The sequence below is a fragment of the Paenibacillus sp. GSMTC-2017 genome (assembly GCF_016019935.1).
Lineage (GTDB): Bacteria > Bacillota > Bacilli > Paenibacillales > Paenibacillaceae > Pristimantibacillus.
Genome location: NZ_JAECMT010000011.1, coordinates 1 through 41,673 on the forward strand (window position 1 = coordinate 1; position 41,673 = coordinate 41,673).

Here is a 41,673-nt window from a genome sequence, read left to right on the forward strand (position 1 = left end):
GTGTTACTCACCCGTCCGCCGCTAACCATCAGAAGTGCAAGCACTTCATCAAGTCCGCTCGACTTGCATGTATTAGGCACGCCGCCAGCGTTCGTCCTGAGCCAGGATCAAACTCTCCAAATTAGAAGTTTTATTACTTGGCAAAGCCAATGATAAAATCTTCAAGGTGTTTGACTTGCTCATTACTTATACCGCATTGGAAATCAAGATTTCCAATCGGCGTTTCAATCAACCTCTAATCGCGGTCGCTCATCGCTGAGTTACTTCGATAAAGATTGAAACATATTGCTTTTTCATTACATCCGTTAGGATCAATGAGGCAGTTTCGCTCGTTGTTCAGTTTTCAAAGATCAATCCATCTTGATCAAGTTTTCTTACTTGGCAGAGCCAATGAGAAAATCTTGTTTGTTTCGTTCTTGTTTCCCGGTGTATTTCTTGGCCGGAACAATAATATAACATGCGTTTGTCCACTAATGCAAGCTTTTTTTTAAAAAAAGCTTAAAAAACTTAAAACACACCGTCTACTGACTATCCAATATGCGTCCTATTCATAAAACGCAATTAAGTCATTGCGAAACAAAATTACAGGTTCTAAAATTTTCTTTCATTATAGTAGCGATATAACTCATTCTTTGGATGAACCTATTCGCCGTCCCACGCTCTTCCTTTTATACAAACTACTATCACTACCACAATATAAGTTAGCACGATAGGAATACTATTTTTAGCTGTCTTCGGGATTATTTATCAGTCTTCTAACTCGTTCACATTCAACTTAGAGAAATATCCATTTGCAGAACCGAGGTAAATAATATCTCCATCACGATTCAACAGTCCACTCCACAGAACCGAGTCCCGCCCTTCAGGATAACCAAAACGAACGTCATGAATACGGCTTTTTATACTCCCATCTTCTTTGTTAATATGAAATAACTCATCTCCGAGCAAAAATAACAATGGTTCCGTTAGCAATACTCTAGTTAAGAAAGGTGGATTCAAATGACCAAGTCCAATTATCGACGTCTGCCAAACGACTCGACCCGTCCATTTATCTATAGCGCTAGGAACACCATCAATCTCTAGAAATATACGATCACCTTCTATTTTAGCGTTAGACGCCCGACCGGATACTGTCCATAATATTTTTTCTTCAAATACATCATAGAACGAAGTTTCAAATGTTCTCCCTTCCTTAAGATGAGGAGCATCAACAGTAGCTTCAACGAGTACATATTGGTCATCGACAACCTCAACATCACCATTAAGTTTCAATTCATAACGCGATAAAATGTTACCCGATCTTAAATCTATTAACGATAAATTGTCTCCATGCTTCTTCAATAGATAAGGCATATTAGCCTGTAAGGGCTTTCCCTTTCTCTCTTCAAAATCTATTGTTACCTTCTGTTTCACTTCAGACCAAGGTGCGTCTAAACTCAGTTCCCATTGAACATTACCGGTTTGGAGGTGCACCGCAAATAGAAATTGTTGTTGTTGCACGAGTACATAAGGGTCTCTTCGCTTCTCATTTAATATTTCAAACTGCTCCTTATAAGATTTCTCCCATTTCACTTTTCCTGTTCGTGTATCCAAAACAATAATTAGGCCGTCTTCTTCGAAAGTTTCTCTACTTAAAATGATAACATTGTCTCCACTACTCATTTTCCACCTACCAACAGGCTCTAGTGGAAGCTCATAGGTCCATAATGTTTTTCCATCCGATAAACGTATATGCCTAACACGATACAGATAGCTTTTACTCTCACTATCATAAGGAGTATAAACCGTCATATTTTCACCCTTTTCATCCAAAATAGTGGTTGACCAAGCAGGACCAGCATCTATCTGCCACAGTTTTTTACCCGTGCGCTGGTCTAAAGCATATAAGTTGGAGGCGTAATGCATGCCACTGAATCCTCCGTCATCCCCTCTAACTATTACAACGTCATCAGTTACTGCTTCTAAATACGCAAACCGTAAAGTTCCTCTATTTCTCCAATTCCAGTCCACTTCAGTTGATGAGGGGAGAGCTGATTGAAGATCAAATATGCGAATATTTGAATCATTGTCGCGGTTAGTTGTTACCTGATCGTTTCGCGTAATTGGTAATATCCATCGCCATTCTTCAAGCGTCTTTTCTATAGAAAAGCTCAATGAAAGGTGGAAGTTTTCCTGCTCGTACCTCCATATTTCACCATAACCCTCTGATACATTCTCATAAATCAAACTATATGCTTTTTCAACTATATCAGGCTGTCCAAGTAATTGTTTCACGACGGATTGCTTTACCCCTATTTGAAAAATATCTTCTGTTAGTTGCTGTACACCCATTAACGAAATATCGCTTACATCCCCTAAATTCACTTCTGTTACTTCTTCCTTTTCAGCTATATCTGACTCATGAACCCATAACATAACAGGAGCATAATCCCCATTTTCATTGTAAAAATGTTCAGGGTAGATAGGTACGCCATACCATTCTTTCCACTTGTGTACGCTGTATAATGGTTCGTCGATTTTCGTTATCTCTCGCTTCCATTCGCTCATTGGAAACAACGAAAGTTTTGCACTCTTTTTCACCGTAATTCGGGTCAGAGCCTCTTCCCTTATATCATTAACGGCAAGGATACTATACCAAGTTGGAATCCATATTTGCTCATTAGCAGCAGTTGTTAAGGACATTAAATCACCGTCGTATGTTAATAAATCATAGGAATCACCGGTTAGTCCGTAATAATAAATTTCAGTTGGAATTTGAAAATGGATGGGCTTTTCTTTGAAAATAGGAGCTGAGAACTTTAACATCACCTTTTCTTTAATGTCTTGTGATTCAGTTACTCGTTGATTTAATGAAGTTGTTTGCGGAATAGAAGACGTGTCCGATGGATTTTCAATTACTTTAATAGACGGCTTTACAGTTTGGATTCCCACTTCCGATTGTCTCATACACCCTACGAATAAAATGACACCGACAACCATTATGACTATACACCAGAAGACATGTAATCGTGATGTAACCCAGTATCCCACTTACAACCCTCCATTCTTTTCCAATTAGACGAATGGATTGATTAAAATGTTTCCACTCTTAATAGAGTGAGATAACTCTCAAATAAATGATAGACCTACTGTTCAGCTAGCATTGACAAAAAAAGATCCACAACCAATCGTGGTTGTAGATCTACATAATGAAGTTTCTCCCTCATTTAGTTAACCTCTAATTAAAGCACTCGCTTCGCAAAAGGAATCATTCAAAAAAACCGCTAGAGTAAAACACACACTGATTTGTCCAGCCTACGATAACAGACGGGTGTTTCTTATTTCCCATTCTTGATGAATTGGGGAAAATCCACCCTGTTGATTGTTTTTACAACTTCTAGATCAGGGATTCCGACGTTTACGTTTGACGACAAACAGCCCAATGAAAATGACCATTGCGACCAGGACAATTCCGCTTATCCACTTGAAGCTTTGCAAATCATCATTCTTTGTAACGGGCTCATTGGTAACGCCCTTCTCTTTGTTATGCTCTTGCTCCATCTTATCTGAATCTGTTGCAGTTTGGTTATTCCCTGATTCAGTACTTTTCCCGTCGGGATCTCCAAGCGTTCGTAAGAAGAAAGCCCAGAGCTTGTCAGACAACTGCTTTCCTTGAGTTCTATCAACGATTTTCTCTGTGCCATACTGCCTCCCTTGATTGGTATCGGAGAGCATGTCTGTACCATGATAGGATTCATCGATGACGACCCATTCCTTCTGCTTGGAAGCGGAAGCCTTATATAAAGCTTCAACCTCAGAGTAGTAGTCTCCAGTCGGATCTTTGGTTGAGACTGCGAAAAACGAAGGTACATGGACATTCTTTATGGCTTCAACCGCGTTAAGACTGGCGCCATCGCCCATCGAACGCGGCGATGACAGAATTGCAAGACCTGCAAGTTGTGGAATGTGGGGTGCCGCTATCGCTGATGAGGTACCGCCAACTGATGCTCCGGCCGAGACAATTTTGGTAACACCCCGATCGGTAAGCACCTTAGCTGCCGCCAGCACATCGAGATCCTCACGAGTGAAAGGTTTTCCGTAACCTTCCTCGTTCGGATTATTGTATCGATAGCTCCACAAAATAACCTGATAACCGTGGTCTGCCAATTTCTCCGCAAATGGCAGCCAGCTGCACACATCCCAGCCGCTAGCATGACCCAACGTGACTCCTTTAGAGCCTTCTCCGAGCAGAAGTCCCGATAACAAGACCCCGTCCGAGGTTTTAAACTGCACTGCTTTGTCCTTCAATTTAGTAGGTATACAGGCATCGAGAGGCACCGAACTTCCTGTTGCTACAATTGACGAAGATTGATTGTTCGAATTTGCCTGTACAGAAGTCCCGAACATTGTAATACTCATCGTTATAATCATTATCAATAATATATCGCGTCTAGTTTTTTTCATGATGTACACTCCTATGTTGTAAACTAAAAACTACGTACCATTTCTTATTCATTCAAATAAATCGTCCCGCTATTTTGTATAAACTTCGCTATCGCTTCTGCTGATTTCGATCAATAATTTGTACGAATCTTACCACCATCCTGCAAAGGATGACTGCTCTCCAAAATGATCGTATTCATTGCAAAATCTTCAACTGCTGATTCATGTTCATTGGAATCAATAACAGTAATGGATACTCTGCGAGCATAAAACGTATTGCCTAGTGGACCCTGCTTCCCTTCAACGATATAAACATACGATCCGCTGCCATCCTCATGTATCGCCTTATTAGGCAACAAAAGTATTTCCTCTTCTGTCTTGTTTACTAAATCGACAACTACACTATCCCCATTACGTGCTTCAAAATCATTAATAGTTATTAAAATACGCTTCATCGGAACGATAGCAACAGCATCCTCATTTTCTGCAATTCCACTATTAACGGCATTCGTATTTTCTATCTCTGCAATAACTCCTTCAACCTTTTTATTCCCTGCAGTACTCGATATATTTACCGCTATCTTTTCTTTTAGCTTGAGATTAGCTGTCACTTTGGCTGGTGCTGTAAATTCAAATTCCAACCCTTTATTCCCGTTTGCAAGTATTATATCTGCCCCTTCATTTGATGCATTTAAACCTTCCACAGCATTAACTTTTATTACGATACCAGTAAATGGAGCAATCAATTTACTATTACTGACTAACTCGTTTTGTAACTGCTCAATTTTTCTGTTCATCGTTTTTATTTCGATCTCTTCCATTTGCATATCTCGTTTAGCGTTGCGGATTATAGTTTCATCACCGTTTATTGTTGCCTCCTTAAATAGATGCTGCGACTCTTCCGCTCCCAGCTTCAATTTTTGCAGATTTGCTTGTTCATCTTCTATTTGTTGTTCAGCTTCCTTACTGTCATAGACAACTAACGTGTCCCCTTTTTTTACGAGGTCACCCTCCTTGACAGCAATATTCGTTACTTTCCATCCCATCGTATTCATTAAAGGAAACTCATCTCTATATTTCAGCACACCACTTCCTTGATATCTATGAACCAACTCCCCATTACGAGCTTCTACAGTTGCTACTTTGGGCAAAGTTAGAGACAGCAACGTGTTGCTAAATAGTGTAAATAGCAATAACATTCCTATAAAACAGCCAAACAAAATACGAAGCATTCTTTTATGACCACTCTTAGTTCCTTCGGCTTGCAACAATACCATCTCCTCTCTACCCTTTTATACCTGAAAGTTGGACACCTTCAACAAAATAAGATTCAGCATACAAATACAAAAACACCATTGGGGTCATATATAAGACAGAGGCTGCAAATGCAACACCTCTAGCTTCTTCATTAATTCGTGACAAATAAAGGGATAATGGCTGTTTGAATGCATCCTCCAAAAAAATAAGCGGTTGCTCGATCATATTCCAATTGTCGACAAACAACAAAACAACTAGTGCAGCAATACCCGGCCCAATAAGCGGAACGATAATACTATAAAAAATGCGGAAATGACCTGCACCATCGATCTTAGCTGCTTCAATATACGAAGTCGGAATATGAAGCATAAATTGCCTTAGCATAAACACCCCAAATGCGCTGAATATTCCCGGCAAAATAAGTGAAGAGGAGGTATTCATCATTCCTAGTTTCTCTACAATGATATAGTTAGGAACTAAGGTGACTTGAAAGGGCATTAACATCGTCATTAAATAGATGAGAAACATTCCGTCTCGACCCTTGAATCTAAGTTTGGCAAAAGCATATGCAGCAAGGGAAGCAACGAGCACTTGCCCTACAATAATCGGTACAACGATAAATATGGAATTCCAATACATTTGCAGAAATACAGGTGTTTGAACCAGTACTGCAGCAAATTGCTTAAATGATATCCAATCGGGAATAAGCTTTAAGTTAATAAAACCATCACTACCACCTGATTCAACCTCTACCATCTCGCCAATTAACTTATAGTTGTATTTGATCTCTTCCTCTGACATAAAAGAGTTTGCTACCGTAAATAGAATCGGAAATAACATTATTAAAGCAACTGTTCCCATCAGAACAGTTAATAAAACTTTTCTTAAGATCCCTATTTTGTTCACCCCCTAGATGCTAATCAATAAATTTTCGGAAACGGCGCTCAAAATACAACATCCCCGATACAAGCAATAGAATACCTGCGACCATTAACGTCGCAGCAGCTGTAAGTTTTTGTACATCGAGTGACATGAACATATTGTTCATATAATGTTGGAGCATATAGATGCGGTCATGCGGATAGTCACCTGCAATCAGGTACGTTTCCCGAAATACTTTGAAAGAATTAATAATCGACATGAGCGTAACAAAAAACATCGTTGGCGTTAAATACACTAGCGTAATATGAAGCAATTTATGAAGTCTCCCAGCACCCTCTATATCAGCTGTTTCATAATAATCCCGTGGAATGCTTTGTAGTCCCGCAAGAAATAAAATGATGTTGTAGCCAACGTTTTTCCACATATAAACAAATACAAGCACACCCATCGACCAATCTGATTTCATCCAGTCAATTCGATCTATCGAAAAGTTCTGCAACAGTTTATTTATCGTTCCATTCCAATCAAATAACACTTCCCAAATCATGACGATAGATGCGATGGGTACAACAAGCGGCATAACAAATGCAGTTTGCAGCCCTTTGCGGATAAAAATCTTTTGATTCAAAATAATAGCAAACAACAGGGACAACGCAATAATGAGTGGTACACTCACACCTGTAAATAACATCGTATTGTTTACAGCCTTCCGGAAAGAACTGCTTTCCATTAGTTCTTTATAGTTGTCCATGCCAACAAAAGAACCATCCACAACGTTATCTTGAAAGGAATAAAAAAATCCCATTACAAAGGGTATGACATAAAATAGTGCAAAACCAGCCAAGCTTGGAGCCAAAAAGAGAAAAGCAATGACACTATCTCTTCTCATTACCTTTGCTCCTTTTCTCCATATGCGAGCAGTCACTTTCATCCACCCACCTTTCCGTGTTCTAGAAAAAAACAAACCTTGAACTCCCGCTCAAGGTTTATTACAAACCATTTCTTATTCATTCAAATAAAGGGATATTCTATTTTGCATAAGTTTCGCCACCGCTTCAGCTGACTTCTGTCCGCTAAAATAAGCTTTGGACTCTTCCACGATTATTTCTTCCACCTGGTCCCGATTAAACGCAACCGGATACTTTGCTTCCTTTAAAAATACATCCAGTCCTTCGATATCCTGTGCTGTTATCGTAAAGACCATGCCGCCTAAAAAGCCATCTGGATGATCCTCGACTTTTCCGTCCTTTAGCAGCTCTGCCACTTGTTGTTTGTAAACCTCTTTATTTAAAGGAAACCCCGTTCCCCTTGATCCCTGCATCTCCTCGGATAACATGAATGTAACAAAATCCCAAGCTTCTTCTTTCACCGAAGACTTTTCGTTAATACCCAACGTTTTATAACCTCTGAAGTATCCACCCGTTCCTTGACCTTCGGCCTTTGGACTCGAATAAAGCTTAGATTTGTATTCATAGCTTTCATATCCTTCTGCAAAGTTTTCACTTAGTTTTAAAGCAAGTAAATAATCCGAAGGTGAATTAATTTGCTCTTCCCTGAAGATGGAGCGCACATTCTCACTGGTAGCGATCCCCTTATCATACAAACCCTTCACTTGCTTCAATAATTGGATAAAAGAGTCAGAATCAAACTTCGCTTTTCCATTAGGCTCATCCACAAATGAACTGTACTGATCCATTACGATTTCATTCAATATCTCTTCTGGATAAGCAGCTAACGAAGAAGAATAGTTTGGATCGCCATAAGCCTTGAGACCTTCTGCCGCTTCAAAAAATTGATTCCAGCTCCAATTGTGATCCTCAAACTCTACTCCGCTTTTTTCAATAACTGTTTCATTTCCAATAAAACCATACATAAAGAAATTTAAAGGAATACCGTACAAACTGCCGTTCATTTCCGAGCCGTCTAACACGTTAGTAAAATAGTTTTCCTTCTTAAATGCAGGATCGTTATCGATCATTTTGTTCATGTCTGCCAACAAGTTTTTATTCACATATTTCCCTATTGGCAATACGTCCATTTGAATGAGATCTGGCCCTTTTCCTGATAACATCGCTGCATTCGTTTTCTTAATATATTCCTTCTCTTTCGCTTCCCCTGTTGCATCAGTCGATTCGATATAACTGTACTCGATCGTAATATGAGGATGTTTAGCTTCATATTTCTTTTTTGCTTCTACAAAAAACTCATCCTCATAAAAAGTTGAAAACACGATTGTTTTAGGTGAATTATCGTCCTTTTTTTCTGATGTTTTTTCCCCTGTCGTTGATGTTGGATTAGCTCCACCATCTGTTGATTTATTTGTCTCTCCAGTATTGCTTGGCTTGCCACAAGCCATAATAGAAAGCAGTAATACAAGTACTGTCATTACATGAAATGTTTTTTTCATCATTATCGTTCCCTTCTCTATTAACGGTGCTTAACTTATTTTTTTATAAAATGAGACTTGATTCCATCTACAATCGCCTGTGCCGTCTTATTCTGATGTTCGTCGTTCAACATAGCTGATTCGTTGCTGTTGTTTGTAAGGTAGCCTATTTCTAATAAAATAGCGGGACAGTTGTTATCGTCTAATACTTTCCACTTAAAATTTCGGACACCACGATCTTTAAACCCTGTTCTCTCTACTAATTTTGTATGCAGCTCGTTTGCAAGACTAAAACTTTCCTCTGTGTAGTAATAAGTTTCAGTACCAGACACATTTGCATCAGTGAATGTGTTCCCATGAATGGAGAGAAATGCATCAGCCTTAAGATTATTTGAAAAATGAATACGATCCTCTAAGCCCACTGAAGTATCTTCCCCACGTGTCATATGCACCTCAAACCTATCGTCCTGCTGAAGTAGCTCGGATACCTTTTTGGATAAGGACAGTGTGAAGTCTCGTTCGTAATTCCCGCTAGCTCCTTCTGCACCCGGATCATGTCCACCATGTCCAGCATCAATGACGATTTTGTAACGTTCTGTACCTATTAGTAAGTTGTTTTTATCCCTATTAGGTGATTGTAATGAAGGCAATTGCTCTTTTACTTCACTAGAAGAATCTACTAAACTCACACTTGACCAAATAACTCCTACCAAAATAATAAAACTTATTAAAAATAGCATATTGCTGCGATTCGCTCGTGTTCTGCTTATTCTTTTCATTGCTGTATTCTCCTTGTGTCAGTCGTTTAATAAACGTAATCCCTGTTCTCTCTTCGGCCTTTCATCAGTGTACTGCCCAAATATATGATAAGTACGATGGACTTGTATTGAACTTGTAAAGTTTTCAGATTATCTGTTGGTCGATTGGCTATTCGGAGTTGTACAACACAAAAAAAGCCAGTTGCGACTGCAACTGACTTCATACACAAGCTTCTATTTGGGTATTATCTAATACGAGAAAAAACTAAGCACAGCCATTAATCCTCTATTAAAACCTACAATCTTATTCGTATGCGTATCTACAAAAACACTGGCAATGACCGACTCGTTTTGTTCATCCTTAAAAAATAATTCAACAACTGATCCATTCCACCTTATCATTTCTTTTCCCGATAAAGGTTGAACTGTCGTTAACCCGAGCTCTTCTTTAACAAAACGAGTACCATTATCAATCACTTCTTCAATAGATTCCCTAGTGAAAATCACTTCTCGGGTGTTCATTTGTTGCTTTTCTTGCCTTATTCCTACTTGTTGGGGGTTAATTTGCTCCTTTATTTGCAATACCTTACCGTCTTTTGCACTGAGTACAAGATCATATTCATATTTATATTCATATTGACTGGGGAAATCGGCTACACTCCCCAAATCCACATAGAACAGACCACTCGGTACTTCCTTCAACATCGCCTGCGTGTCAAAAACAATAGATTTATTTCCTTCAGGTTGTGGAGCAGCTCCATACTCCACGTTTTCAAATAAATAACGTAAATTTTGTTGATCTACGACCCTTATATCAATCTTAACGTCGTCTTCCTTAAATTTTTTATCAAAATATTTATTCACTGCATTAATACTTAACGTATTTACTGTTCCTAGTGAAAGAGTGTCACCATAACTGATTTCTTCAGTTACTTGCTCTTCACTTATCTTTTTTACCATAACTTTGTTTTTTTCTACTTTGTTAAAATATCCTCCACAGCCCGTCAGCATAATCATTAATGCTGCACATAAAACAATCATATTCAATGTTCTCATTAGTTCGTCCCACCTTTCCTAACAAATGGGCTGAAAATAACTCTAATTGTTGTTCCTACATTCTCTTCACTAGTCACTTCCATAACAGCATGATGAAGAGTTGCTACACTGTGACAAATAGCTAGACCAAGTCCTGCCCCATTATTACTTTTTGTTCTCGCTTTATCAGCCATATAAAACGGTTCAAATATTTTATCTTGATGTTCTTTTGCAATACCTACACCTTTATCTATTACTTCGAGAATATAATCATCATCCATCCAATACGTACGTATCGTAACTTGCTGCTCTGGGGTAGATGCTTTGAGTGCATTATCAACAAGATTAAAAATGAGTGTTTTGATCAAGTCTTTTTCTAAAAATAACTTACCCGCTTCACAGTCCGTTACGATCAAGACTTGTTTGTCCTTTGCCTTCATGCGAAGCGCAGATTTCATCTCACCTATGACTTTACACATATCATGTTCTGTAAGCTCTAACTGCTCTCCTTGAAGCAAAATCAGATCCATCAATTTCAAAGAAAGCGACTCCAACCGTTTACCCTCAGAATATATAACATCCAGTGCATCAACAAACAATTCTTCGTTATATTTGGTCGTCCGCAAAAAGTTAGCATATCCGATTATGGAAGTTAACGGTGTCTTCAATTCATGGGTGAAATTGTTGATAAACCGCTGTTTCCCTTCATTGATCTGCTCCAACTCATTGATTTTGTCCTCTACGACGGAAGCCATTTCATTAAAATTGTTTGCTAGTACGCCGATTTCGTCCTTGGACTTTAAGCGAACACGTTCAGAAAATTCACCTTTTGATATACGCCGAGCTGTGTCATTAAGTCTATCAATTGGCCTTGTGAGACCTTTACTTACAAAATACATAATGATTAAATAAAGGGCAAATACAGCGACATCCACTTGAACAAAAAATTGATATTGATCGATACGATCCTTGTACACTGCTGTAATGTCTTTTATATAAGTGAACACATATTTTTTGTGATTAATATCTACAATATTTGTTGTGAATACGAAAGTGCGTTTATCAATATCCCGCACAATATACTTAATCTCATTTTCCAGCAAACCATCTAATTCCTTACGATCTTCAGGAAACTTGAAATCTACATTAGTAAAAATTGTATCTCCTGCATCGTTTCGAATGTCTAAATAAACGAGCTGATCGCTATTTCTCCCAACAAACTCATTAGCAATGTTCGTTAACACCGTTTTTTCATAATCGACAGAATCGTAAATACGCAAGATCGGAACGATCGCGTCAACACTCGAATGGATACTCATATTTTGGCTGAGCGCATTGTTCATTTCTTGGCTGACTACTTTATTATGACTTCGTTCGATGACCATTATAGATGCCGCATTAAAAATAACAAAAAAAACGAGGATTGAAATCAAATAGATTTTCTGCCAAAATTTCATAAGCTAATCCTCAAGTCTGTAGCCGATTTTAAAGATCGTTTTAATATGGTCCTGCAAATCCAGTTTTTTTCGTAACGATTTGATATGCATGTCCACCGTTCTAGTTTCACCATAATAATCGCCACCCCAAACTCTCTCGATAAATTGTTCTCTAGACAACGCTATGTTTTTATTTTTTAGCAACATCACTAACAATTCATATTCTTTTGGAGTCAGTTCAACCGATTTCCCTTGCAAGGTTACTTCACGTTTATCTAAATCAACTTGTACATTTTGAAACTTTATTAGATGCTCTTCCTTACCGTATCTTCTCAATACCGTTTCAATTCGGGCAAGCAGTTCAATTGCTTCAAAGGGTTTGACCATGTAATCATCTGCCCCTAGCTTAAGCCCGTTTACTTTATCGTAAACAGAATTTTTGGCAGTTAAAAAAATGACGGGAATACCAAGTGGCCCGATTTTTTCCATTAATGCAAAACCATCAAGCTTAGGAATCATCACATCAAGCAAAATAAGATCAAATTTTTCCCGATTTATTGCTTCGAGCGCAGCTAAACCGTCGTAAACTTCGGAAATTTCGTAGTTCACCAGCTTTAGATTCATCCCAATAATTTTGGAGATATGAATATCGTCTTCTACGATCAATATTTTTTTTGTCATCGTGTTTATCTCCCAGTTCTACCAGTTTATAATGCCTTATCATTTTCTGTACTATATCAGCCACCTATACATTAGACAATAGCGGCGAGTATGATCAGCTGTCAAACTGTGAGAATATGCAAAAAATCTACATCATTTTTGATGGGATATTTGCGATCATTCACCTACAGGAAAACTTTAGAAATTACTTAGTCATTTCTGAATATCTATGAGCTATGTTTAATTCATAAAGACTATAGAGGAGGGAAAACCGTGGCTCAACTGCAAAGCAATACACAAACTTTTTCACAGACTCCAGCAGACAAGGTTTCATCAGTCAAAAACTTGATCACTATGCTACTAGGAACCTGGCTCATCATCGGTTTTTTTATTGACGGCTACGCACATAATCATGGTGCTGTCGAATCATTTTTTACACCGTGGCATGCCATCTTGTATTCGGGTTTTGTGGCAACTGCTAGCTGGCTATTATGGATTGTATACCAAAACAAACGAAGTACGGGACTTCCATGGCTGAAAGCTATCCCTAAAGGATATGGCCTTGGTGTAGCTGGTGTTTTCGTCTTCCTTTCCGGCGGACTTGGTGATTTATATTGGCATACAGTTTTCGGAATTGAAGAAGGTTTTTCTGCGCTACTTAGCCCCTCTCATCTACTCTTACTGCTTGGTGCATTATTAATATTAAGCAGCCCCTTCCGAGTCGGATGGAGAAAACCTGAACAAGCTCCAACCTGGAAGCAATTTTTCCCTACATTAATGTCTGCCACATTGTCGGCTATGATTGTTTCCTTCTTTTTAATGTACACATGGACTTTCGTCCATAACATTGCAGCTCAGCCAAATGTCGATCAAATCATGGAGATTTCACCCTTTATAGTTGAAGCTGAGTCCGTTCGCGGCATACTTTCTATTTTGCTTCATACGTTACAGATGATGTTTCCGATTGTTCTCATTATGAGCCGTTGGAAAGTGCCTCTCGGCTCATTCACCTTTTATATGACATTCCTCAGCACAATGATGAGCGCATTATACGGATTTTATAACTGGCAAGGAATTTTGTTTATGTTAGCAGGAGGCGTAGCCGCTGATCTACTATTCCACACCCTCAAACCAGACCGTACCCGCATATGGAGTTATCGATTAATTGCAATCGTTGTACCGCTTGTTGTCTGGAGTCTTTACTTTCTCTTTATGGAGATCAATGTTGGAATTGGCTGGCCCCCAGAAGTATGGAGCGGATCACTCGTTCTTGCTGCGTTAGCGTCACTCGGACTTTCTGTCTTAGCCGTTCCTCCAGCACAGGAGGGAAGTTAATTGGATGTTTAAAACAAAAAAATCGCTTATCACTACTGCCGCACTTGCAATAATGATTACTTTAAGTGGTTGCTCAAAGGGGGCATGGAATGATTTAGAACGTAATCCGCCTAATCGTGGCTTATTGCATGAGATAAGAACATCCGGGATGAAAGACGCTAGCAGCAATGGCTATACCGTCCAAGTAAAGGCAACCGATGGAGACATTTCAATCGATCAAAATGAAACGTTAGTTCTTGAGGTGAAAGACTCGAAGGGGCAGGTCGTAAAACAATTTACCGAAGATATGACGAAGTTATTCCACTTTATAATCGTAAGCCGAGATTTATCGAAATTTGCACATATTCACCCTGAATTAAAGGATGACGGGACATTCGAGGTAGAACATCAATTCCCATTTGGTGGTGACTTCTTACTCATTTCCGAATTTATCCCAGCAGGAAAAGAACTGACCGTCCACAAACAATGGCTATCTGTACCTGAACCAACTTCGCGTAAAAGTGAACCTGTCGTACCAGATTCCTCACTCACAAAAACAATTGATGGTATAGAAGTAACACTAACTATGATGCCTAGTTTGGAGGAGTTAAAATCAAAGCAGATGGTTATGCTTAACTTTCAGCTCGTTGATACTGCAACGGGTGAGCCCATTCCAGATGTAGAACCTTATCTTGGAACACGTGGGCACGCCGTTATTTTAGATGATACTGCTGAACGATATATTCATGTTCATGCAATGGACGGTATGGGCAGTGGTTCGAATGTTATGTTCCATACTGAATTTCCAGTAGCAGATGTATATAAAATTTGGGGGCAATTTCAAGTAGATGGTAAAGTTATTGCTGCTCCTTTTATATTGAAAGTACAATAAGCAACATTAAGCCATTTCTCATACAACGATTCATTGTTGTATGAGAAATGGCTTTTTATATTATACTTCCAATGCTTGATTAACTGCTTCAATCGCATGAATAACGGTTGTATCAAACAATGGCACATCTACATCCTCTTGTTTGATTAATAAGCCGATTTCCGTACAGCCCAATATGATTCCTTCTGCTCCACGATCAACTAAACGCTGAATAACCTCTTTAAAATAATCTCTAGATGATTGCTCCATCTTCCCTAAACATAACTCTTTATAGATAATGTCGTTAACAATCACTATGTCCTCACCGTTCGGAACTATAACTTCTATGCCAGCAGACGCTATCCGAGCTTTATAAAAATCTTGCTCCATCGTATATTTTGTACCTAGTAGCCCTACCGTTTTTGACTCTACCTTTTGAATTTGATTTGCTGTTGCATCTGCAATATGTAAGATAGGTATATTAATCTTCTCTTCAATATAGTCGATTACTTTATGCATCGTATTGGTACAAATGAGGATAAACTCCGCCCCGCCTTTTTCCAAGGACTGGGCAACATCACCGAGTAGTCTACCTGCGCTTTCCCAATCGCCCGCCGCTTGATAACGTTCTATTTCAGCAAAATCAATGCTATATAACATACACTTTGCTGAATGTAATCCACCTAATCTGCGCTTCACTTCTTCGTTGATGATTTGGTAATACTTCACCGAAGATTCCCAGCTCATGCCACCAATAAGTCCGATTACTTTCATAGATTAACCCTCCCTTTAGTAGAGAATAACGGTTAATTCTATTTATTGCATCATTATTTAGGGAATATGACTTCTGGATAGTTAGCATTAGTGCCATTGGCAAGTTCCCCGCCAGTACCTCTTAAATGTTTATTAAAGAAGTCCAGCACATATTGATTCACGATATATGCACCTCTACTTCCCTCTATCTCACCTGTAAACCCCATAAGCGAAAAGAGTGGTGAATACATTTGGAGATCTGTAAAATTGTAATGGGATGTTCCCTCCACATAAATCAGAGTACCTCCCTGCTTAACAGCATGATCAATAATTTTGTATTGCTTATTGTTGTCTTCAATAGCTTTATTAAGTTGTTCACGAGTCAAATTTATACTCTTTAACTCCTCATCTGAAACAAACACCTTACTTTTCTCGCGCATCTTATATGTATCTTCAGCTTCTATGAACATAAATGGCTTCGTAATATTATATTCAGTGTCTAGTTCAAACATTGAGCTATCCATCAATATTCCTGCCTTCAAATCAGGATTGGTATAATAGGAATGGAACGCCGTCGCCCCGCCAAAAGAATGCCCCATAATGCCTACGTTCGTCATATCCAACTTACCTGTAAATGCGCTAGGTAATAAACCAGCGTTCAGTTGATTTAATTGACCTAGTACAAAGTCTACATCATCAGCCCATATATCTAATTGCCAATTGGAATTCGCAGTACGATCCATATCCGCTTTTTTATCATTAAATTTAGTGACATGTCCATCTGGAAAAGCTGTAGCCATCGTATTATAGGTATGATCAATCGCAACTACAATATATCCATGACTGGCTAAATTCTCCGCTTGTGAGGCATGAATAACTTTGCCAGTTCCCATTCCATGGCTGAGTATAATGACTGGATATGATGCCTCGGTTGTCTTTATTTTTGCATCCTGATAAGCATTACTTTTTATATACTTCCAGTAATCCAATGTAAACGCGGGAACGTTGAGCTTCTCTGTATAAGCAGCAACGAACGTTTTAAATACATCTTTTTCATTCGGAAATACTGGCATAACCTTCATAGCTTCCGTATTTTGAGCAGGATACCATAATTGAACCATTAGCTCCCTCTGATCTTCTTTTTCGTCTGTAAAAGTTTCCTCCCTACTTGCATCCGTGAAGTGGAATTCTGTTGTTCCCACCTTGTAATGACCATCTGGTTCAGGTAGTTGGAACACTGGCAAAATCAATGCTAGAGTCGACGAAGCAAAAGTAAGTAAAATCATCAATGAATAAAAGAAAAACGTTACAGGTTTCCATACTCTAAATCGGACTTCACCTCTCCAATGCATAGCTCCTACCATTGTTATTGAAAGTACTACGATTCCATAAATAAAACCTAACTGCCATCGATATCCTTCAATAACCAAATGTAAAACCAATGCTGCGCCGCTTGCAATACATGCGAATAATCCGGTTTTTCTCATCAGCTTTTTACTAAACAATTGTGCCAATAGAAACAAACAACATACAACAAGTATGATCTCTATTAACCTCATAAAACACCATCCCTCTACTCTAGTTTCATCTATTTACAATTGATGTCTCAATTACAATGCTAGATGATCAAGGTTAAAGGGATAGTTTGTTTAGATTAAATTTTGTTTAAAAGTGGTTGACTCATATTTTCTGCCGCAACTTGCGTATGCTTCTAATCTTCTCTATCCATGCCTTATCAAGCAACCTTGGAAAAAAGCGATGAATACGCCAAGCCCATTTCACATTGTTAGGGAAAATGATGATGTCTTTATTTTTAATGACACCAGTTAATACAATTTCAGCAGCTTCAATAGCGTTCATAGCCTTTACAGGCAAGCTTGCAACAACCTTTTCATTTGTCACATTTACAACCTTCATATTTTTGTAGATGTCCGTCTGTACATGGCCTGGACAAACCGTACTCACCTTTACACCTAAATCCATACCTTCATATCGCAATGACAAAGATAGACCTACAACTGCATGCTTGCTCGCACAATATGGCGTATTTCCAGGCTGCGGCATTAACCCCGTTGCAGATGCTGTATTAATGATGTGCCCAAAACCTTGGCGAGCCATTATCTGATAGGCATACGTTGATCCGTAAACAACGCCATACAAATTAATGTCGATAACTTTATTCCATTGCTCCATACTGAGATCCCTACAATCTCCCCCGATTGCAATTCCAGCATTATTGAACATATAGTCAAGGCAACCATATTGTTCAACAGTATTTTCAATGAGCTGCTTAACTTCGTTTTCTTTAGATACATCCACACCTTTTGCACAGGATACACCACCGTTCTGAACGATGTTATCTGCTACACTTCGAGCATTATCTTCATGAATATCCGCAATGACCACTATTGAACCACGTCTAGCAAGTTCTTCACATATCGATTTGCCTATTCCAGCTCCTCCACCGGTAACAATCGCAACTTTGCCTTGAAATGGATTCATTTTTCACCCTCGCTTCATATCAGTTTGAGTAATTGAGAAACTGAATTACCAATCATTTGCCGAATTTAAGTGTTACTAATTGAAGCGAGTTCGTATTCTTATAATTATGATAGTTCCATATTCGAATACTCGAACCTCTAAACGTTACATTGTTAAACTCCATTTTTTTGTCTAATTTATTGAATAAGTAGGATTGTAACTTTTTAAAATTTTCATCATACACATTTAATTCCGTTCCATTATAAACATAGAACTTCCCACCAAAGTACTTTTTAATAGCTTTACCTTCAGCTTTTAAATAAAATGTTTCTTTTCCTTTTTTATCATAACTCACATCTTTTTTCTTAATCGTAAACAGGGACACCTTTCCCAATTCATTCATAATAATTTGATCTCTGTTAGTTGTAAGTATAAGGTCCGCAGTTATAAGTCGCTTTGGAAGAAGAGCTTTCGGATCTTTGAAAGCTATAGGCTTTAGCGTATTTTTTTCTAAATAAATGTTATATTCACCTTTTTTAGAAAGCCCGAACACTATTCCACTGTTATCGTTCGTTTTTATTCGTGAAAGAACTTTAGCATCCGTATAGCTACTGCCTTCATCATATTTTTGTATTAATTCATTAGAAACGATATTGCCATTATTCAAATTAAATACGACAACGTTTAAACCCGCCTGACTCGTATAAAAGAGATGGTCATGCGAATATTCAAACTTTACATCTGGCGATGCCGGTACCGTAAATACTTCCTTCCCTCTAACTATCCATTTATCTTTTTTTGCAACACTCATATATATAGTTTCTTTTGTAAATAAATCGGACACCGCCCAATAAACAATCGTATAATTACCTTTCTCAAAAACATTAATTTTTTCTGACCCATATATCTGATCCGGATCAAATGGAGCACCTCCATACTGATTATTAATTGTTGCTTTTTTAGTTGGTATAGGTGCTGGTTTAGCTGCTAATAAAACTGGAATACAAAGCGCTACTATAAGTAAGATAGAAATTAACTTTTTCATCACGTCTCTACCTCCGACTTCATATTAAATGGATAAAAATGTTTATAGGTTAATTCGACTACATAGATCATTTTCCTCTTTTTGGCTAATAACGGATGAGTTATACTTTAGACGACAATGATTAGAACAAATACCCCGACCTCTAACGGTCGGGGTTTTGTTTATATTCGATCTACTTAAACTGCTTCTCTACGATTAAAGATATAAACCGCTAGCACGATGAACGCCAAACCGTATGCTGCCAATGTGATTAAGTTTGACGTTCCAGGCATATGCCCAGCAACCATATTCCACGCTCCGCTTGCATAGCTGTGAGAAGGCAGCCATTGTCCAATCGACTGCATCCATGTCGGAAGGTTTTGAAGCGGCATCCATAGTCCGCCTACAATCGCAAGACCCATTTGAAGAACATTACCAATGGCAATTGATGTATTCGCGTTTTTTAGTGTTCCAAGCAATGCGCCTAGACCAAGCATAGGAATACTTCCTAACCACAACCACATTCCACAAGAAATCCATTGTACAGCTGTAAGTTCGATATCATGTGCAAGAGCTGCCGTTAGAAAAATGACGACGATTACGATCAAGTGAATAACCATTTGTGCAACAATTTTGCTACCAAGCCATACGCCTGGAGTAAGTGGTGTTAGACGAAGCAAACGTACCCAACCATCTTGGTGCTCGAACGATAAACGAATGCCGAACTGAGAAACTGCCGTTCCGATCAAGCTGAATGCTGTCATCGACATTAACGAGAATACTGCCCACGAAGTGGATTGAATCGATTTATCTGCACCGTTAAGCGTAGTGAACAAAAAGTAGAAACCAAGCGGCATTGCAATCGAAAATAGTAGAAAGAAAGGACTGCGAATAATTCGTAAACTTTCAGCTTTTGTTTGTGCCATAAACATGTTAAACATAATGATATTCCTCCTAGTGTGTATGCGAGTATGTACTTTATTTAGTCGATGTAAGACTTCTGAATGTATCTTCTAAACTTGCTGATTGGACATCGATATCTGTAACTCCCCATGGGGACTGCATTAGTTTAAATAACAACACATCGGTTTCTCTAGCATGCAGGCGAATACGTTCTCCGTTGCATTCCGCTTTTTCTACTCCCGGCAATGTAAGCCATTCTTTTTCATGAGGTGCATTCGTTGATCGGAACGATATTGTTCTAAGCGCCGTTTGCGCTTTTAATCTCTCCGGCGTTCCTTCTGCTACAACGCGTCCACTCCCAACAACCGCGATATGATCTGCAATGGCATCAGCTTCTTCTAAGTAATGTGTCGTTAGAAGAACGGTGCGTCCATCCTTTGCCAGTGCTCTGATCGTTTCCCAGAAACGGTCACGTGCTTGAATGTCCATCCCGACAGTTGGTTCATCGAGTAGCAGTAGCTCTGGATTGCCTGCTAAGCTTTGGGCAAAAGCTAATCTGCGTCGTTGGCCACCTGAGAGGGACGCTGCTTTTCGTTTCACATCTTCATGCAGGCCTGAAATGTCGAGCAGTCGCTCAAGTGACATTGGGTTCTTGTAATAACTACGGAACAATTGAAGTACGTCTTTCACGTTTAGCCCATCAGCTGCTTTCACATCTTGCATTAGTGCGCCAACCCGTTGTCTTAATTCTTTAGTTCCAGCTTGTGAACCAAGCATTCGAACTTCTCCTGATGTTGGCTTCATAAGCCCAAGCATCATAGAAATTGTTGTCGTTTTACCTGCTCCATTTGGTCCTAGCAGTGCAGATATTTTGCCTTGCTCGAAGCTTAAGTTCATATGATCAACGGCGCGGTAATCGCCAAATTGTTTTACTAGATTGATACACTCTATCGCTTTTTTCATGTGTTTCATCCTCCGCTATATGTGCTGTATTTGCTAAGTTGTTTCGTTCGCTTCTTGATGTCCTTATTGTAGCAACTGGGCGAAACATGCAATTAGTGTAGGATGTCACAAAGTCATTATGACAAATGTCAGAATCGAAGATGGAGGTTGAATATCACTTTTAAGTACGATACCATTCACCGTCTATTTGTAACTTCAAATTTTAAGTGCACCTAAGCTTAGGACAATTTATAAAATCCTAATTTTGCACATAGCCTATATTAAGAATCTAAATAGCCTCTTGCTTTACATCCGAAAAGGAAGGACAATCTATATGCTAAAGAAAGAAGAGATTGTTACTACAGTTGAGGAACTAGTAATCGCATCAATGGATTCGAATATTTTCTGGATTATTGTCAGTGGAGAAATAGTGAACGCTCCAACCATCCAATTATCCCGTGGGCAATCCCTTCGAGGTGAAAATAGGCACGCTATAATTATATTTTCCAATGGAACTGATGGTCTTCAGATATCATCAGACAATGAAATTCATAACATCCAACTTGTTGCTTCCCAGGATAAGAGGGTTCTCTTTAATGATCCAGACATAGAACATTTGGGCCGAATCGGACTTTACGGAGTGACTGCTGTTGGTCAAGTTCAGATTCTAGCGTTTAACAAAGTACGAGGCGGCCATATTGAAGTAAATGGACTTGATATCGTATCCGCGGACACTCGCAGTCAACAGATTCGACCAAAAGGATTCGGGGTTAGTGTAACTCAAGGTGCATTCACACTTTGGAATATGCAGCCCGAAGAAGACGTTATCATTAGTGCTGATTTACGCGGCATTTCGGCCGGCCGAAATGGTGCACCCATTTTAGGAAGCGCCATTTTTGTAAGTGGTGCAGGGGCTAAGGGGGGACATCTCGTAGTACAACGCCTTGAAACAAACGCTGTTTATAACGATGGAAAAATACCACCAGGAACAGCTGACCAGATCACTGGCGGGGTCTTTACGGGATACAATGCTTATGTTGACCTTGTACGTAATCGCGGTCCTGTCGTAACACACGGTGTGAACGACATGGTTCTCGATAATTGGGGCTATGTTAAACAATGGATTGCAGAGGAAAAGATTACTTCGTTCGGTCCGAGTAGTATTGGTTTCGTGAATTTTGGCATCGTCAACGATCTGAGAATCTATTCACCCATTGAGACATTCGGACAAGGAGCTCGAGGCTTTAATGTTTATGTTGGGACAATACAATATGCGGAGTTTGACCGAATTACTACTCACGGGAATGGTGCCGTGGGTGTCCAAATCAGCCAACCCGTTGGTCGTCTAATTGTTCGTCGTGGGATTGAAACGTTTGGTAGTATTGGTCAGTCGCTCGTTCAAGGCGTTATAGAAAATCTCTCGGCAATTGGGTTAAGCATCAAATCAGGTGGAGGCATAGGAGAGGTTCATATCTATGGCGGTATTAAAACATATGGACGAAATGTACCCCCTTTCGAAATGAACGGTGTCGTTCATACACTGAAAATTGAAGGTGGCTTAATAGCTGCAGGAGGAGTCTAAACGATCACAAAAATTGAAAATAACCGACCTCTCGAGGTCGGGTTCTTCCATGCCGGAGATGGCATATCAGTTAATAAATTGCCCCCATCTGAGGATTGACCTATGTTTCAGATAAAAACCTTCGCTTTCGCGAAGGCCTCCTTCAATCCAACCATCCCTTACTACGCGCCATCTCTATCGCTTCAATTCTCGTATTCGCACCCAGCTTGCTAATCGCTTCCGACATATAGTTGCGAACTGTTCCGTAGGATAGGAATAGCTGAGCTCCAATCTCTTGAAGCGTTAAGCCTTGAGCAGCTAGCCGCAATACATCTTTCTCACGAGGTGATAGTGGACATGGATCTTCCCATACAGCTAACGATAATTCCGCGTTGATCGCTCGTTTTCCTTGATAGACTCTACGAATCGCATCAGACAATTCATCGGCTCCAGTATCTTTTAGCAAATAACCATAAACGCCCGCTCCCATCGCCCGCTGAAAATAACCAGGACGTGCAAACGTCGTTAATATAATGACACGACACTCTATTCCGGCAGTATGAATAGCTTCAGCAACATCCAATCCCGTTTTTAGCGGCATTTCAATATCCAGTACTGCAATATCTGGCTTAACCTGCTGTATTAATGCGATTGCTTCTTCCCCATTCTCCGCTTGACCGACTACCTCAATATCATCCTCTAAAGATAGTAACGTTGCTAATGCCCCGCGTAATAGTTTCTGATCTTCTCCCAATATGACTGAAATCATCTATGCTGTCCCTACCTTCTCATTTCTTATGACTCTTGGAATATGTATCGTTACATCGGTTCCCTTGCCGATTGCTGAAGTTAGAGATATTCTACCATCTATCAAAATAAGTCGCTGGCGTAACCCCGCCATTCCATTGCTGCTCGTATACATACGATCCGTATCCACACCAACACCATCATCACTTACCGTTACTCGGATTTCTCCCTCTTGAATCTCCAATAAAATCTTACAGTTTTTTGCCCCGCTATGACGAACAACATTTGTTACAGTTTCGCGGAAACACATCGCCATAATCGTCTCCTGTAGCGCATTTAAAGGCAAAGCGATGTTAGCAATTACTCCCCGTTCTATACATTCGACTGGCTTCTGAGTACTAACCGATTGATAGAATAACTTTAACGACATATCGGCGGCCGAACAAAGTGAAAGCGCATGATGATATTCATCTACAAAATAGGCAAACTTCATCTCTGTCACCAATTCACGCATCTGTTTTAGCGCTGATCGTGCAGTCTCGCGTATTTCGCGAGCTTCTAGTATCGCTCTATCAGGATTACGTACGACCAGCTTCTCTACAACTTCCCCCTTTAACGCGATTAAAGATAATGTATGTCCTAAAGTATCGTGCAACTCCCGTGCTATACGCTGTCGCTCTTCCTGCTGTGCCATTCGCTCTGCCGTATCTGCTCGCATTTGTGCATTCCGTTGCTGAACTTTGATTGCGGCGCGAATAATATATGGCATTACACAAAGTCCAAATACCGGTATCAATAAGCCAATCCAGAGCTGAGGACCAGCATTGCCTATGTATGGAACTGCTATAACTGCCATCCCTATTCCAAATCCGATAGACGTAGAGAGTACGATTGGAAGTTTTTGTTTCGCAAGTGGCCCAGCTACCATGAAACCTAGAAATGCGAACATCGGATGAAACAGTGCCGCTAAGCACAGGAGCACTCCTACTTGAGTAATTAGAATATGCGGACCCCACTTGTTAATAAAATAATATTGACGAAATAGTACAGCAAATAAAGCTAGTAGAACGAAACCAAGCCACCGAAAATTAGGTGGCTGTTGAACTAAGAAATATATCGGAATTACTAGATTTGTTAGCAAAAAGTATGGTGCGACTCCTTCTGATTTCGGAAATAAACGCCATTTTTGTTGATCCATTTACACCGCTTCCCGTCGATTGAAGATATAAACAGATAGTACCATAAACAGGAGACCATATCCTGCCAATATTATGAAATTCGACATACCAGGCATATGTCCAGCAACCATATTCCATGCTCCACTCGCATAACTATGTGATGGAAGCCACTGACCAATCGATTGCATCCATGTCGGAAGGTTTTGAAGCGGCATCCATAGTCCGCCTACAATCGCAAGACCCATTTGAAGCACATTACCAATGGCAATCGATGTATTCGCGTTTTTCAGTGTTCCAAGCAGTGCACCTAGACCAAGCATTGGAATACTTCCAAGCCATAACCACATTCCGCAAGAAATCCATTGTACAGCTGTAAGTTCGATATCATGTGCAAGAGCTGCCGTTAGAAAAATGACGACGATTACGATTAAGTGAATAACCATTTGTGCAACCCCAGCTTGTGATCCGAGCATTCGAACTTCACCTGATGTTGGCTTCATAAGCCCAAGCATCATAGAAATTGTTGTCGTTTTACCTGCGCCATTCGGTCCTAGCAGTGCAGATATTTTGCCTTGTTTAAAGCTTAAGTTCATATGATCAACGGCGCGGTAATCGCCAAAGTTTTACTAGATTGATACACTCTATCGCTTTTTTCATGTGTTTCATCCTCCGCTATAGTCATTATGACAAATGTCAGAATCTAAGATAATGACTGAATAAGACCTCTACATCTCATAAAAAATACCCCGACCATAATTGGTCGGGGTTAAACTCTTTTCTATCGTAATTTCTGGTCAGTTCAGAGATACTTTGGACCGCACGAGCTGATCTGTTTCAGAAATAAGATCACGCAACATGTCTAAAGCCTTCTCCAACTCCGATTGATCTTCTGCAACTAAAGCAAATATATGATTAATTCTATTCGCATATTTTGATGGCGACAAAACAAATGAATCGACAATAGCATAAGCGCCCTTTTCGTTCATCCAGTACGTTTCATTAAGAGCAAACAAAACTTGATTCAAACAAGATACTGCTCTGAAACAACAACCAGCGATATAGGATAAATCCGTTTTATAGATACCTTTTCCCCCATTTTGGAGAGAGAATGTGGCTTCCCATAAAAACTTATTAATGATCGCTTTTTGAAACACTGGTGGGTATGGAAGTGCTCTGCCCTTCAATTTTTTAACAAGCCCTAACGGGTCCCACAATACTTTGCATAAAGCAAGCTCAGCGAAATAAATCGAATTTATAAATCCATGTGGATGCCCTGGTTGATAATCGATTGTGATCTCACCTCTCAGGGATTGATCTATTATCGCCAGTACTTTATTTTGATCGCGATACAACAAATCGACCGGTAGTTGATTAACTTTGAGCCAACCTCCGCCATTAATCCAAGGTCCCCAGCTACCGGTGTCCGTCACTATGTCTTCTCTTTGATCATCATCCAAAATTGCGGTAATACGACGAAGCCCATCTATATCCAGTCCTTTATCGGAATCATAATAGATTCCAATATCAATATCTGAGAGGGGATTTTCAGTTCCTCTTGCTCTTGAACCGCCAAGAACCAGAGCATTTACTCCATTAATTTGCTTTAGACTATCAACAACTTTTGCGATCGTGTAGTGTGCATCCATAACACTCACTCCCTGGTTACTTATTCACTATCCGAAAATAAAAAGTTTGACCTCCTCTTTCTGCAACCAATGTGACAAATAAACTATTTGCCACTTTCCGTTAATCCGCTAATAAGAGAATCATATAATAGAAGCAACTCTTTCGATGGGCGAATGCCTAGTTCTTTCTTTAAGAGCTTCACATAGTCCGTGTATTGAGCGGTCAATCCCTTTTTATCCCCATCTTGCCCCAGCTTCTTCATCAATAGCTCCACAACTGATTCATCCAGCGGATTACGAACATGCAACTTCGACAACAGTTTTGATGCGGTGCTCGTGTTGCCATACTCAAGGAGCGTCTTCACTACATTTTTGACAAAAGTAGTGTACATCTCCGCAAGTCGATCTGTTTCATGAATCGCCCATACGTATGCTTTACTCCCAAACAAATCGCCAGTATAAAGCCGCTCAATCTTTAAAGCTTCTTCCACGTTTACGCTGTTTATAATCCCCAGATTACTTACTTGGCGTTCGAACTGCTCAAAGTCTATAACTGCATCATTCAGTTCCAGTACGTATCCGTCATTCTCCGATTGAATGAATTCTCTTAGTCCGATAGGCTCAAGCGATTTACGTAGCTGGTAAACGGTTGTGTTTAAATATTTTTCTGCATTTACATTCGTCATTCCTGCGAAAATGTCTACAACGAGCCGAGAACGAGAAATTCTTCTGCCCTCGTTTAGCAACAAGTATGCAAAGAGCTCCGCGCACTTGCTAGAGATCCACTTCACACGCCCCGTCTCATTCCAGACAAAAAAGTCGCCTAAGGTCGCAACATTAACAGTGCTAGTTGCGGCAACATCCTTAAGTGACGGCTGACCTACTCTCCCGCTTTCAAGCACACGATAAATCGTCCGTTCGAGTCTTTCTTGCGTTACTGGCTTCACTAAGTAATCTAGAACAGATAATTCGAAAGCTTCCAATGCATAATCCTTATGCGAAGTGACGAATACGATCTGTGTCTTACTGTTCTCCTTGTCCAGCTTAGCAGCGAAAGTAAGTCCGCTGTCTCCCGGCATTGAGATATCTACAAATGCCAAATCGATATCCACATTTTCGTTAAGGAAGGCAGTCGCTGCATGTGTATCTACAAACTCCCCCATTACTTGCATGCTCGGATACTTTGATAACATTTTCCTCATAATTAAATGCATGACAGGTTCATCGTCAACCAATATAACTTTCAACTTTTCTCACCACCGTTCCTTCACTTTCATTTATTCCAAGACCACCAATAGAGCCCCGAAGCGTAAATAAAAATGTTGTTCCTTGACCAGTTAAGCTCTCAAAGCGGAGACTGCCTCCATGCATACGAAGAAATTCGCGTGTGAGCACTAAGCCAAATCTCATTTCGCCACCATCATCTCTGCTCGCGAATGCTGGCTCTTTAAAATACATCTCATCGTGACGAAGTAGCTGCGCCGTCTCCTCATCAATCCCGCTCCCATTGTCGCTAACGAACACTGTTACTAGATCTCCCTCAATAGAAGCCCTAATATTGATTTCCCCACCGACAGGAGTGTATTTAATCGCATTAGACAACAAGTTGCGGAAAATAAGATCGAGCATTTCTTTATCTGCCTGTACAGTCAACCTTTCGTCAATAAGCCCCTCTACTACGATATTTTTCATCCCAGCTCTTGCACTAGCTTGCAAAAGAGCCTGTTCCACAACTTGTTGCAAGTTCCACGATTGTGGGCGAAACGCTACTTCCCCATTCTGACTGCGATACCAATCTAACAAATTATCGATAAGATGGAATGTGCCACGAACTTGTCGCCTAATTTCCTGAAACACTTCTACATTCCCCAAATCGCTATCAGTTGGTTCTTCACCTAGCAGTTCCGTCAAACTAACGAGTAGCGCAATCGGATCTCGAATATCATGTGTCATAACGGTAAACAGCTTGTCCTTAAAAGCATTTAACTGGGTCAGTCGCTCCGACTTCTCACGCAGCCTCTCTTCATTCTCCTTTAGCTCCGTTACATCGCCTAACATCAACATTTTACCTATAGGGGTCGTTCCCGTATCATAAATATAAGTCAAGCTACACATATAATATCTGCGCCTATCGTCCAGTATGCGTTGGAACGAGAACCGTTCATCCTGAAATTTCGTTACTATAATTCTCGCGAGTAAATCTGGACAATCATTCATCACTTCTTTAAAGGACGCAGGAAAACTTTTTGTTTGAGCAAGCTCTGGGAAGACTTCTTCAGCAGCACGATTGTGACTTACAATCTGATTCTCGTAATCCAGCAGTACAACACCGTCACGAATTGTATCATACATTTTTGCATGGGCGAGAGGTGCTAATCGAAGCAACCTAAACCTAAAAATACCCCAAGCATATACAACTCCCGAAACTGCAAATCCAAATGTTGTAAAGTCGATCACTTTGCTAAACATATAACCAATATTGAACAACATGGGAGCAGCCGCGCCCAAAATAAGAATAACGATCTGCTTACGTACAATAGGCAATGCTCGTAAGTACATTGGGATAAATAACAAGATCCCGAGCAACAAAATAGTGTAATTGTAAACCGCATGAACCGAATACCACGGTCCTTTTATGGTGTTGTACAGTGGAATGGTAGCGTTGGGATTTAGCACATATTCCTTGTAAATAAGATGATGCCAGTCATTGGTGAGATGGAGGAAAAAAGTTACTGTAGGAATAAAGAATAGTAATGCTATTATCCTTTTTCTATACTGAGGTGCAAGACCCGTAAATTGAATGACCAGCAACAGCCAGAAAGCAGATACGAAAGGAATACCCAAATATTCAATGTGTAGCGACAACTTTACACCTATTAAGCTGCCGCTCAAAATTTCAAACACATAACCACATGCATAAAAAGATGCGGTTAGCATCATATATATCATCGTTCTTGCTACCTGTAGATGACGTTTCCTATAAGACAGAAAAGCTACAAACAACATAATTGCCGTCGCGAAGCATAGCAGTATCGACATCCATTGTCTTGTATCCACGACAGCACCTCCAAATCATACTAACTCTATCCGTTACTTCTACTGTTTAATAAAATTCTCTATACATAGTCTAAGCGCTTTGTACAGACACCTGCCATTACCTTACATTTTACAATGAGAGTACTATTATTGAAACAAAAACTATTATCGCCATTAATAATTAAGCATGCAAAAAAAAGCGTCGAATCTACCCTTACGCCAATCACGACGCAATTGATTGTTCAGACACTTTAGATAGCTCTATCTATTCTTGATAAATCCCCACCATCAGAAGAAGATAAAGATTACCCTATAAATTGTACCAACACCTTATTAAATCTATCTCTTTCCTCCCAAAATGCACCATGACCGCTATATTGAAACGGAACAAGCTGAGAGCCTTTTATTAACTTATGTGTTTCCTCCCCTCGTGCAAAAGGGACAACCTTATCATGAATGCCATGAATGATTAATGTAGGTACAATGATTTTGCCAAGATCATCGTATACATTCTCATCTCTTAGCATGGCCATAATTGAAGCAGTTGCCCAGCTTGCTGCTTGTAAGCCCATCTGTAGGAACCAGTCTGCGAAAGGACCGGTTATATGCTGAAAGAAAAAAATATTCGTTACATCTTGCAGCATTTTGGGACGATCATTAAGAGTTCCTGTAATAAACTGTTCTGCTACTTCTGCTGTAACGCCAATTGGAGATGCGGCATCTATTAATACTAACTTTGAGACCCCATGACCTTGATGCCGAGCCATATACCGTATGGAGATCATCCCGCCTGTCGAGTGACCCGCTAATGTGACATTATTTAGCTGAAGCGCACCGACTACTGCTCGAATATCATCTGCCATCCTGTCTAAATTGTAACCGGTGTATGGTTTATCGGAATTACCGAATCCTCTCCAATCAATGCCAATACAACGAAAGCCCATTGCTGGAAGTACATTAAACTGATATTCGAACTGTTTATGACTTAAAGGCCAACCATGTATAAACAAAATGGTTTTGTTCCCTTTAGGATTGATATCCTCTACAAATATGTTTACGCCTGGTTCGACAGTAATATAGTATCCCATGTTCATTCCCCCGTTTTACTAAAGCAGTAGTAACTACAGGATACTCACCCAGAGGAAATTAGGTGAAAAAAAGCGATAGTTCTATTAGAAGAGTTAACATTAACTCTACTCACAGTACTATCGCTTACCTTTTTTATAAGAATTCACTTCTAATGATCCGTATATTTTCTTTGTGACAATACTCCGTAAAAGGAGATAAAAAAGCATGTTCCGTATAGAGTGCTTCGAGCACGGCATCACCATTAGAACGAACAGCTTCGATCAGTCGGTTTAAATAATCCGTTGCCATGTCTAGTCGCCTGTTCATCTCTAATGAATCGTCAGTTGCTTGTCCATGACCTGGTATGAGTAAGTTAATGGAGTGATCAGCGAAAATCCCCTCTGTCTTCTCCAAAGTTTGTATATAAGCCCTCGCACTGTCATATATAAAAGGCAGCTCAAAATTCGATAAATAATCACCTGCAATCATTATGCCAAACGGTTCAACTACAGTTATTAACCCATCTGCTGTATGCCCCGGCGCCAAATAAAAAGTTATACTCGTGTCACCTACCCGTAGCTGCTGACCGTCCTCATGAATGACGATATCCAATCTCGGAAATTCAATCGGATAATTTCTATGTATATAATTTTTGGCATCGAACTCTCGAATCATTTCAAGCTTCTGCTCTTTCTCTGAATGATGATGCAGTCCCGAACTGCCAATTACTTTTGCATCCGGAAATGCTCGATAGCCGATAATATGGTCAAAATCTCCATGCGTAAATAGTAGATATGTATCCCGTTCCGCTTTTATCGCATTAACATATTGTTTGATCGCCTCTACCTCACCCGAAAGCCAGTTAGGATCTACAATAAGTAAGATATCATTCGTTTGAATGACCGTCGATGTCGTTTGAAATAGTTCACTTTGGAACACGGTTACGTGTTCATTCTGATAATGGATCATCTTTATTCATCCTTTCAAAGTTACCTTAATAGGCCCAAGTATATATGTTATTCTAATATTAACTAGAGACGGAAGGAAGAAGGACGATGTTGGAGCTATTATTTAATACTACTAATTATACCGTTACCCATGGCTCGGATCGTCAGGAGTTATTAGCTAAAGAATTTGCATTGCTGCAATTTTTATTCGAAAATCGTAATCGAACCTTCACAAGGGGACAACTACTTGATCATGTATGGCCGCTTGAATATCCTGTGGACCGTACCGTTGATGACCATATCTATAGACTACGGAAAAAGCTGAAGCATTGGGAGTCTATTGAAATCCATACCATACGGGGATATGGGTATAGTCTTACTATCCAAGAACCAAAACAATTTAAAAATCCTTCAATGAATGATAACGACATGAAGGAAACTATCGTAAACCTATTCAAAAAGTATCACCGATTTGGTCAAGGTAAATCAATGATCGCATTAGCTACTCAGCAAGATGTACTCGGTTTTGAACTCAATCCTTATTACCTCATGTACATTCACTTCATTCAAGGAGATATTTCGTGGTTTATTCACTCAAGTGATATTCCAATGCAGGAACGATTTTATTGGATGTTGATATTACATAGATTAACTACCTCCGATGCGGTACGAACACTGGATTTCTGTGAAAGAGCATTAAAAACAAATCTGCTTTCGTCCGAGCAACACCGAGAGATGACTGTCCTTAATATTATGGAAGTATATGCAGATGCGGGAAGAGAAATTGATGCAATTAAACAATTTAAACATACAAGGAAAACCGTTAACGAACAACAATTAGTAGGCTTTATCATACCTATAGAAATTATGGAAGTATACGTACTTCTATTGGCTGGTCAATTTTCAGAGGTAGAAAAGCGTTTAGTCGGACTAGAAGAAATGCTTCAGTCTTCTCCTTATTTGCGAGAAGTTGGACGTTATCAGATCGTTAAAGGACTATGGCTGCTGTCTTGTGGGAAGAGAGAAGATGCTATCATTTTACTGGATGAAGGGATAGAAGTATTAAAAATGTCCTTACACACCCCTCAACTGGTAATCTCCATACAACAGATTATTGTTTATGTGGAACAACATGTGCAAGACGCTGTTCTTCTTAATAAGTTTAAAACGATGTTTGAGTCTTTGGACAAACAATACAGGCTAACAACACATAAAAAAGAGCTTGAGCACCTTATAGAAAGCACATTGCTATCCGTCTGATATTCCTCTGACATTGTACCGATATGATTATTCCATCTACACAAAGACGGAGGAATAATCAATGGAAACAAAAACTCGCTTTGCACTACTTTCGAACCGTAAGTTCAGACTCATCTTCTCCTCCTATTCTCTCGCAACATTTGGAGATTGGTTTGATATGTTAGCCATTCAAGTGTTAGTCGCTTATCGTTGGGGAGCAGATCCTCTAATGATTGCCTTAATACCAGTCGTCATGGCTTTGCCAGGACTATTGCTCGGATCTGTTGCAGGTACAATAGTGGATCGCGTTCAGAAGGCACGTATCATGATGATCTGTGATGTAGGTACAGCAGCATTAACATTATGCGTGTTAATGGTATCTCATATGGCTTGGCTGTTGCCACTGCTTGCTCTTCGTTCAGCTATGAGTGTCTTTCATGTTCCGGCTCAGCAAGCTCTAACCAAACAAGTAGTTCCATCACATTTACTGCTCCAAGCAACATCGCTTAACGGTCTTGTGAACCAATCCTCTAAAGTTGCAGGTCCGCTGCTTGGTGCATTTGCTTTAGTAATAATGTCCCCGCAGCTGTGCATCATTGTAAATGCCATTACGAGATTAATATCAGCTATGCTACTTTGGCCGTTACGTTCCATGAGAGAAGAGAACGTTGATGATGAGGGTGAACAGGAGAACCTACATCGTTCCTTTTGGGAGGAGTGGAGAGACGGCTGGCGATTTATGTTACATGCCAAAAGAGTACTTCACACGTTGGTATACGGTTCCTTTGGTCTGCTCTCTATCTTAATGATCGACTATCAATTTTCGACTGTATTACGAGATATCAATCCTTCCAATGAGTCATTACTTGGTTGGTTTGTATCTGCGATTGGTGTAGGAGCAGTAATCGTCATCTTATTTTTGAACCGACTTACTACTATAAATAGCGGTTGGGGATTTGGTGGAGGATATATTTTTATTGGTGTAGGCATCTTACTACTGGGTAGCTCTAAACCTGGCATCGAACTCAGCTTATTGCTTTGTTTTGGTTTTTTGATCGGAGTTGGGAACGGTCTCTACATGGTCACACATAACTATACACTGCAACAAGATACTCCTTCCCACATGACTGGACGAATATTCGGCATACAAAATACGATTGTTAGCTTTATTATGCTTGTTGCACCGCTTACAGGTGGACTACTCATCCGTTCTGTTGGCGCAGGTCAATCCTTTGTCATCATCGGAATAATAACTTCCGTCCTCGGATTGTTAGGACTTTTATTAAGTCGTTTGTTATGGCCTATTCGAGAACAGAAAGTAGCTGATGTAATAGGGATAAATGAGCGAAGCAGTTATTAGACTTCTGTGCAGGGAATGTGGATACTAACCCAACAAGTATATAGAAATAGCCGATTGTTATGCACATATTCACCTAAAGAGTGTTACTACTAACATCAAACCCTCTATGAACGTTTATATCCACAGGTGGATAACTTTACAACCTTTGAATTCGACTTTTAAATGTTTATTATTCAAAACAGCTATTGGGCTTACTATTTTCCATCATCCAGCAATATGCATGCACGGAACTTCGTTCTGAACAATGTTAGAAACCTGAACAATTTTTGCAGATTTCCTCCTAATCTCTCTATAGTCAATAAGCCTTATGCTATAAAAAGATTAGGAGAAATCCATATCCCAACGCTAGTCATCATATCTGATCAAGAACATCCGTACAACGTATGGATTGCCGAAGTTTTGTGCCATAACTTACCGTTATCATCGAAAATAATGATGCAAAGCTGCAGCCACCTCCCATTTGTTGAGGAGCCGCTAGCATTCAATCAGCTTGTACTTGATTTTTTAGATGCTCGAACAACTGTTTTGTGAAAAGCGGGTTCTTTTCATTATAGAAAATGTAACTATCCTTTAGTTTGATACGAATATATGGAGGGTTGTTTTTGAAAATATACAACCTTGAATTGCCTAACTCTTTCAAACGAAACTGCCCTCGGGAATATTTCGCCATAGCTTCCCCATTCGTCTTTCTCCCTTCCGGTACCTCATCAACAAGCGTTAATTGCTCGATGTCAGCAATATGAAAGTCGAACGAGTACATCGGATAATTAATTACCACTTTGTGATCCGCTGTGACTGTTAAGACTGGCGAAGTCATATCTGAACGGAGCAGCATAAACGAAACGCCGACAATAACGGCAACAGCTACACCGAACACTCCTCCTACAAATATTTTTCCGAATAAAGTTGCTGTATTTATCGTTTCACCTATACCAATTCGCTTCGTTACAAATAAACTTTTATCATTTGGATTATGGTAAGTGAAGCCATTAGCCCAATATTCATCATCATCTGAATAAATAACTTTACCATCCTGCTCTAATACTTCTTTCTCTAACGCATTAATTTTGCGATAAACAGCAACAATTATACCGACAGGTATAACAGCAAACAATGATATAATCGCAATCCATACACCATCCATGCTCGCATTTTCATTGTTTAATAATAAGTAAATAAGTAGGAAATGAATATTCTCAACGATAGCAATAATTAACCACATGTACGAAATGGATCTCCGCCTCGCTTGGTTTAAACTAACATTCACTTCACTGTTCATACTATATACTTTAGCTTTTGTTCTCCGCATAAAGAGCGAGATAAAGAAAAATAAAATAGTCAGCACAAGACCACCAGATATAAGTCCTAGCAACTCAATCTCTTTACCTCTAACGTACAGTACATTTCCAATTCCCATCGCAAGTGGAATTATAAATAACCATAACGGTGCTGAGCGCTGATTTTTTAACCGTGCAACACGTAAATCACTTTGAATAACACTCTTTTTTCCGACAAACCATTCATTTTCACGTTTTAAATGAAGTGTTTCGCGAAATGCCTTGCGGAATGGAATAACCATTACGATAAAAAATACGAACATCCATAATAGGAAATATATAACCTGATAAGGTGTTAAATAGTGAAGGAGTATCAGTGGTATGAGACTAACGACCAACCACACGCTTATACTTGTAAATTGTTTATTAAATTGATCCTGAATCTTCAGAATCTGTGGATGAACGATCACATCATCTGGCAAGGTTACAGCAAACAACATGCCATTTTTATATTTAGCTTGCGGCTTATAAGTAAACACCATTGTCATAAAACTAATGAGGGCTACGATTAAAACAATCACTGTTAGCATAAGAATCACCTTTTTTCATAAAAGTTAGGTTTGCTGATAGGTCATTGTGGCGAAAATTCTCGAACATAACGTATGAAAACGAGATTCATCCATTCCTTGTATTGTGGCCTCTGCAATAATCAATTGCATTTGCTTCTCTAACTGCCGGGATAGGGCAGTACTTTCACTACCAAACGCGCGCGTACCAACTTTAGCCCCGTGCCGTCTATCAATTACGATGTAACCTTCTTGCTTCAAAAGTGAATAAGCTTTGTTGACAGTCATCATATTGATGCCCAAATCTTCAGCTAGTTGCCGAACGGTTGGGAGCTTTTCTTGTGATGCTAACTCACCAGTTGCGATACCGATAATAATCTGATTACGTAGCTGTTCATATAATGGTGTTTCGCTATCTAGTTGCAATGAGATAACCATAATACCTCTCCTTCTAAGGAAAACTTCACTTTTATCTAAGTATTATTTATTATAATACAAATAATACTTAGCTAGCGCAACTCTATATATTTCTTTATAGCGCTACTAATTCAAGCTGTTCCAATTCAGCATCTATTCGGTATATGAGCAATTTAGCTCTGCAAAGCTTGGGCTATTTTAATCATATTTTTTTCTTTCATTCCCTAGTAAACTCATTGTATTTATAAGTGATTAGATGGTAGAATATAGACGTTTTCAACTCTTTTATACAAAACTATCAAATGAAATGAGGGAAATTTATTTGAAAATTACTCGCATCTCCAAAACAATGGTGCTTTCACTGACAGCAGCGTTAGCGGTTAGCCTATGGCAACCGGCTGCTTCAGCAGCAGTGACTGTAACAAATGCACCGCCGCCACCCCTTTTTGAATTCAAAAAATCAATTGGACAGGCTGAACACAAACTAAACTCCTCTATTATTTCACCTTCTATTGACACCTCTTCTAGTAAAATCATTCATGTTCTTGTACAACTAACCGGTGAGCCGCTTGTAGTAGGTCAGTATGCAGCTAGTCAAGGTTTATACGCCGCTGACGAGATTGCCTCACAAAAAAGTTTATATGCTAATCAGCAGTCAGTGCTTGGTGAAGCCCTCAAACGAAATATTCAATTAGAAGTAAAGCGTTGGTTCAACACGGTACTTAACGGTGCAGAAATTGCAATTCCGGCTAATCAAATACCTCAATTAGCTAAAGTTCCAGGAGTCACTGCCATCGTTGAAAATCGCAACTATTACTTAGCCCCAGAGCCAGTAGCTGATAACAACAACACACCTATTTATGACAGCGCTCCATTAGATTTAATTGGTGCTCCCGACGCATGGGCACAAGGTCTTACAGGCAAAGGACTAAAAATCGGTGTGCTAGATACTGGAGTCGACTATATTCATCCTGACCTAAAGAATGCTTATAAAGGCGGTTATGATTCAATATCTAATGATGACGATCCCTACGAAGACTTCCCTATTCCAAATATAGCATTTGTAGGTACTGACCACGGTACGCATGTTGCAGGTACAATAGTCGGACGATCACAAAATAAGACTTCAGAAATTGTACAAAAAGGTGTTGCCTATGAATCCGATCTTTATGCCTATAAAGTGCTAGGACGGGACGAACTGAATAGAGTAACAGGCAACTCCGCACAAATCCTTGAGGGTATCGAACGAGCGGTCAAAGATGGGATGGATGTTTTGAACTTATCGCTTGGTTCCGCCTTAAATAAGAACCCTCATTCGTTAGAAGCAATTGCAATAAACAATGCGGTTCTAGGTGGTACGGTTGTTGTTGTCTCAAGCGGCAATGCCGCCGATGAACCTGGTGAGCCTTACTACTACTCAATCGGGACGCCTAGCAATGCGCAGCTAGCCATTACGGTAGGTGCTACTTCTGTAGCTACAAGCGTCTACCAAGCAAGCGCTAATGTATCGCTCCCTAACTTGGGTCCATACCCATTTTTAATCGAAGGTTTCGGGACTGGAAAAGACGATTTTCAAACTATCTTCGGAACAGCTGCACACGAGGTCGTTTATGCAGGTTTAGGACGTGAATCTGATTATGAAGGTTTAAACGTGGAAGGAAAAATCGTCATTGTATCTAGAGGGATACTTCCATTTGTACAAAAAGAACAGTACGCTCGTTTGAATAAAGCAAAAGCAATCATCATTTTCAACGGAAATGCAAAAAAGGAAAACAATATTGATGTACCCGACTTGTCTGAAACCATCGCTGGTCGAGACGATCACTTCAATGTCTACCTTGGAGATTCTATTGGCGGAATTCCTATATTAGATATGCGTGGAGACGAAGGCCGCAAGCTGATTAGGGAAATAACTGCTCAGCCAAATCAACCTTTCACCTTAACGTTCGCAACCGAATATGCCGTTGCAAAACATTATACCGAGGATATGGGGACGTTCAGCTCCAGAGGTCCTACTATGGACGGACGTTATTTAATTAAACCGGATGTAACTGCACCAGGTGTTGCGATTATGTCAAGTATATCCGGCTTTAATCAAACAGAAGCTTACGCTACTGCATATGGTCGAAAAAATGGTACGAGTATGGCTGCACCTCATGTAAGCGGCTTGGCACTATTGCTGCAACAGAAGTATCCAGATTGGTCCCCCTTTGATATTAGAGCAGCATTAGCAAATACAGCGGTAGATATCTACAATGCAAACGGTACGCTTTACGATGTTTATTCGCAAGGATCTGGCCGCACAAATATAACTAATGCACTTAAAACGCCTGCCTTGCTGCAAACAGTAGAAAACATTGTCATACAAGATATTGAATTAAATGATCGTACCATTAATTATTTTGGCAGCAATTTCAGCTTTGGTCTGATGGCACCAGGAGATACTGCTAAGAGCGTTGCACTACAATTAAAAAACATTTCTGACTATGAAGTTACCTATTCAGCAAAAATTAACCTGCAAGCTAACGTGACATCAGACCCGCTTAATCCAATTGAAACTCCTGATGTTTCTCAAATAGAAGTTGCTTTATCAGGACTTGATGCTAATCGGAAATTGACAGCTTCCGCCAAGTCTGCTCATTCTTTCACACTTGAACTGGCACCGAAGGCAACTGCACAACCAGGAGTATACGAGGGAGAAGTGTTACTTGAAAGCCCAGGACATCCAACACTTCAACTGCCATTTGTCGTACATGTAGGCACAGAAGCTCCCGCGTCCGATTTCATATTACAAGACTCAAAAATAGCACCAAATAAAATTACACCCAACGGTGATGGTGTAAATGATACTGGGACGTTGACCGTAACATATAATAAGCCCATACCAGTGGAGAAACAGGCTACAGGGCTCGCATTTTTGGTTTATGATCGAAATGATAAATATTTAGGTGTACTTGGAGGCTATGAAAATAGTAACCAACTTCCATTAGACACAGACACTTTTGAAATCAGAGGACTATTGAACGGCCAGTATTTCGTAGTAAATGAGTCAGGTGAAAGTGTTAAGAAAACATTGGCTGAAGGAACCTATAGTGTCGAGACAGTAGCTTACAACATAACTCAAGCTACAGGTCAGCTCAACAAGGTTGCTTATTCTTATGCGTCTTTCCATGTTAGTTATCCTGTAGTAACACCTACAAATCCTACTGGACCATCAGTGTCTGTACCATCAGCGCCTGCACCTTCGCCACAACCAACTGGAGATACACCTGCTCTTAAGGCAGTTGTTGATCAAGGTCAAGCACAAAAACCTATTAAAACAGAAGCACAAACAAACGGTAATACTGTAAAAGTCACCGTGAACACAAATGATTTGAAATCGATTATACTACCAAATTCATCGGTAGCTGTAATTGTAAGCTCATCACCTGGCGAAGGGCAGCAGTCTAAGCTGGAATTATCAGAAGAACAAGTTGAGGCACTTGCAACGGCAGCATCAGGTTCCTCTATTATTTTCAACACGGGGGAAGCTTCCATTTCTCTACCGACTGAATTGTTGAAAAATGCACCAAAGGGAGCAGCGTTACATGTTATCATTGGAGCTGCAGCAACTAAGAGCGCTTTGTTTGACAACCAAGACCCATCATCCAAACTACATGGCGTGCCTGTTCAGTTCGAGGCTATATATATAACTGAATCGGGAGAACAGCCAGTAAAAACGGATGGAACATTGATTAAACGCGCATTTACAGTCAAATCTACAGAGGATCTTTCATCAGCAGGGGTACTATTCCATACAAATGGTAAGGTAGCAGCCGCTCCTTCCAAGTTCGTACGTGTGGATGATCTTACATGGACTGTCATCGTCAGCAGACCTGGATTCTCTGAATATACGGCCATAACAAGAACCGTTAATTTCACTGACTTGTCTCACTCTTGGGCAAGTAATGAAATAGAGAAACTAGCAAACAAATTTTTATTAAACGGCACAACAGCAACTACCTTCTCGCCAAAGCAGTCCATTACTCGTGCCGAGTTTACAGCAATATTGGTGAGAGCGTTAGGTCTCAGCGGATCAGGTGAGACGTCATTTACAGATGTAAATTCAACAGACTGGTTTGCAGCAGATGTCTCCGCTGCCTTTGAAGCTGGTCTAATTAAAGGAACTGGTAATGGCCTATTCCAGCCTCATGCAAAGATTAGTCGTCAAGACTTTGCAATTATGCTGGACAAAGCAACGCAATTGCTCCGAATCACAACTAAAACATTGCCTGGGAATGAACCATACAAGGATCATGAATTGATTTCTGACTATGCAAAAGATAGTGTGGAACGTCTATCTGGACTTGGTTTAATACAAGGTTCCGACGCTAAAGGAGCCAAAATATTCAATCCACTACTCCCAACAACAAGAGAAGCAACAGCCAAAGTTATTCATAGGCTGCTACAGCTTGGTGGCTTAATCTAATCTTTTGAGTTAATTTCCAATAAAAAGGGCGAGTACCATTCGATTCCGAATGAGTATTCTCCCTTTTTTATTTATTCTTATTTTTACTCACCATATTTAATCAATTCATAACGAAACTGAAGATAATAATGTGGTTGAAGACACTATCCAAAGTACCATTGCAAACAAAGTGCAGTACACTATCACCCTGACTTACTCAGTTTCACGAAGTCTAATATTTTGTATAGACTGCTGCTATAGTTAAATTAAGCACTGTTCATTAGAGGACAGCTTTATTCTTTGAAGTAAACGATCCTTATCTATCTTCTCTTGAAAAACAAAAAAACCTCGTTCTGCAAGCTGGTTCGCTTACTTCAACTAGGTTTCTTGGGCTTGTTTGCGCCCTGAAAACTGGATACGAAAGATCTTGCTTGAATTGCTTTAGCTGTTTGCTTATAAGTTGTATGACCTATATAAGCGTATTAGGATAAGCCCTCGACCGATTAGTATTCGTCAGCTCCGTACATTACTGCACTTCCACCCCGAACCTATCAACCTCGTCGTCTTCAAGGGGTCTTACATACTGGGAAATCTCATCTTGAGGGGGGCTTCACGCTTAGATGCTTTCAGCGCTTATCCCGTCCGTACTTGGCTACCCAGCGGTGCTCCTGGCGGAACAACTGGTACACCAGCGGTACGTCCATCCCGGTCCTCTCGTACTAAGGACAGCTCCTCTCAAATTTCCTACGCCCGCGACAGATAGGGACCGAACTGTCTCACGACGTTCTGAACCCAGCTCGCGTACCGCTTTAATGGGCGAACAGCCCAACCCTTGGGACCTACTTCAGCCCCAGGATGCGATGAGCCGACATCGAGGTGCCAAACCTCCCCGTCGATGTGGACTCTTGGGGGAGATAAGCCTGTTATCCCCAGGGTAGCTTTTATCCGTTGAGCGATGGCCCTTCCATTCGGTACCACCGGATCACTAAGCCCGACTTTCGTCCCTGCTCGACTTGTAGGTCTCGCAGTCAAGCTCCCTTATGCCTTTGCACTCTTCGAATGATTTCCAACCATTCTGAGG

General features: G+C 40.0%; 32 protein-coding genes and 2 rRNA genes. 6 read left to right on the plus strand and 28 right to left on the minus strand.

What is annotated here, in order from left to right:
• The 11 genes from I6N90_RS24315 to I6N90_RS24365 form a co-directional block, all read right to left on the minus strand.
• Positions 1-123: ribosomal RNA gene (locus I6N90_RS24315) — 16S ribosomal RNA — on the minus strand; the annotation flags it as partial.
• 624 nt (positions 124-747) lie between these two features.
• Positions 748-3,030, minus strand: a complete 2,283-nt coding sequence (locus I6N90_RS25325; RefSeq protein WP_197938508.1) for an outer membrane protein assembly factor BamB family protein — start codon at positions 3,028-3,030, stop codon at positions 748-750.
• Between the two features lie 351 nt (positions 3,031-3,381).
• Positions 3,382-4,443, minus strand: coding sequence for an alpha/beta hydrolase (locus I6N90_RS24325; RefSeq protein WP_197938509.1), 1,062 nt, complete (start codon positions 4,441-4,443; stop codon positions 3,382-3,384).
• A gap of 110 nt (positions 4,444-4,553) precedes the next feature.
• On the minus strand, positions 4,554-5,693 hold the full coding sequence (locus I6N90_RS24330; RefSeq protein ID WP_197938511.1) for an efflux RND transporter periplasmic adaptor subunit: 1,140 nt from the start codon (positions 5,691-5,693) through the stop codon (positions 4,554-4,556).
• Positions 5,694-5,706: 13 nt separating this feature from the next.
• Positions 5,707-6,540, minus strand: a complete 834-nt coding sequence (locus tag I6N90_RS24335) for a carbohydrate ABC transporter permease (protein WP_197938547.1) — start codon at positions 6,538-6,540, stop codon at positions 5,707-5,709.
• Between the two features lie 55 nt (positions 6,541-6,595).
• Entirely contained in the window at positions 6,596-7,450 is an 855-nt protein-coding gene (locus tag I6N90_RS24340) for a carbohydrate ABC transporter permease (protein WP_197938513.1), read from the minus strand.
• A gap of 114 nt (positions 7,451-7,564) precedes the next feature.
• Entirely contained in the window at positions 7,565-8,971 is a 1,407-nt protein-coding gene (locus I6N90_RS24345) for an ABC transporter substrate-binding protein (RefSeq protein ID WP_232243317.1), read from the minus strand.
• A gap of 32 nt (positions 8,972-9,003) precedes the next feature.
• Positions 9,004-9,726: an N-acetylmuramoyl-L-alanine amidase family protein gene (locus tag I6N90_RS24350; RefSeq protein ID WP_197938515.1), complete on the minus strand. Its 723-nt coding sequence runs from the start codon at positions 9,724-9,726 to the stop codon at positions 9,004-9,006.
• A gap of 228 nt (positions 9,727-9,954) precedes the next feature.
• Complete coding sequence (locus tag I6N90_RS24355; RefSeq protein ID WP_197938517.1) at positions 9,955-10,761, minus strand: hypothetical protein; 807 nt, start codon at positions 10,759-10,761, stop codon at positions 9,955-9,957.
• Positions 10,761-12,197 (minus strand): sensor histidine kinase, encoded by a 1,437-nt coding sequence (locus I6N90_RS24360; protein ID WP_197938518.1) that lies wholly within the window; start codon positions 12,195-12,197, stop codon positions 10,761-10,763. Before I6N90_RS24360 ends, I6N90_RS24355 begins: the two co-directional genes overlap by 1 nt.
• Before the next feature lie 3 nt (positions 12,198-12,200).
• Complete coding sequence (locus I6N90_RS24365; RefSeq protein ID WP_197938519.1) at positions 12,201-12,857, minus strand: response regulator transcription factor; 657 nt, start codon at positions 12,855-12,857, stop codon at positions 12,201-12,203.
• A gap of 252 nt (positions 12,858-13,109) precedes the next feature.
• On the opposite strand from I6N90_RS24365, the gene I6N90_RS24370 reads away from it, so the two are divergent.
• Both I6N90_RS24370 and I6N90_RS24375 read left to right on the plus strand, forming a co-directional pair.
• Positions 13,110-14,171 carry a hypothetical protein gene (locus tag I6N90_RS24370; RefSeq protein ID WP_197938520.1) on the plus strand — a complete coding sequence of 354 codons (1,062 nt, stop codon included), beginning with the start codon at positions 13,110-13,112 and terminating at the stop codon, positions 14,169-14,171.
• Positions 14,172-14,175: 4 nt separating this feature from the next.
• Entirely contained in the window at positions 14,176-15,042 is an 867-nt protein-coding gene (locus I6N90_RS24375) for a hypothetical protein (RefSeq protein WP_197938521.1), read from the plus strand.
• Positions 15,043-15,102: 60 nt separating this feature from the next.
• On the opposite strand, the gene I6N90_RS24380 is transcribed toward I6N90_RS24375, so the two are convergent.
• The 6 genes from I6N90_RS24380 to I6N90_RS24405 form a co-directional block, all read right to left on the minus strand.
• The gene (locus I6N90_RS24380) at positions 15,103-15,795 is read right to left on the minus strand and encodes an aspartate/glutamate racemase family protein (protein ID WP_197938522.1); all 693 of its coding nucleotides are present in this window, start codon (positions 15,793-15,795) and stop codon (positions 15,103-15,105) included.
• Between the two features lie 53 nt (positions 15,796-15,848).
• Positions 15,849-17,333: an alpha/beta hydrolase family protein gene (locus I6N90_RS24385; protein WP_197938523.1), complete on the minus strand. Its 1,485-nt coding sequence runs from the start codon at positions 17,331-17,333 to the stop codon at positions 15,849-15,851.
• Between the two features lie 121 nt (positions 17,334-17,454).
• Positions 17,455-18,276, minus strand: a complete 822-nt coding sequence (locus I6N90_RS24390) for an SDR family NAD(P)-dependent oxidoreductase (RefSeq protein ID WP_197938524.1) — start codon at positions 18,274-18,276, stop codon at positions 17,455-17,457.
• A 52-nt stretch (positions 18,277-18,328) separates the two neighbouring features.
• Positions 18,329-19,300, minus strand: a complete 972-nt coding sequence (locus I6N90_RS24395; RefSeq protein WP_197938526.1) for a hypothetical protein — start codon at positions 19,298-19,300, stop codon at positions 18,329-18,331.
• A gap of 176 nt (positions 19,301-19,476) precedes the next feature.
• A complete protein-coding gene (locus I6N90_RS24400) occupies positions 19,477-20,220 on the minus strand; it encodes an ABC transporter permease (RefSeq protein ID WP_197938528.1) in 744 nt (247 codons plus the stop codon).
• 37 nt (positions 20,221-20,257) lie between these two features.
• On the minus strand, positions 20,258-21,145 hold the full coding sequence (locus I6N90_RS24405) for an ABC transporter ATP-binding protein (protein WP_197938530.1): 888 nt from the start codon (positions 21,143-21,145) through the stop codon (positions 20,258-20,260).
• A 313-nt stretch (positions 21,146-21,458) separates the two neighbouring features.
• Between I6N90_RS24405 and I6N90_RS24410 the strand changes: the two genes are divergently transcribed.
• The gene (locus tag I6N90_RS24410) at positions 21,459-22,706 is read left to right on the plus strand and encodes a hypothetical protein (RefSeq protein WP_197938532.1); all 1,248 of its coding nucleotides are present in this window, start codon (positions 21,459-21,461) and stop codon (positions 22,704-22,706) included.
• A 142-nt stretch (positions 22,707-22,848) separates the two neighbouring features.
• Here the strand turns inward: I6N90_RS24410 and I6N90_RS24415 are convergent, their stop codons facing one another.
• The 8 genes from I6N90_RS24415 to I6N90_RS24450 all read right to left on the minus strand — a co-directional run bounded on the left by I6N90_RS24415 (position 22,849) and on the right by I6N90_RS24450 (position 31,308).
• Complete coding sequence (locus I6N90_RS24415; RefSeq protein WP_197938533.1) at positions 22,849-23,454, minus strand: response regulator transcription factor; 606 nt, start codon at positions 23,452-23,454, stop codon at positions 22,849-22,851.
• The gene (locus I6N90_RS24420) at positions 23,455-24,630 is read right to left on the minus strand and encodes a sensor histidine kinase (RefSeq protein WP_197938534.1); all 1,176 of its coding nucleotides are present in this window, start codon (positions 24,628-24,630) and stop codon (positions 23,455-23,457) included.
• The gene (locus tag I6N90_RS24425) at positions 24,631-25,203 is read right to left on the minus strand and encodes an ATP-binding cassette domain-containing protein (RefSeq protein WP_442950987.1); all 573 of its coding nucleotides are present in this window, start codon (positions 25,201-25,203) and stop codon (positions 24,631-24,633) included.
• Positions 25,204-25,404: 201 nt separating this feature from the next.
• Positions 25,405-26,256, minus strand: coding sequence for a nucleotidyltransferase domain-containing protein (locus I6N90_RS24430; protein ID WP_197938535.1), 852 nt, complete (start codon positions 26,254-26,256; stop codon positions 25,405-25,407).
• Between the two features lie 83 nt (positions 26,257-26,339).
• On the minus strand, positions 26,340-27,482 hold the full coding sequence (locus I6N90_RS24435) for a response regulator (protein WP_197938536.1): 1,143 nt from the start codon (positions 27,480-27,482) through the stop codon (positions 26,340-26,342).
• Positions 27,463-29,292 (minus strand): sensor histidine kinase, encoded by a 1,830-nt coding sequence (locus I6N90_RS24440; RefSeq protein ID WP_197938537.1) that lies wholly within the window; start codon positions 29,290-29,292, stop codon positions 27,463-27,465. The genes I6N90_RS24435 and I6N90_RS24440 overlap by 20 nt, the downstream gene beginning before the upstream one ends.
• Before the next feature lie 284 nt (positions 29,293-29,576).
• Positions 29,577-30,359 (minus strand): alpha/beta fold hydrolase, encoded by a 783-nt coding sequence (locus tag I6N90_RS24445; protein WP_197938538.1) that lies wholly within the window; start codon positions 30,357-30,359, stop codon positions 29,577-29,579.
• Between the two features lie 133 nt (positions 30,360-30,492).
• Entirely contained in the window at positions 30,493-31,308 is an 816-nt protein-coding gene (locus I6N90_RS24450; RefSeq protein WP_197938539.1) for an MBL fold metallo-hydrolase, read from the minus strand.
• An 86-nt stretch (positions 31,309-31,394) separates the two neighbouring features.
• Between I6N90_RS24450 and I6N90_RS24455 the strand changes: the two genes are divergently transcribed.
• Together I6N90_RS24455 and I6N90_RS24460 are read left to right on the plus strand one after the other, a co-directional pair.
• Positions 31,395-32,546: a winged helix-turn-helix domain-containing protein gene (locus tag I6N90_RS24455; protein ID WP_197938541.1), complete on the plus strand. Its 1,152-nt coding sequence runs from the start codon at positions 31,395-31,397 to the stop codon at positions 32,544-32,546.
• A gap of 61 nt (positions 32,547-32,607) precedes the next feature.
• Entirely contained in the window at positions 32,608-33,885 is a 1,278-nt protein-coding gene (locus I6N90_RS24460; RefSeq protein WP_197938543.1) for an MFS transporter, read from the plus strand.
• 481 nt (positions 33,886-34,366) lie between these two features.
• Here the strand turns inward: I6N90_RS24460 and I6N90_RS24465 are convergent, their stop codons facing one another.
• A complete protein-coding gene (locus I6N90_RS24465) occupies positions 34,367-35,752 on the minus strand; it encodes a DUF5808 domain-containing protein (protein ID WP_197938544.1) in 1,386 nt (461 codons plus the stop codon).
• A gap of 24 nt (positions 35,753-35,776) precedes the next feature.
• Positions 35,777-36,166 (minus strand): GntR family transcriptional regulator, encoded by a 390-nt coding sequence (locus I6N90_RS24470; protein ID WP_197938545.1) that lies wholly within the window; start codon positions 36,164-36,166, stop codon positions 35,777-35,779.
• A gap of 235 nt (positions 36,167-36,401) precedes the next feature.
• On the opposite strand from I6N90_RS24470, the gene I6N90_RS25185 reads away from it, so the two are divergent.
• Entirely contained in the window at positions 36,402-40,613 is a 4,212-nt protein-coding gene (locus I6N90_RS25185) for a S8 family serine peptidase (protein WP_269669557.1), read from the plus strand.
• Positions 40,614-41,075: 462 nt separating this feature from the next.
• Here I6N90_RS25185 and I6N90_RS24480 read toward each other — a convergent pair.
• Positions 41,076-41,673, minus strand: a 23S ribosomal RNA gene (locus I6N90_RS24480); the annotation flags it as partial.

Bases quoted from the DNA above. Each gene is read 5' to 3' on its own strand.
- I6N90_RS24325 (WP_197938509.1), bottom strand. From the start codon at position 4,443: ATGAAAAAAACTAGACGCGATATATTATTGATAATGATTATAACGATG.
- I6N90_RS24335 (WP_197938547.1), bottom strand. From the start codon at position 6,540: ATGGGAACAGTTGCTTTAATAATGTTATTTCCGATTCTATTTACGGTA.
- I6N90_RS24340 (WP_197938513.1), bottom strand. From the start codon at position 7,450: ATGAGAAGAGATAGTGTCATTGCTTTTCTCTTTTTGGCTCCAAGCTTG.
- I6N90_RS24345 (WP_232243317.1), bottom strand. From the start codon at position 8,971: ATGATGAAAAAAACATTTCATGTAATGACAGTACTTGTATTACTGCTT.
- I6N90_RS24350 (WP_197938515.1), bottom strand. From the start codon at position 9,726: ATGAAAAGAATAAGCAGAACACGAGCGAATCGCAGCAATATGCTATTT.
- I6N90_RS24355 (WP_197938517.1), bottom strand. From the start codon at position 10,761: ATGAGAACATTGAATATGATTGTTTTATGTGCAGCATTAATGATTATG.
- I6N90_RS24360 (WP_197938518.1), bottom strand. From the start codon at position 12,197: ATGAAATTTTGGCAGAAAATCTATTTGATTTCAATCCTCGTTTTTTTT.
- I6N90_RS24365 (WP_197938519.1), bottom strand. From the start codon at position 12,857: ATGACAAAAAAAATATTGATCGTAGAAGACGATATTCATATCTCCAAA.
- I6N90_RS24375 (WP_197938521.1), top strand. From the start codon at position 14,176: ATGTTTAAAACAAAAAAATCGCTTATCACTACTGCCGCACTTGCAATA.
- I6N90_RS24380 (WP_197938522.1), bottom strand. From the start codon at position 15,795: ATGAAAGTAATCGGACTTATTGGTGGCATGAGCTGGGAATCTTCGGTG.
- I6N90_RS24385 (WP_197938523.1), bottom strand. From the start codon at position 17,333: ATGAGGTTAATAGAGATCATACTTGTTGTATGTTGTTTGTTTCTATTG.
- I6N90_RS24390 (WP_197938524.1), bottom strand. From the start codon at position 18,276: ATGAATCCATTTCAAGGCAAAGTTGCGATTGTTACCGGTGGAGGAGCT.
- I6N90_RS24395 (WP_197938526.1), bottom strand. From the start codon at position 19,300: ATGAAAAAGTTAATTTCTATCTTACTTATAGTAGCGCTTTGTATTCCA.
- I6N90_RS24400 (WP_197938528.1), bottom strand. From the start codon at position 20,220: ATGTTTAACATGTTTATGGCACAAACAAAAGCTGAAAGTTTACGAATT.
- I6N90_RS24405 (WP_197938530.1), bottom strand. From the start codon at position 21,145: ATGAAAAAAGCGATAGAGTGTATCAATCTAGTAAAACAATTTGGCGAT.
- I6N90_RS24410 (WP_197938532.1), top strand. From the start codon at position 21,459: ATGCTAAAGAAAGAAGAGATTGTTACTACAGTTGAGGAACTAGTAATC.
- I6N90_RS24415 (WP_197938533.1), bottom strand. From the start codon at position 23,454: ATGATTTCAGTCATATTGGGAGAAGATCAGAAACTATTACGCGGGGCA.
- I6N90_RS24420 (WP_197938534.1), bottom strand. From the start codon at position 24,630: ATGGATCAACAAAAATGGCGTTTATTTCCGAAATCAGAAGGAGTCGCA.
- I6N90_RS24425 (WP_442950987.1), bottom strand. From the start codon at position 25,203: ATGAACTTAAGCTTTAAACAAGGCAAAATATCTGCACTGCTAGGACCG.
- I6N90_RS24430 (WP_197938535.1), bottom strand. From the start codon at position 26,256: ATGGATGCACACTACACGATCGCAAAAGTTGTTGATAGTCTAAAGCAA.
- I6N90_RS24445 (WP_197938538.1), bottom strand. From the start codon at position 30,359: ATGGGATACTATATTACTGTCGAACCAGGCGTAAACATATTTGTAGAG.
- I6N90_RS24450 (WP_197938539.1), bottom strand. From the start codon at position 31,308: ATGATCCATTATCAGAATGAACACGTAACCGTGTTCCAAAGTGAACTA.
- I6N90_RS24455 (WP_197938541.1), top strand. From the start codon at position 31,395: ATGTTGGAGCTATTATTTAATACTACTAATTATACCGTTACCCATGGC.
- I6N90_RS24460 (WP_197938543.1), top strand. From the start codon at position 32,608: ATGGAAACAAAAACTCGCTTTGCACTACTTTCGAACCGTAAGTTCAGA.
- I6N90_RS24465 (WP_197938544.1), bottom strand. From the start codon at position 35,752: ATGCTAACAGTGATTGTTTTAATCGTAGCCCTCATTAGTTTTATGACA.
- I6N90_RS24470 (WP_197938545.1), bottom strand. From the start codon at position 36,166: ATGGTTATCTCATTGCAACTAGATAGCGAAACACCATTATATGAACAG.
- I6N90_RS25185 (WP_269669557.1), top strand. From the start codon at position 36,402: ATGGTAGAATATAGACGTTTTCAACTCTTTTATACAAAACTATCAAAT.